General features: G+C 70.9%; 49 protein-coding genes (2 of these 49 cut by a window edge). 21 read left to right on the top strand and 28 right to left on the bottom strand.

The window, feature by feature from the left end; genetic code table 11:
- Window positions 1-199, top strand: partial view of a peptide MFS transporter gene (locus ACIBG6_RS21940; protein ID WP_399224220.1) — the end only. It extends 1307 nt beyond the left edge of the window; only the last 199 of its 1506 coding nucleotides appear in the window; its start codon lies beyond the left edge, outside the window; it ends in the stop codon at window positions 197-199.
- Window positions 200-219: 20 nt separating this feature from the next.
- On the top strand, window positions 220-2226 hold the full coding sequence (locus ACIBG6_RS21945) for a CocE/NonD family hydrolase (RefSeq protein ID WP_399224221.1): 2007 nt from the start codon (window positions 220-222) through the stop codon (window positions 2224-2226).
- A 54-nt stretch (window positions 2227-2280) separates the two neighbouring features.
- On the opposite strand, the gene ACIBG6_RS21950 is transcribed toward ACIBG6_RS21945, so the two are convergent.
- Window positions 2281-3645, bottom strand: coding sequence for an LPXTG cell wall anchor domain-containing protein (locus ACIBG6_RS21950; RefSeq protein WP_399224222.1), 1365 nt, complete (start codon window positions 3643-3645; stop codon window positions 2281-2283).
- Between the two features lie 292 nt (window positions 3646-3937).
- On the opposite strand from ACIBG6_RS21950, the gene fahA reads away from it, so the two are divergent.
- On the top strand, window positions 3938-5164 hold the full coding sequence (gene fahA / locus ACIBG6_RS21955) for a fumarylacetoacetase (protein WP_399224223.1): 1227 nt from the start codon (window positions 3938-3940) through the stop codon (window positions 5162-5164).
- Window positions 5165-5194: 30 nt separating this feature from the next.
- On the opposite strand, the gene ACIBG6_RS21960 is transcribed toward fahA, so the two are convergent.
- The 16 genes from ACIBG6_RS21960 to ACIBG6_RS22035 form a co-directional block, all read right to left on the bottom strand.
- The gene (locus tag ACIBG6_RS21960; protein WP_399224224.1) at window positions 5195-6028 is read right to left on the bottom strand and encodes a carbohydrate-binding protein; all 834 of its coding nucleotides are present in this window, start codon (window positions 6026-6028) and stop codon (window positions 5195-5197) included.
- Window positions 6029-6074: 46 nt separating this feature from the next.
- On the bottom strand, window positions 6075-7013 hold the full coding sequence (locus ACIBG6_RS21965) for a helix-turn-helix domain-containing protein (protein WP_399224225.1): 939 nt from the start codon (window positions 7011-7013) through the stop codon (window positions 6075-6077).
- A gap of 198 nt (window positions 7014-7211) precedes the next feature.
- Entirely contained in the window at window positions 7212-8864 is a 1653-nt protein-coding gene (gene nuoN, locus ACIBG6_RS21970) for an NADH-quinone oxidoreductase subunit NuoN (protein ID WP_399224226.1), read from the bottom strand.
- On the bottom strand, window positions 8861-10456 hold the full coding sequence (locus ACIBG6_RS21975; RefSeq protein WP_399224227.1) for an NADH-quinone oxidoreductase subunit M: 1596 nt from the start codon (window positions 10454-10456) through the stop codon (window positions 8861-8863). Before ACIBG6_RS21975 ends, nuoN begins: the two co-directional genes overlap by 4 nt.
- A 7-nt stretch (window positions 10457-10463) precedes the next feature.
- On the bottom strand, window positions 10464-12356 hold the full coding sequence (nuoL, locus tag ACIBG6_RS21980) for an NADH-quinone oxidoreductase subunit L (RefSeq protein ID WP_399224228.1): 1893 nt from the start codon (window positions 12354-12356) through the stop codon (window positions 10464-10466).
- 11 nt (window positions 12357-12367) lie between these two features.
- Window positions 12368-12667 carry an NADH-quinone oxidoreductase subunit NuoK gene (gene nuoK / locus ACIBG6_RS21985; RefSeq protein WP_148005711.1) on the bottom strand — a complete coding sequence of 100 codons (300 nt, stop codon included), beginning with the start codon at window positions 12665-12667 and terminating at the stop codon, window positions 12368-12370.
- Window positions 12664-13491 (bottom strand): NADH-quinone oxidoreductase subunit J, encoded by an 828-nt coding sequence (locus tag ACIBG6_RS21990; protein WP_399224229.1) that lies wholly within the window; start codon window positions 13489-13491, stop codon window positions 12664-12666. Before ACIBG6_RS21990 ends, nuoK begins: the two co-directional genes overlap by 4 nt.
- Entirely contained in the window at window positions 13488-14066 is a 579-nt protein-coding gene (nuoI, locus tag ACIBG6_RS21995; RefSeq protein WP_399224230.1) for an NADH-quinone oxidoreductase subunit NuoI, read from the bottom strand. Before nuoI ends, ACIBG6_RS21990 begins: the two co-directional genes overlap by 4 nt.
- Window positions 14059-15420, bottom strand: coding sequence for an NADH-quinone oxidoreductase subunit NuoH (nuoH, locus tag ACIBG6_RS22000; RefSeq protein WP_399224231.1), 1362 nt, complete (start codon window positions 15418-15420; stop codon window positions 14059-14061). Before nuoH ends, nuoI begins: the two co-directional genes overlap by 8 nt.
- Complete coding sequence (locus ACIBG6_RS22005) at window positions 15417-17900, bottom strand: NADH-quinone oxidoreductase subunit G (protein ID WP_399224232.1); 2484 nt, start codon at window positions 17898-17900, stop codon at window positions 15417-15419. Before ACIBG6_RS22005 ends, nuoH begins: the two co-directional genes overlap by 4 nt.
- Window positions 17897-19258, bottom strand: a complete 1362-nt coding sequence (gene nuoF, locus ACIBG6_RS22010) for an NADH-quinone oxidoreductase subunit NuoF (RefSeq protein WP_399224233.1) — start codon at window positions 19256-19258, stop codon at window positions 17897-17899. Before nuoF ends, ACIBG6_RS22005 begins: the two co-directional genes overlap by 4 nt.
- The gene (gene nuoE / locus ACIBG6_RS22015) at window positions 19258-19998 is read right to left on the bottom strand and encodes an NADH-quinone oxidoreductase subunit NuoE (RefSeq protein WP_399224234.1); all 741 of its coding nucleotides are present in this window, start codon (window positions 19996-19998) and stop codon (window positions 19258-19260) included. The genes nuoF and nuoE overlap by 1 nt, the downstream gene beginning before the upstream one ends.
- Window positions 19995-21317: an NADH-quinone oxidoreductase subunit D gene (locus tag ACIBG6_RS22020; RefSeq protein WP_399224235.1), complete on the bottom strand. Its 1323-nt coding sequence runs from the start codon at window positions 21315-21317 to the stop codon at window positions 19995-19997. The genes nuoE and ACIBG6_RS22020 overlap by 4 nt, the downstream gene beginning before the upstream one ends.
- Entirely contained in the window at window positions 21314-22045 is a 732-nt protein-coding gene (locus ACIBG6_RS22025; protein WP_399224236.1) for an NADH-quinone oxidoreductase subunit C, read from the bottom strand. Before ACIBG6_RS22025 ends, ACIBG6_RS22020 begins: the two co-directional genes overlap by 4 nt.
- A complete protein-coding gene (locus ACIBG6_RS22030; RefSeq protein ID WP_024756031.1) occupies window positions 22042-22596 on the bottom strand; it encodes an NADH-quinone oxidoreductase subunit B family protein in 555 nt (184 codons plus the stop codon). The genes ACIBG6_RS22025 and ACIBG6_RS22030 overlap by 4 nt, the downstream gene beginning before the upstream one ends.
- 17 nt (window positions 22597-22613) lie before the next feature.
- Complete coding sequence (locus tag ACIBG6_RS22035; protein ID WP_019888619.1) at window positions 22614-22973, bottom strand: NADH-quinone oxidoreductase subunit A; 360 nt, start codon at window positions 22971-22973, stop codon at window positions 22614-22616.
- Window positions 22974-23633: 660 nt separating this feature from the next.
- Here ACIBG6_RS22035 and ACIBG6_RS22040 point away from each other — a divergent pair.
- Window positions 23634-24572: a C40 family peptidase gene (locus ACIBG6_RS22040; protein ID WP_399224237.1), complete on the top strand. Its 939-nt coding sequence runs from the start codon at window positions 23634-23636 to the stop codon at window positions 24570-24572.
- A gap of 95 nt (window positions 24573-24667) precedes the next feature.
- Here the strand turns inward: ACIBG6_RS22040 and ACIBG6_RS22045 are convergent, their stop codons facing one another.
- Window positions 24668-25153, bottom strand: coding sequence for a hypothetical protein (locus ACIBG6_RS22045; RefSeq protein WP_399224238.1), 486 nt, complete (start codon window positions 25151-25153; stop codon window positions 24668-24670).
- 368 nt (window positions 25154-25521) lie between these two features.
- Between ACIBG6_RS22045 and ACIBG6_RS22050 the strand changes: the two genes are divergently transcribed.
- Complete coding sequence (locus ACIBG6_RS22050; protein ID WP_399224239.1) at window positions 25522-25935, top strand: hypothetical protein; 414 nt, start codon at window positions 25522-25524, stop codon at window positions 25933-25935.
- 72 nt (window positions 25936-26007) lie between these two features.
- Here the strand turns inward: ACIBG6_RS22050 and ACIBG6_RS22055 are convergent, their stop codons facing one another.
- The 3 genes from ACIBG6_RS22055 to ACIBG6_RS22065 form a co-directional block, all read right to left on the bottom strand.
- The gene (locus tag ACIBG6_RS22055; protein ID WP_399224240.1) at window positions 26008-27246 is read right to left on the bottom strand and encodes an ABC transporter permease; all 1239 of its coding nucleotides are present in this window, start codon (window positions 27244-27246) and stop codon (window positions 26008-26010) included.
- Entirely contained in the window at window positions 27243-27941 is a 699-nt protein-coding gene (locus tag ACIBG6_RS22060) for an ABC transporter ATP-binding protein (RefSeq protein WP_399224241.1), read from the bottom strand. The genes ACIBG6_RS22055 and ACIBG6_RS22060 overlap by 4 nt, the downstream gene beginning before the upstream one ends.
- 83 nt (window positions 27942-28024) lie before the next feature.
- Window positions 28025-29482, bottom strand: a complete 1458-nt coding sequence (locus tag ACIBG6_RS22065; RefSeq protein ID WP_399224242.1) for a peptidoglycan-binding protein — start codon at window positions 29480-29482, stop codon at window positions 28025-28027.
- 521 nt (window positions 29483-30003) lie between these two features.
- Between ACIBG6_RS22065 and ACIBG6_RS22070 the strand changes: the two genes are divergently transcribed.
- Complete coding sequence (locus ACIBG6_RS22070) at window positions 30004-30963, top strand: hypothetical protein (RefSeq protein WP_399224243.1); 960 nt, start codon at window positions 30004-30006, stop codon at window positions 30961-30963.
- Between the two features lie 53 nt (window positions 30964-31016).
- On the opposite strand, the gene ACIBG6_RS22075 is transcribed toward ACIBG6_RS22070, so the two are convergent.
- Window positions 31017-32303 (bottom strand): geranylgeranyl reductase family protein, encoded by a 1287-nt coding sequence (locus ACIBG6_RS22075; RefSeq protein WP_317598215.1) that lies wholly within the window; start codon window positions 32301-32303, stop codon window positions 31017-31019.
- Between the two features lie 145 nt (window positions 32304-32448).
- On the opposite strand from ACIBG6_RS22075, the gene ACIBG6_RS22080 reads away from it, so the two are divergent.
- Together ACIBG6_RS22080 and ACIBG6_RS22085 are read left to right on the top strand one after the other, a co-directional pair.
- Window positions 32449-33186 carry a peptidase inhibitor family I36 protein gene (locus tag ACIBG6_RS22080; RefSeq protein WP_399224244.1) on the top strand — a complete coding sequence of 246 codons (738 nt, stop codon included), beginning with the start codon at window positions 32449-32451 and terminating at the stop codon, window positions 33184-33186.
- On the top strand, window positions 33183-34580 hold the full coding sequence (locus ACIBG6_RS22085) for a phosphodiester glycosidase family protein (protein WP_399224245.1): 1398 nt from the start codon (window positions 33183-33185) through the stop codon (window positions 34578-34580). Before ACIBG6_RS22080 ends, ACIBG6_RS22085 begins: the two co-directional genes overlap by 4 nt.
- Before the next feature lie 3 nt (window positions 34581-34583).
- On the opposite strand, the gene ACIBG6_RS22090 is transcribed toward ACIBG6_RS22085, so the two are convergent.
- Window positions 34584-35276: a demethylmenaquinone methyltransferase gene (locus ACIBG6_RS22090; protein WP_399224246.1), complete on the bottom strand. Its 693-nt coding sequence runs from the start codon at window positions 35274-35276 to the stop codon at window positions 34584-34586.
- A gap of 332 nt (window positions 35277-35608) precedes the next feature.
- Between ACIBG6_RS22090 and ACIBG6_RS22095 the strand changes: the two genes are divergently transcribed.
- Window positions 35609-36118, top strand: a complete 510-nt coding sequence (locus tag ACIBG6_RS22095; protein ID WP_399224521.1) for a SigE family RNA polymerase sigma factor — start codon at window positions 35609-35611, stop codon at window positions 36116-36118.
- 8 nt (window positions 36119-36126) lie between these two features.
- Window positions 36127-36828, top strand: coding sequence for a hypothetical protein (locus tag ACIBG6_RS22100; RefSeq protein WP_399224247.1), 702 nt, complete (start codon window positions 36127-36129; stop codon window positions 36826-36828).
- Between the two features lie 41 nt (window positions 36829-36869).
- Here the strand turns inward: ACIBG6_RS22100 and ACIBG6_RS22105 are convergent, their stop codons facing one another.
- The 3 genes from ACIBG6_RS22105 to ACIBG6_RS22115 are packed head-to-tail and all read right to left on the bottom strand — an operon-like array spanning window position 36870 to window position 39644.
- Window positions 36870-37469: an imidazolonepropionase-like domain-containing protein gene (locus ACIBG6_RS22105; RefSeq protein WP_399224248.1), complete on the bottom strand. Its 600-nt coding sequence runs from the start codon at window positions 37467-37469 to the stop codon at window positions 36870-36872.
- 8 nt (window positions 37470-37477) lie between these two features.
- On the bottom strand, window positions 37478-38692 hold the full coding sequence (mqnC, locus tag ACIBG6_RS22110) for a cyclic dehypoxanthinyl futalosine synthase (RefSeq protein ID WP_399224249.1): 1215 nt from the start codon (window positions 38690-38692) through the stop codon (window positions 37478-37480).
- A gap of 58 nt (window positions 38693-38750) precedes the next feature.
- The gene (locus tag ACIBG6_RS22115; protein WP_399224250.1) at window positions 38751-39644 is read right to left on the bottom strand and encodes a menaquinone biosynthetic enzyme MqnA/MqnD family protein; all 894 of its coding nucleotides are present in this window, start codon (window positions 39642-39644) and stop codon (window positions 38751-38753) included.
- 271 nt (window positions 39645-39915) lie between these two features.
- Here ACIBG6_RS22115 and ACIBG6_RS22120 point away from each other — a divergent pair, with 271 nt between their 5' ends.
- Window positions 39916-40119: a cold-shock protein gene (locus ACIBG6_RS22120; RefSeq protein WP_030208785.1), complete on the top strand. Its 204-nt coding sequence runs from the start codon at window positions 39916-39918 to the stop codon at window positions 40117-40119.
- 118 nt (window positions 40120-40237) lie between these two features.
- On the opposite strand, the gene ACIBG6_RS22125 is transcribed toward ACIBG6_RS22120, so the two are convergent.
- Complete coding sequence (locus tag ACIBG6_RS22125; protein ID WP_399224251.1) at window positions 40238-41074, bottom strand: M23 family metallopeptidase; 837 nt, start codon at window positions 41072-41074, stop codon at window positions 40238-40240.
- A gap of 152 nt (window positions 41075-41226) precedes the next feature.
- Between ACIBG6_RS22125 and ACIBG6_RS22130 the strand changes: the two genes are divergently transcribed.
- The 7 genes from ACIBG6_RS22130 (at window position 41227) to ACIBG6_RS22160 (ending at window position 53864) form a co-directional block, all read left to right on the top strand.
- Window positions 41227-41631, top strand: coding sequence for a DUF1992 domain-containing protein (locus ACIBG6_RS22130; RefSeq protein WP_399224252.1), 405 nt, complete (start codon window positions 41227-41229; stop codon window positions 41629-41631).
- Complete coding sequence (locus ACIBG6_RS22135; RefSeq protein ID WP_399224253.1) at window positions 41628-42152, top strand: DUF664 domain-containing protein; 525 nt, start codon at window positions 41628-41630, stop codon at window positions 42150-42152. Before ACIBG6_RS22130 ends, ACIBG6_RS22135 begins: the two co-directional genes overlap by 4 nt.
- 91 nt (window positions 42153-42243) lie before the next feature.
- Window positions 42244-44586: an FG-GAP repeat domain-containing protein gene (locus ACIBG6_RS22140; RefSeq protein WP_399224254.1), complete on the top strand. Its 2343-nt coding sequence runs from the start codon at window positions 42244-42246 to the stop codon at window positions 44584-44586.
- A gap of 71 nt (window positions 44587-44657) precedes the next feature.
- Window positions 44658-46952 (top strand): FG-GAP repeat domain-containing protein, encoded by a 2295-nt coding sequence (locus ACIBG6_RS22145; RefSeq protein ID WP_399224255.1) that lies wholly within the window; start codon window positions 44658-44660, stop codon window positions 46950-46952.
- A gap of 100 nt (window positions 46953-47052) precedes the next feature.
- On the top strand, window positions 47053-49284 hold the full coding sequence (locus ACIBG6_RS22150) for an FG-GAP repeat domain-containing protein (protein WP_399224256.1): 2232 nt from the start codon (window positions 47053-47055) through the stop codon (window positions 49282-49284).
- Between the two features lie 63 nt (window positions 49285-49347).
- Window positions 49348-51588, top strand: a complete 2241-nt coding sequence (locus ACIBG6_RS22155) for an FG-GAP repeat domain-containing protein (protein WP_399224257.1) — start codon at window positions 49348-49350, stop codon at window positions 51586-51588.
- A 29-nt stretch (window positions 51589-51617) separates the two neighbouring features.
- Window positions 51618-53864, top strand: a complete 2247-nt coding sequence (locus tag ACIBG6_RS22160; RefSeq protein WP_399224258.1) for an FG-GAP repeat domain-containing protein — start codon at window positions 51618-51620, stop codon at window positions 53862-53864.
- Here ACIBG6_RS22160 and ACIBG6_RS22165 read toward each other — a convergent pair.
- Window positions 53861-54277 carry an ATP-binding protein gene (locus tag ACIBG6_RS22165; protein ID WP_399224259.1) on the bottom strand — a complete coding sequence of 139 codons (417 nt, stop codon included), beginning with the start codon at window positions 54275-54277 and terminating at the stop codon, window positions 53861-53863. The genes ACIBG6_RS22160 and ACIBG6_RS22165 overlap by 4 nt on opposite strands.
- Window positions 54278-54368: 91 nt before the next feature.
- Here ACIBG6_RS22165 and ACIBG6_RS22170 point away from each other — a divergent pair, with 91 nt between their 5' ends.
- The 3 genes in view from ACIBG6_RS22170 to ACIBG6_RS22180 are tightly spaced (at most 56 nt apart) and all read left to right on the top strand, a layout consistent with a single transcriptional unit that may run on beyond the window.
- A complete protein-coding gene (locus ACIBG6_RS22170) occupies window positions 54369-55232 on the top strand; it encodes a helix-turn-helix domain-containing protein (protein ID WP_399224522.1) in 864 nt (287 codons plus the stop codon).
- Complete coding sequence (locus ACIBG6_RS22175) at window positions 55229-55483, top strand: DUF397 domain-containing protein (protein ID WP_399224260.1); 255 nt, start codon at window positions 55229-55231, stop codon at window positions 55481-55483. The genes ACIBG6_RS22170 and ACIBG6_RS22175 overlap by 4 nt, the downstream gene beginning before the upstream one ends.
- A gap of 56 nt (window positions 55484-55539) precedes the next feature.
- A protein-coding gene (locus ACIBG6_RS22180; RefSeq protein ID WP_399224261.1) for an FG-GAP repeat domain-containing protein crosses the window boundary here: on the top strand, window positions 55540-57671 show its 5' portion. Its footprint extends 79 nt past the window's final position; 2132 of the gene's 2211 nt are visible here — the first part of the coding sequence; the start codon lies at window positions 55540-55542; its stop codon lies beyond the right edge, outside the window.

The raw sequence follows: 57671 nt of genomic DNA on the forward strand, positions 1-57671 counted from the left end.
CTTCTCCAGCCAGACCATGTCGCTGTGGTTCCTGTCGCTCGCGCTCGCCAACGGCATCCAGGCCCAGACCGTGAAGCTCTACGACGACGTCTCCAAGCCCGTGTACTTCGGCGTGAACGGCGCCGTCGCCGTCGCGGTCGGCCTCGTCGTGATCGCCCTGGCGCCCTGGCTGCGCCGCACCATGCACCCCGTCCACTGAGGCCACCCCGAGGGGACCTGATGCCGAAGCCGAAGATCCGTACCGACTTCCCGTACGAGACCCGCCACGAGGACGTCCGCATCCCGCTGCCGGACGGCACACGGCTGTACGCCCGGATCTGGCGCCCGGTCACCGAGGAGCCCGTACCGGCCCTCCTGGAGTACCTGCCGTACCGCCTCAGCGACTGGACCGCGCCCCGCGACTGGCAGCGCCACCCCTGGTACGCGGGCCACGGCTACGCCTCCGTACGGGTCGACGTCCGCGGCCACGGGAACAGCGACGGCCTCCCCGGCGACGAGTACGACGCCGTCGAGCTCGCCGACGGCGTGGCCGTCGTGAACTGGCTCGCCGAACAGCCCTGGTGCACCGGCAAGGTCGGCATGTTCGGCATCTCCTGGGGCGGCTTCAACTCGCTCCAGATCGCCGCCCTCGCCCCCGAACCCCTCAAGGCGATCGTCACCGTCTGCTCCACCGACGACCGGTACGACAACGACGTCCACTACATGGGCGGCTCGGTCCTCGGCGTCGACATGCACGCCTGGGCGGCCACCATGCTCGCCTTCGTCTGCCGGCCGCCCGACCCGCGGTACGCGGGCGAGGAGTGGCGCGAGCGGTGGCTGAAGCGCTTGGAGGCCGTGGACCCGCTCATCCACACCTGGCTCGCCCACCAGACCCGCGACGCGTACTGGCGGCACGGCAGCGTCTGCGAGGACTACTCCGCCATCGGGGCCGCCGTCCTCGCCGTGGGCGGCTGGCACGACCCGTACCGCGACACCGTCCTGCGGCTCGCGCAGCACCTCCCCCAGGACCGGGTGCGCGGCATCATCGGCCCCTGGTCCCACCAGTACCCGGACCGCGGCCTGCCGCCGGGACCCGCCATCGGCTTCCTCCAGGAGACCCTGCGCTGGTGGGACCACCACCTCAAGGGCGTCGAGAACGACGTGATGGCCGAACCGCTGCTGCGCACGTGGATCAGCGAGTCGCACCCGCCGGCCACCGTGTACGAGGAGCTGCCGGGCCGCTGGGTCACCGACCCCGCCTGGCCTTCCCCGAACGTCACCCCCGTCACGTACGCCTTCCAGGGCGGCCCCCTCGTGGTCGACTCCCCGCAGCAGACCGGCATCGACGCCGGCCGGTTCTTCCCCTTCGGCAACGACGCCGACCTGCCGCCGGACCAGCGCGAGGAGGACGCCCACTCGGCCTGCTTCGACTTCGCCGTCCCCGCGGACGGCGGCCCCATCGAGATCCTCGGCCGCCCGTCCGTCAGCCTCGCCCTGCGCGCGGACGCCCCCACCGGCCAGGTCGTCGCCCGGCTCTGCGACATCGCCCCCGACGGCTCCTCCACGCTCGTCACGCGCGGCGCGCTGAACTTCTCCGCCCGCTACGGCCGCGACCGGGCCGTGGAGGCTCAGGTCGGCGAGTGGGAGAGCTTCGTCTTCGAGCTGAACGGCATCGGGCACACCTTCCCGCCCGGCCACCGGGTGCGGCTCGCGGTCTCCTCCGCGTACTGGCCGTGGATCTGGCCGCAGCCGGACGCGAAGGGCTTCACGCTCGACTCGGCGGGCTCCTCCCTCACCCTGCCGGTTCGCCGCCACACGGACGACGCCGTCGAGTGGGAGGAGCCGGAGCAGTCCGAGCCGCTGGGCGTCGCCTACCCGCGCACCCTGGAGGAGCCGCGCCCGGAGCGGGTCGTGGTGCGGGACGTGGCGAAGGGCGAGTGGAAGCTGGAGGTCGACCCGAAGTACGGGGGCACGCGGGTGTACCCGGACGGCCTGGAGTTCACCGAGGACGCGGTGGAGACGTACACGATCGAGGAGGGCGACCCGCTGTCCGCGCGGACGCTCTCGGAGTGGTCGATCCGGCTGCACCGGCCCGAGCTGTCGTGGGACGTCACGGTGGACACGCGCTCGGAGATCTCCTGCGACGCGGACGCGTTCCACACCTCGAACGAGGTGGTGTGCAAGGAGGACGGCGAGGTCGTCTTCCACCGCACGTGGGAGAAGAGCATCCCGCGCACGGCGGGCTGAGGACGCGCGAAGGCGCCCGTACCCGGCGGGGGGTACGGGCGCCTTCGTGATGCCTTACGCGTTCGCGCCGGCCTTGCGGCGGCGGGCGAAGACGAGCGCGCCGGCGCCGAGGGCGACGGCACCCGCGGCGGCGAGGCCGAGCGGCAGGGTGTCGTTCGCACCGGTGGCGGCGAGAGCGCCGTTGTTCACCGCGGTGTTCGACGAGCCGCCCTGCTGGGTGGTGTTGCCGTTGCCCGTGGAGGTGACGGTCGGCGCCGGGGTCGGCGTCGTCGTCGACGGGGACGGCTCCGGGGTGGGCTTCGTCGTCGCCGAGGTGGGCTTCGGGGTCGGCTTGTCGCCCTTGGCCGCGAGGATGTCGAACTCGGCGGTCGCGTACTCGTCGCCGAAACCGCAGGTCCCGTCGTTGTTCTGGTACGCGCCGACGGCGAAGGCGACACCGGGGCCGACCGGCGTCTCGTCGTCGAGGGTGAGGCGCAGCTTCACGTCCTTGGAGCCGCCCTTGACCAGGTCACCGATCTCGATGGCGTCGTGCTCCACGGTGATCGGCGTCCACTCCAGGACGTCGGCGGAGGACCACTCGATGGAGATGTACTCCTTGAAGTCCGACTCGTCGTCGAGGACCTCCTCCTCGTCGGGCAGGGCCGCGGCGTAGGGGAGGGCCTGGACCTCGTCGAGGGTCCGGTCGGAGGTGTTGCTGACACGCAGCGAGAAGATCGCGGTGTCGCCGGCGGTAACCGACTTCGGGCCGTTCAGGGCGACCTTGACACCGCCGTCCTCGTAGCAGTCGCCGAGGCCCTCCTCGAAGGCCTCCAGGGCCTCTTCCGCGTCGGCGAGCTCCTGCTCGGCCACGACGATGTCGGCGGCGAGGAGGCCGGCCTTCGTAGCGAGGGCGACCCGCGCGTCGTCGAAGGCGGTACGCGCGGTCTTCAGACGGAGGTCGGCCGCGTCCTTGGTGGCGGCGGCGGCCACGGCGGCGGTCTTCGCGGTGGTGACGGCCTGCTCGGCCGTCGCGATCTCCTCCGGGGTGGCGGTGCTGCCGGTCTCCTTCAGCTTCGCCAGGTCCGCCTCGGCCGTGACGAGCGCGGCGTCGGCGGTGGCCTTCGCGGTCTTGGCGGCCTCGACGGCGGCCTTGGCGGCGGCGAGCTCGGTCTTCACGGCCTCGCCGACATTGTCGTCCTTGAGGTCCTGCACGACGGCCTTGCGCTGGGTCTCCAGCTCGTCGAGCTTGGCCTCCGCGTCGGCGACGGCCTTCTCCAGCTCCTCGTACGAGGGCTTCTCGTCCTCGTCGTCGGACGCGGGCTTCTGCGTCGACGCGGGCGACGGCTTGGTGTCGGCGAACGCCGGGGCGGCGGAGAGGAACACGACCGGGGTGGTCACGGCGGCGGCCACGGCGGTCGCGAGGATGCGACGAATCTTCACAGTGTGGACCCTTTTTCCTGGTCAAGGAAGATGAAAAGAGCGTGTTGGGGCGTGCCTCCGCGGGGACTTCACGCGGCGCGACGCCACCGCGATCGTAGGGCTCGGGGTGCCTCCGCGGGAGGGCTGTTTCCGCAGTTCGGGACGGGTGTCTCGACCGATCCCGGCCACATACCGCGCGAATGCGGACAGTTGCCCACGGAGGCCGCACTTTCTATGTGATCCATGTCATCAGCGCCCGGCGGCGGGCCCCGTAACGTGTCCCCCACACACGTGGAAAGCGAGGCACGCACAGATGTCCGAGCACAGCCCGCTCGACCTGGCCGAGGGCGATCCCTTCGGCCCGCACAACCTCCCGTACGGCGTCTTCTCGACCGCCGACGAGCCCGGGCGCCGCCGGCTCGGCGTCCGGATCGGCGGGCACGTGCTGGACGCGGGCGCCGCTGCGCACGCGCTCGGCTCGCCCTATGCGGCGCTGCTCGCCCAGCCGAGCCTGAACCCGCTGCTCGCGGCCGGGCGGACCGCCTGGCGCGATGTGCGCCGGGCGCTCACGGCCTGGGTGACGGTGCCGGCGCACCGGGCGGACATCGAGCCGCTGCTGTACCCGCTGGACGGGGTGACGCTGCACCTGCCCTACGAGGTCGCGGACTACGTCGACTTCTACGCGAGCGAGCACCACGCGACGAACGTGGGCCGGATCTTCCGCCCGGACGGCGACGCCCTCACCCCCAACTGGAAGCACCTGCCGATCGGTTACCACGGTCGCGCGGGCACGGTCGTGGTCTCCGGCACCGATGTCGTGCGCCCCTCCGGGCAGCGCAAGGCGCCGACGGACGCGGCCCCGGTCTTCGGTCCGTCCGTGAAGCTGGACATCGAGGCGGAGGTCGGCTTCCTCGTCGGCACCCCGTCGGAGCTGGGCCGACCGGTCGCGCTCGGCGACTTCCAGGAGCACGTCTTCGGTCTGTCGCTGCTCAACGACTGGTCGGCGCGGGACATCCAGGCCTGGGAGTACGTGCCGCTCGGCCCGTTCCTCGGCAAGTCGTTCCAGACGTCGGTCGCGGCGTGGGTGACTCCCCTGGAGGCGCTGGACGCGGCCCGGACGGCCCCGCCGGCGCGGGACTTCCCGCTGCTTCCGTACCTGGACGACGCGGCCGCGGAGGAGCCGGGCGGCTTCGACGTGCGGATCACGGTGGAGATCAACGGCGAGACCGTGGCCGAGCCGCCCTTCTCCACCATGTATTGGACGGCGGCCCAGCAGCTCGCCCACATGACGGTGAACGGCGCCTCGCTGCGCACGGGTGACCTGTACGGCTCCGGGACGGTCTCCGGGCCCGAGGTGGGCCAGCGCGGCTCGTTGCTCGAACTCACCTGGAACGGCCGGGACGCGCTCGAACTGGCCGGTGGCAAGCGGACGTTCCTGGAGGACGGCGACGAGGTCGTGCTCACGGCCTGGGCGCCGGGCCCGGACGGTACGCGGGTGGGTCTCGGCGAGGTCCGGGGCCGGATCGCTCCTTCCGCCTGAGCCGTCTGAGCCGCCTGACCCGTACGGCCGTCAGCGCACCCGCCACAGCGCGGGGACGTTCGGCGGCTCCCAGCCGGCCTGGGCCGTGTGCGCCTGGAGGCACGCGTAGCCCAGGCCGCCGTACGTGACGGAGTCCCCGGCCCGGTAGGCGGTCCCGGCGGCCCAGGTCCCGCCGGGAGACCCCGTCGGAGTCGCCGTCGGAGTCGCCGTCGGGCTCGGGCCGGGGGCCTGCGGCACGTTCAGGACGAAGTCGAAGGCGGCCTCCCGGGCTCCGCCCGCGTCCCGGACGGTCATGAGCAGCCGCGGGTCGAAGATGGTGTCGGTGTTGTTGCGGGGTTCGTTCGGGAAGTACAGCTGGGTGGTGAGCACGGGCCGGCCGGGGGCCTGGAGCTTGACGTGGAGGTGCCGGGTGCGGCCGGGGTAGAGGCCGGGCACGATCGTGGTGAGCTTGAAGGCTCCCTGTGCGTCGGTGAACTGGTGCCCGCGGAAGCGGAATCCGGTGTTGTCGTAGGCGCCGTTGGTGTCGGCCTGCCAGAAGTCGAGCAGGACGCCCGATATCGGCCGGCAGGCGAGTCCGAAGACATAGCCGCTGACGGTGAGCCGGATCCCGGGGGTGCCGGACTCCGCCAGGCTGGTCCGCAGCGGCGAGTTCGGCTTGAAGTACGGGCCCTCGGTCTGCGGCACGGTCGGGTCGTCGCCGTCGTCGCACTCCGGGGTGAGCGCGGGCGCCGCCTCGCCGGCGGTGAGGGTTCGGGCGAGCGCCGGGACGCCCATGAGCACCGCGGGCGCCGCCATGCCGGCGGCGAGCGCGGCGCGCAGCACCGCCTTGCGGGTGATGTGCCCGGTACTGGTTTCGTGGTCCATGCCTGCTCCTCCTGCGGGGGCGGGGGTGGCGGGGATGGCAACGAACCTAGGGGCGCGGGCCGTCGACTTCGAGGGACGGAACACGGCGGTCGTGGTGTTTTCGGAAGTCCCCCGGGCTGTGGCCCGTCTCGCGGCGGAAGAAGCGGCAGAAGTACGCGGCATCGTCGAAGCCGACCCGCGCCGCGACCTGGCGGATCGTCAACCCGGTTCCGACGAGCAGTCGTTGTGCCTCGCGTGTGCGGGCCTCGCGGAGCAGGGCGCCGGGGGTGCGGCCGGTGGCGGCCCGTACGGCCTCGGTGAGGTAGCCGGGGGTGACCCCGATCCGCTCGGCGCACTCCCGTACGGACCGGTACTCCGCACCGGCAGGGGTGATCAGGCGGGCGAACTCCCCGGCGACGGCGGCGAATCGGCCGGCCGGCGCCCCGGCCGTACGCGCGGCCTCGGGCCCCGGGAGTCGCGCCGTACGGACGAGGAGGACCCGCAGCAGGGACCGCAGGACCGTCGCGAAGCCGGCGGCTCCGTGCCCGTACTCCTCGGCGAGCTCGGCCATCAGCCCGGCGGTACGGGCGTGGGTGGGCCCGTCGAGGGTGAGCCAGGGGCGTTCGCCGAGGCGGCGCAGCAGGTCCCGGTCGCCGGGGTGGTCGAGGAGGAAGTCCTCGGTGAAGAGGACGACGGTGCCGTCCAGGCCGTGCGCGTCCTCCCAGTGGTGGACCTGTCCGGGCACGATCACGGCCAGGTGGGGCGGGCGGAGCTCCCAGCGGGCCAGGTCGACGACGTGGGTGCCGGTCCCGGCGGTGACGTGGACGATCTCGTAGAAGGTGTGGCGGTGGGGGAAGGCGGCCCTCGACAGGGGGCCGACGGCGTCGAAGCTTCCGGCGGCGAAGGGCACGTCGTCGGGGAGGCGCAGCTCCAGGCGGTGGACGGGCGGGTCGCCCGCTCGGGGGGCGGCGCAGGGAGTCCCTGGTAAGACGGTCGAGCCGCGCATCGTGACGCTTCCTCCCGGGTGAGTGGTACAGACCATTCGGGGCGGTTTCCACGATGACACGGGCACCTCCCATGGGTCACCCCCGTGTGCGGCGCCCCTGGCCGCCGAGTGGGTGGCCCTGGGGAAGTGCCCAAGTGCCCCTGAACGCGGCTGCGGGGCCCGGCTCGCATCGAGCCGGGCCCCGCACGCGCGTGACGCCTACCGGACGAAGACGCTCGCCTGGTTCGCCAGGTCCAGGAAGTACTGCGGCGCGAGGCCGAGCACCAGCGTGACCACGACGCCCGCCGTGATGGCGAGCGTCGTCAGCGCGGAGGGCACGGCGACCGTGGGGCCGTCCGCCTTCGGCTCGCTGAAGAACATCAGCACGATCACCCGGATGTAGAAGAACGCGGCGATCGCCGAGGAGAGCACACCGACCACGACGAGCGCGCCCGCGCCGCCGTCCGCCGCCGCCTTGAACACCGCGAACTTGCCGGAGAAGCCGGAGGTCAGCGGAATGCCGGCGAAGGCGAGCAGGAAGACCGCGAAGACCGCCGCGACGAGCGGCGAACGGCGCCCGAGCCCGGCCCACTTGGAGAGGTGGGTGGCCTCGCCGCCCGCGTCCCTGACCAGCGTGACGACGGCGAACGCGCCGATCGTCACGAAGGAGTACGCCAACAGGTAGAAGAGGACGGACGAGATGCCGTCGGGGGTGGCGGCGATGACACCGGCCAGCAGGAACCCGGCGTGCGCGATGGACGAGTACGCCAGGAGCCGCTTGATGTCGGTCTGGGTGATGGCGACGATCGCACCGCCCAGCATGGTGACGATCGCGACGCCCCACATGACCGGCCGCCAGTCCCAGGTGAGGCCCGGCAGCACCACGTACAGCAGGCGGAGCAGCGCGCCGAACGCGGCGACCTTGGTCGCGGCGGCCATGAAGCCGGTGACCGGGGTCGGGGCGCCCTGGTAGACGTCCGGGGTCCACATGTGGAACGGCACGGCGCCGACCTTGAAGAGGAGCCCCGTGAGGACCATGGCGAAGCCGATGAGCAGCAGGACGTCGTTGCCCATGGTGTCGGCGAGCGCCGGGTCGACGGAGACGACGGCGCCGTCGACGACCCGGGCGATCGTCGCGTACGAGACGGAGCCGGCGTAGCCGTAGAGCAGGGCGATCCCGAAGAGCAGGAACGCCGAGGAGAACGCGCCGAGGAGGAAGTACTTGACGGCCGCCTCCTGCGACATCAGCCGCTTGCGGCGGGCGACGGCGCAGAGCAGGTACAGCGGGAGGGAGAAGACCTCCAGGGCGACGAAGAGCGTCAGGAGGTCGTTGGCCGCCGGGAAGACGAGCATGCCGGCGATCGCGAAGAGCGCGAGCGGGAAGACCTCGGTGGTGGTGAAGCCGGCCTTGACGGCCGCCCTCTCCTGCTCGCTGCCGGGGACGGCGGCGGCCTCGGCGGCGAAGGAGTCGACCTTGTGGCCGTGGTCGGCCGGGTCGAGCCTGCGCTCGGCGAAGGTGAAGACCGCGACGATCGAGGCGAGGAGAATGGTGCCCTGGAGGAACAGGGCGGGTCCGTCGACGGCGATGGCGCCCATGGCCGCGATCTGGGCCTTGGTGGTGCCGTAGCCGCCGGCCGCCAGGCCGACGACCGCGGCGAAGGCGGCGACGAGGGCCAGGACCGAGAGGAAGACCTGGGCCACGTACCGGCCCTTGCGGGGCACGAAGGCCTCGACGAGGACGCTGACGATCGCGGCGCCGATCACGATGAGTACGGGCGAGAGCTGCGTGTACTCGATGTGGGGGGCCGGGATCTTGCTCAGCGGCTCGACCGCCGCCGTCGTCCACAGGCTGTGGACAGCCGTTGTACTCACTGGGCGGCCTCCACGTTGGGCACGGTGGGCTGGGGGTCCTTCTGCTGGACGTCGGACATGGTGTGCTGCACCGCCGGGTTGACGACGTCCGTCAGCGGCTTCGGGAAGACGCCGAGGAGGATCAGGAGGGCGATCAGCGGGACGACCACCGCCAGTTCGCGCACCCGCAGGTCCGGCAGTTCCCGCACCTCCTCCTTCACCGGTCCGGTCATCGTCCGCTGGTACAGCACGAGGACGTAGAGCGCGGCGAGGACGATGCCGGTGGTGGCGATGACGCCGGCCACCGGGTACCGGGCGTAGGTGCCGACCAGGACCAGGAACTCGCTGACGAACGGCGCGAGTCCGGGCAGCGACAGGGTCGCGAGACCGCCGATCAGGAAGGTGCCGGCGAGCACCGGGGCGACCTTCTGCACACCGCCGTAGTCGGCGATGAGCCGCGAGCCGCGCCGGGAGATCAGGAAGCCGGCGACGAGCATCAGCGCGGCCGTCGAGATGCCGTGGTTGACCATGTAGAGCGTGGCACCGGACTGGCCCTGGGTGGTCATCGCGAAGATGCCCAGGATGATGAAGCCGAAGTGCGAGATCGACGCGTAGGCGACCAGCCGCTTGATGTCCCGCTGGCCGACCGCGACGAGCGCCCCGTACACGATGCTGATGAGCGCGAGGACGATGATCGCCGGGGTGGCCCACTTCGAGGCCTCGGGGAAGAGCCCGAGGCAGAAGCGGAGCATCGCGAAGGTGCCGACCTTGTCGACGACGGCGGTGATGAGGACGGCGACCGGGGCGGTCGCCTCCCCCATCGCGTTCGGCAGCCAGGTGTGCAGCGGCCACAGCGGCGCCTTCACCGCGAAGGCGAAGAAGAAGCCGAGGAAGAGCAGCCGCTCGGTGTTGGTCGCCATGTCGAGGGACCCGTTGGCGCGGGCCTCGGCGATCTCGGTGAGCGAGAAGTTCCCCGCGACCACGTAGAGCCCGATGACCGCGGCCAGCATGATGAGGCCGCCGACGAGGTTGTAGAGCAGGAACTTGACCGCCGCGTACGAGCGCTGGGCCGCCGCGTTCTCGTCGGAGCCCGAGTGCGCCCGGTCGCCGAAGCCGCCGATGAGGAAGTACATCGGGATGAGCATGGCTTCGAAGAGGACGTAGAAGAGGAAGACGTCGGTGGCCTCGAAGGAGAGGATCACCATCGCCTCGACCATGAGGATCAGGGCGAAGAAGCCCTGGGTCGGGCGCCAGCGGGACGACTTCGTCTCCAGGGGGTCGGCGTCGTGCCAGCCCGCCAGGATGATGAAGGGGATCAGCAGCGCGGTGAGCGCGATGAGCGCCACCCCGATGCCGTCCACGCCGAGTTCGTACCGGACCCCGAAGTCCTTGATCCACGCGTGGGACTCGGTCAGCTGGTACCGCTCGCCGCCGGGCTCGAACCGTACGAAGACGACGGCGGCGAGCACGAGCGTGGCGAGCGAGACGAGCAGCGCCAGCCATTTGGCGGCGGTGCGACGGGCGGCGGGGACGGCGGCGGTGAGGATCGCACCGAGCGCCGGCACCGCTGCCGTGACCGTAAGGAGCGGGAAACCTGTGTTGATTTCAGACATGTGACAGTTACACCGCCCTCATCAGCAGGGTCGCGGCGATCAGCACCGCAGTACCTCCGAACATGGAGACCGCGTACGTGCGGGCGTAGCCGTTCTGGAGCTTGCGCAGCCGGCCGGAGAGCCCGCCGACGGCGGCCGCGGTCCCGTTGACGACGCCGTCGACCAGGGAGTGGTCGACGTAGACGAGCGAGCGGGTGAGGTGCGTGCCGCCCGTGACGAAGACGGCGTGGTTGAAGTCGTCCTGGAGCAGGTCGCGGCGGGCGGCCCGGGTGAGGAGCGAGCCGCGCGGGGCGACCACCGGGACGGGCCTGCGCCCGTACTGGAGGTAGGCGAGGCCGACGCCGATCACCATGACGGCGACGGTGGCGGCGGTGACGGCGGCGGCGCTGATCGGCGGGTGGCCGTGGGCGTAGCCGGTGACCGGCTCCAGCCACTCGACGAATCCGGCGAACTCGAAGAAGGCGCCGGCGCCGACCGAGCCGACGGCCAGCAGGACCATCGGGATCGTCATGGACTTGGGCGACTCGTGCGGGTGCGGGTCGTTCCCCTCCGCATCGGCCTGCCAGCGCTTCTCGCCGAAGAAGGTCATCAGCATCACGCGCGTCATGTAGTACGCGGTGATGGCCGCGCCGAGCAGCGTGACCGCGCCGAGGATCCAGCCCTCGGTGCCGCCCTTCGCGAAGGCGGCCTCGATGATCTTGTCCTTGGAGAAGAAGCCGGACAGACCCGGGAAGCCGATGATCGCGAGGTAGCCGAGGCCGAAGGTGACGAAGGTGACCGGCATGTACTTCCGCAGCCCGCCGTACTTCCGCATGTCGACCTCGTCGTTCATGCCGTGCATGACCGAACCGGCACCGAGGAAGAGCCCGGCCTTGAAGAAGCCGTGGGTCACCAGGTGCATGATCGCGAAGACGTAGCCGATGGGGCCGAGGCCCGCCGCCAGGATCATGTAGCCGATCTGCGACATCGTCGAGCCGGCGAGGGCCTTCTTGATGTCGTCCTTCGCGCAACCGACGATCGCACCGAAGAGGAGCGTGACCGCGCCGACGACGGTGACGACGAGCTGCGCGTCCGGCGCCGCGTTGAAGATGTCGGCGGAGCGGACGATCAGGTAGACACCGGCGGTCACCATCGTGGCCGCGTGGATGAGGGCCGAGACCGGGGTCGGGCCCTCCATCGCGTCCCCGAGCCAGGACTGCAGCGGCACCTGGGCCGACTTGCCGCAGGCCGCGAGGAGCAGCATCAGGCCGATCGCGGTCAGGGTGCCCTGGGACGCCTCGCCGGTCGACGCCAGGACCGGCCCGAAGGCGAAGGTCCCGAAGGTGGTGAACATGATCATGATGGCGATCGACAGGCCCATGTCGCCGACCCGGTTGACCAGGAAGGCCTTCTTCGCGGCGGTCGCCGCGCTGGGCTTGTGCTGCCAGAAGCCGATCAGGAGGTACGAGGCGAGGCCGACGCCCTCCCAGCCGAAGTACAGGAGCAGGTAGTTGTCGGCGAGGACGAGCAGGAGCATCGCCGCGACGAACAGATTGAGGTAGCCGAAGAAGCGGCGGCGGCGCTCGTCGTGCTCCATGTAGCCGATGGAGTAGACGTGGATGAGCGTGCCGACCCCGCTGATCAGCAGGACGAAGGTCATCGACAGCTGGTCGAGCTGGAAGGCGATGTCCGCCTGGAAGCCCTCGACCGGGATCCAGGTGTACAGCCGCTGGTGCATCGCCCGGTCGTCGGCGCTCTTGCCGAGCATGTCGGCGAAGAGCGCCAGGCCGATGAGGAAGGAGACGGCGGCGAGGAGGGTGCCGAGCCAGTGCCCGGTCTTGTCGAGCCGCCGTCCGCCGCAGAGCAGGACGACCGCTCCGAGCAGAGGCGCCGCGATGAGCAGCGCAATCAAGTTGTCCACGATTCCGCCCCTTACAGCTTCATCAGGCTGGCGTCGTCGACCGAGGCCGAGTGGCGGGCACGGAAGACGGACACGATGATCGCGAGCCCGACGACGACCTCCGCGGCGGCGACGACCATCGTGAAGAACGCGATGATCTGGCCGTCGAGGTTGCCGTGCATGCGGGAGAAGGCGACGAACGCGAGGTTGCAGGCGTTGAGCATCAGCTCGACGCACATGAAGACCACGATCGCGTTGCGCCGGATCAGGACCCCGACCGCACCGATGGTGAACAGCAGGGCCGCGAGATACAGGTAGTTGACGGGGTTCACCGGGTGGCCTCCTCTTCGTCCCGGTCCCGGCCGAGCCGCTCCTCGGAGCGCTGCTCCAGGGCCTTGAGGTCGGCCAGCGCCTCGCTGGACACGTCCCGGATCTGGCCCCGCTTGCGCAGGGTCTGCATGACGGTGAGCTCCGACGGGGAGCCGTCGGGGAGCAGACCGGCGACGTCCACGGCGTTGTGCCGGGCGTAGACGCCGGGCGCGGGCAGCGGCGGCACGTGCGTGCCCTCGCGTACGCGCTGCTCGGACAGTTCGCGCTGGGTGGCGGCGCGCTGGGTGCGCTCGCGGTGGGTGAGCACCATCGCGCCGACGGCCGCGGTGATGAGGAGCGCGCCGGTGATCTCGAAGGCGAAGACGTACTTGGTGAAGATGAGGGCGGCGAGGCCCTCGACGTTCCCGCCGTACGCGGAGTTGGCCGCGCCGAGGCCGTTGAACTCGGTGAGCGAGGCCTGGCCGATGCCGGCGGTCAGCAGGATGCCGAAGCCGAGGCCACAGGCCGCGGCCCACCAGCGCTGCCCCTTGATGGTCTCCTTCAGGGAGTCCGCGGCCGTGACGCCGACCAGCATGACGATGAAGAGGAAGAGCATCATGATCGCGCCGGTGTAGACGACGATCTGGACGATGCCGAGGAAGTACGCGCCGTTGGCGAGGTAGAAGACCGCGAGGATGATCATCGTGCCGGCCAGCGACAGCGCGCTGTGCATGGCCTTCTTCATCAGGATCGTGGCGAGGGCGCCGACGACGGCGACGGTGCCGAGGACCCAGAACTGGAAGGCCTCACCGGAAGACGTGGCGTAGGCCGCGAGGTTCGCGCTCATGCGTCCGCCCCCTCCGGCTCGCCCTTCTCGCCGTTGGAGACCGCGACCTGCTGGACCGTCCCCGGCGCGGCCTCGGTGACGAGGCCCCGGTAGTAGTCCTGCTCGGTCATCCCGGGGAAGATCGCGTGCGGCGAGTCGACCATCGTCTCCTCGAGACCCGCGAGGAGCTGCTCCTTGGTGTAGATCAGGTTCTCGCGGGAGGAGTCGGCCAGTTCGAACTCGTTGGTCATCGTCAGCGCGCGCGTGGGGCAGGCCTCGATGCACAGCCCGCACAGGATGCAGCGGGCGTAGTTGATCTGGTAGACGCGGCCGTACCGCTCGCCGGGCGAGTACCGCTCCTCGTCGGTGTTGTCCGCGCCCTCGACGTAGATGGCGTCGGCGGGACAGGCCCAGGCGCACAGCTCGCAGCCGACGCACTTCTCCAGGCCGTCGGGGTGACGGTTGAGCTGGTGCCGACCGTGGAAGCGGGGCGCCGTCGTCTTCTCCTGCTCCGGGTACTGCTCGGTCAGCCGCTTCTTGAACATGGCCTTGAAGGTCACGCCGAAGCCGGCCACCGGATTCTGAAAGTCAGACACCGTCCGTCTCCTTTCCCTCACTCGCAGTAGCAGTATCGGAGGCGCCACTGACAACGAGGTCCTTGTCGTGCCGCGGCCTGCGCCGGGGCACGGGCGGCAGGGACTGTCCGGGCTTGGGCGGTACGGGGAAGCCTCCGGCCATCGGGTCGAAGGTCCGCTCGGCCTCGGGGGCCTCCGCCTCGGCCTTCGCCTTCCTGTCGCGGAACGTGTCGAAGAGGAAGGAGAGCAGCAGCAGTCCGAGGACGGCACCCGCCACGTACAGGACGATGTTGCTGAACGCGATGTTCTCGTTCCGCAGGGCCCGGACGGTGGCGACGAGCATGAGCCAGACCACGGAGACCGGGATGAGGACCTTCCACCCGAGCTTCATCAGCTGGTCGTAGCGGACGCGGGGCAGCGTGCCGCGGAGCCAGATGAAGAAGAAGAGGAGCAGCTGCACCTTGAGGACGAACCAGAGCATCGGCCACCAGCCGTGGTTCGCGCCCTCCCAGAAGGTGGAGACCGGGTACGGGGCCCGCCAGCCGCCCAGGAAGAGCGTCACCGACACGGCCGCGACCGTCACCATGTTCACGTACTCGGCGAGCATGAACATCGCGAACTTGATGGACGAGTACTCGGTGTTGAAGCCGCCGACGAGGTCGCCCTCGGACTCCGGCATGTCGAAGGGGGCGCGGTTGGTCTCGCCGACCATCGTGACGATGTAGATGATGAACGAGACCGGCAGCAGGATGACGAACCAGCGGTCCGCCTGCGCCTCGACGATCGCCGAGGTCGACATCGACCCGGAGTAGAGGAAGACGGAGGCGAAGGCCGCGCCCATGGCGATCTCGTACGAGATCATCTGCGCGCACGACCGCAGGCCGCCGAGGAGCGGGTACGTGGAGCCGGAGGACCAGCCGGCGAGGACGATGCCGTAGATGCCGACGGAGGCGATCGCGAGGACGTACAGCATCGCGATCGGCAGGTCGGTGAGCTGCATCGTCGTGCGGTGGCCGAAGATCGACACCTCGTTGCCGGCGGGCCCGAAGGGGATCACGGCGATCGCCATGAACGCGGGGGCGGCGGCGATGATCGGGGCGAGGACGTAGACGACCTTGTCGGCCTTCTTGACGATCACGTCCTCTTTCAGCATCAGCTTGATGCCGTCCGCGAGGGACTGGAGCATGCCCCAGGGGCCGTGCCGGTTGGGGCCGATGCGCAGCTGCATCCAGGCGACGACCTTGCGCTCCCACACGATGGAGAAGAGCACGGTCACCATCAGGAAGGCGAAGCAGAAGACGGCCTTGATCAGGACGAGCCACCAGGGGTCCGTGCCGAACATGGACAGGTCTTCGGCGGCGAGGACCGTGTTCATTCCTGGACCTCCGTCGTGGTGGCCGCGCCGATGCGGACCAGGTCGCCGGGGTGGGCTCCGGTGTCGGAGTAGATGCCGGTGCCGGTCGAGTTCAGCGGGAGCCAGACCACGCGGTCGGGCATCTCGGTGACCTGGAGCGGGAAGGTGACCGATCCGGCCGGGCCGGTGACCTCCAGGGTGTCGCCGTCCTTGACGCCGGTGTCGGCGGCGGTGGCGGCGGAGAGCCGGGCGACGGCCGCGTGGCGGGTGCCGGCCAGGGCGGTGTCGCCCTCCTGGAGGCGGCCGAGGTCGAGGAGGAGCCGGTGTCCGGCGAGGACGGCATCGCCGTCGCCGGGCCGGGGCGCGGCCTGGCCGGGCTCGGTGGGCTCGGAGGCCCGCTCCTCGGTCCAGCGGCCGAGCCGGTCGATCTCCCGTCGTACGGACCGCAGGTCGGGCAGGGCCAGGTGGGCGTCCATGGCGTCGGCGAGCATGTGGAGCACGCGCGCGTCCGACGGCGCCAGCGGCCTGGTCATCTGCTCGGGCTTGAGCGCGGCCTCGAAGAGGCGCGCCCTGCCCTCCCAGTTGAGGAAGGTGCCGGGCTTCTCGGCGACGGCGGCGACCGGCAGGACGACGTCGGCGCGCTCGGTGACCTCGCCGGGCCGCAGCTCCAGGGAGACCACGAACGCCGCGTCGAGTGCCTCACGCGCCCGTGCCGGGTCGGGCAGGTCGACGACGTCGACGCCGGCGACGAGCAGGGCGCCGAGTTCGCCGGTGGCGGCGGCCTCCACGATCTGGCCGGTGTCGCGGCCGTAGCGGTGCGGGAGTTCGCGGACGCCCCAGGCGGCGGCGACCTCCTCCCGCGCGCGCGGATCGGTCGCGGGCCGGCCTCCGGGCAGCAGGGTCGGGATCGCGCCCGCCTCCACCGCTCCGCGCTCGCCGGAACGGCGCGGGATCCAGACGAGCCGGGCGCCGGTGGCGGCCGACGCGCGCAGGGCGGCGGTGAGCGCGCCGGGCACGCCCGCGAGGCGCTCGCCGACGGCGATGACGGCGCCTTCACTGCGGAGGGCCTCGGCGGCGGCGAGTCCGTCGCCTTCGAGGCTGACCCGGGAGGTGAGCGCGTCGAGCCACTCGGTCTCGGTGCCGGGGGCGGCGGGCAGCAGGGTGCCGCCCGACTTCTCCAGGCCGCGGGTCGCGTGGGAGGCGATCGCGTACGTCTTCTGCCCGTGCTTGCGCCAGGCCTTGCGGAGCCGCAGGAAGACCCCGGGGGCCTCCTCCTCGGACTCCAGGCCGACGAGGAGGACGGCCGGGGCGGCTTCGAGCGAGGTGTACGTGACACCCGTACCGTCCAGGTCCCGTCCGCGTCCGGCGACGGCGGAGGCCAGGAAGTCGGCCTCCTCGCCGGAGTGGACCCGGGCGCGGAAGTCGACGTCGTTGGTGTCGAGGGCGACCCGGGCGAACTTGGCGTACGCGTAGGAGTCCTCGACGGTCAGCCGGCCTCCGGCGAGGACGCCGGTGCGGCCGCGGACGAGTCCGCGGGCGGCGGCCTCCAGGGCCTCGGGCCAGGACGCCGCTTCGAGCTCACCGGTCTCGTAGTTGCGGACGAGGGGGGTGGTGAGCCGGTCGCGCTGCTGCGCGTACCGGAAGGCGAAGCGGCCCTTGTCGCAGATCCACTCCTCGTTGACCTCGGGGTCCTCGGCGGCGAGCTTCCGCATGACCTTGCCGCGCCGGTGGTCGGTGCGGGTGGCGCAGCCGCCGGCGCACTGCTCGCAGACCGACGGCGAGGAGACCAGGTCGAAGGGGCGGGAGCGGAAGCGGTAGGCGGCCGAGGTGAGGGCGCCGACCGGGCAGATCTGGATGGTGTTGCCGGAGAAGTACGACTCGAAGGGGTCGCCCTCGCCGGTGCCGACCTGCTGGAGCGCGCCGCGCTCGATCAGCTCGATCATCGGGTCGCCCGCGACCTGGTTGGAGAAGCGGGTGCAGCGGGCGCAGAGCACGCAGCGCTCGCGGTCGAGGAGCACCTGGGTGGAGATCGCCACGGGCTTCTCGTAGGTCCGCTTGTGGCCGTCGAAGCGGGACTCGGACTGTCCGTGGGACATGGCCTGGTTCTGCAGGGGGCACTCGCCGCCCTTGTCGCAGACGGGGCAGTCCAGCGGGTGGTTGATGAGGAGCAGCTCCATCACGCCGTGCTGGGCCTTCTCGGCGACCGGGCTGGTCAGCTGCGACTTCACCACCATGCCGTCGGTGCAGGTGATGGTGCAGGAGGCCATGGGCTTGCGCTGGCCCTCGACCTCGACGATGCACTGGCGGCAGGCGCCGGCGGGGTCGAGGAGCGGGTGGTCGCAGAAGCGCGGGATCTCGATGCCGAGCTGTTCGGCGGCGCGGATGACCAGCGTCCCCTTGGGGACGGAGATCTCGATGCCGTCGATGGTCAGCGTGACGAGGTCCTGGGGCGGGAGCGCCGCCTCGCCGCCCCCGGAGGGGGCAGACGTGGTGACTGTCATGCGTTCACCTCCGTGTTGTCGGCGCGCCGGTCGGCCCAGACGGTCGACCTGGCGGGGTCGAAGGGGCAGCCCTTGCCCGTGATGTGCTGCTCGTACTCCGCGCGGAAGTACTTCAGCGAGGAGAAGATCGGCGAGGCGGCGCCGTCGCCGAGGGCGCAGAACGACTTGCCGTTGATGTTGTCGGCGATGTCGTTGAGCTTGTCGAGGTCGGCCATGACGCCCTTGCCCGCCTCGATGTCGCGGAGCAACTGGACGAGCCAGTAGGTGCCTTCGCGGCAGGGGGTGCACTTGCCGCAGGACTCGTGCGCGTAGAACTCGGTCCAGCGGGTGACGGCCCGGACGACGCAGGTCGTCTCGTCGAAGCACTGGAGGGCCTTGGTGCCGAGCATGGATCCGGCGGCGCCGACGCCCTCGTAGTCGAGGGGCACGTCGAGGTGCTCCTCGGTGAACATGGGCGTGGAGGAGCCGCCGGGGGTCCAGAACTTGAGGCGGTGGCCCGGCCGCATGCCGCCGCTCATGTCGAGGAGCTGGCGGAGCGTGATGCCGAGGGGGGCCTCGTACTGGCCGGGTGAGACGACGTGCCCACTGAGCGAGTAGAGCGTGAAGCCCGGGGACTTCTCGCTGCCCATCGACGTGAACCATTCCTTGCCGCGGTGGAGGATCGCGGGAACGGACGCGATGGACTCGACGTTGTTCACGACAGTGGGGCAGGCGTACAGACCGGCGACCGCGGGGAAGGGCGGACGCAGCCGGGGCTGGCCGCGGCGCCCTTCGAGCGAGTCGAGGAGCGCGGTCTCCTCGCCGCAGATGTACGCGCCGGCGCCGGCGTGCACGGTGAGTTCGAGGTTCAGTCCGCTGCCGAGGATGTTCCGGCCGAGGTAGCCGGCGGCGTACGCCTCGCGGACGGCCTCGTGGAGGCGACGCAGGACGGGCACGACCTCGCCGCGGAGATAGATGAACGCGTGCTCGGAGCGGATCGCGTAGCAGGCGATGATCATTCCCTCGATGAGGGAGTGCGGGTTGGCGAAGAGGAGCGGGATGTCCTTGCAGGTGCCGGGTTCGGACTCGTCGGCGTTGACGACGAGGTAGTGGGGCTTGCCGTCGCCCTGCGGGATGAACTGCCACTTCATGCCGGTGGGGAAGCCGGCGCCGCCGCGACCGCGGAGGCCGGATTCCTTGACGTACGCGATGAGGTCGTCGGGGCTCATCGCGAGGGCCCGCTTGAGGCCCTGGTATCCCTCGTGCCGCTCGTAGGTCTCCAGGGTCCAGGAGTTGGGCTGGTCCCAGAAGGCGGAGAGGACGGGGGCGAGAAGCTTCTCGGGGCTGTTGTTGTTGTCGATCTCGGCCGCCAAGGTCATCACTTCCCCTCCTGACGGGTTGCCTCACCGCGCGGGTGAACGATTCGGTGGTGCGGGGCCTCGCCCTTGGACAGCCGCAGGCCGACGAGGGAGGCGGGGCCCGCTCCGCCGGTGGCCTCGACGGCGCCGGGGCGCTCGTCGGGGAAGCCGGCGAGGATGCGGGCGGTCTCCTTGAAGGTGCAGAGAGGGGCGCCGCGGGTGGGTTCGACGGTCCGGCCGGCCCGCAGGTCGTCCACCATCTTCTTGGCGGACTCCGGGGTCTGGTTGTCGAAGAACTCCCAGTTGACCATCACGACGGGCGCGAAGTCGCAGGCCGCGTTGCACTCGATGTGTTCGAGCGTGATCTTGCCGTCCTCGGTGGTCTCGTCGTTGCCGACGCCGAGGTGGGCCTTGAGCTCGTCGAAGATGGCGTCGCCGCCCATGACCGCGCAGAGCGTGTTCGTACAGACGCCGACCTGGTAGTCGCCGGAGGGCTTGCGCCGGTACATCGTGTAGAAGGTGGCGACGGCGGTGACCTCGGCGGTGGTCAGACCGAGGAGGTCGGCGCAGAACCGCATGCCGGTACGGGTCACGTGGCCCTCCTCCGACTGCACGAGGTGCAGCATCGGCAGGAGCGCGGAGCGGGAGTCCGGGTAGCGGGCGATGATCGCCTTCGCGTCCTCGGTCAGGCGCGCGTGGACCTCGGCCGGGTACGCGGGGGCGGGGAGCTGGGGCATCCCCAGGCTGACGTTCTCCGTCATCGGTCGACGCCTCCCATCACGGGGTCGATGGAGGCGACGGCGACGATGACGTCGGCGACCTGGCCGCCCTCGCACATCGCGGCCATGGCCTGGAGGTTGGTGAAGGACGGGTCGCGGAAGTGGACCCGGAAGGGGCGGGTGCCGCCGTCGGAGACGACGTGCACGCCGAGCTCGCCCTTGGGCGACTCGACGGCCGCGTAGGCCTGCCCCGCGGGGACCCGGAAGCCCTCGGTGACCAGCTTGAAGTGGTGGATCAGGGCCTCCATCGAGGTGCCCATGATCTTCTTGATGTGGTCGAGGGAGTTGCCGAGGCCGTCGGGGCCGAGCGCGAGCTGCGCGGGCCAGGCGATCTTCTTGTCGCCGACCATGACCGGTCCCGGCGCGAGCCGGTCGAGGCACTGCTCGACGATCCGCAGCGACTGGCGCATCTCCTCCAGGCGGACGAGGAAGCGTCCGTAGGAGTCGCAGGTGTCGGCGGTCGGGACGTCGAACTCGTAGTTCTCGTAGCCGCAGTACGGGTCGGTCTTGCGCAGGTCGTGCGGGAGGCCCGCGGAGCGCAGGATCGGGCCGGTGGCGCCGAGGGCCATGCAGCCGGTGAGGTCGAGGTAGCCGACGTCCTGCATGCGGGCCTTGAAGATGGGGTTGCCGGTGGCGAGCTTGTCGTACTCCGGCAGGTTCTTCCTCATGGTCTTCACGAACTCGCGGACGGCGTCGACGGCGCCGGGCGGCAGGTCCTGGGCGAGGCCGCCGGGGCGGATGAACGCGTGGTTCATGCGCAGGCCGGTGATCAGCTCGTACAGGTCCAGGATCATCTCGCGGTCCCGGAAGCCGTAGATCATGATCGTGGTGGCGCCGAGCTCCATGCCGCCGGTGGCGATGCACACCAGGTGGGAGGAGAGCCGGTTGAGCTCCATGAGCAGGACGCGGATGACGCTCGCCCGGTCCGGGATCTGCTCGGTGATGCCGAGGAGCTTCTCCACGCCGAGGCAGTACGCCGTCTCGTTGTAGAACGAGGTGAGGTAGTCCATGCGCGTGACGAAGGTGGTGCCCTGCGTCCAGGTCCGGTATTCGAGGTTCTTCTCGATGCCGGTGTGGAGGTAGCCGATGCCGCAGCGGGCCTCGGTGACGGTCTCGCCGTCGATCTCCAGGATGAGGCGGAGCACGCCGTGGGTGGACGGGTGCTGCGGGCCCATGTTGACGATGATGCGTTCGTCGTCGGCCTTGGCGGCGGACTGGACGACTTCTTCCCAGTCGCCGCCGGTCACCGTGTAGACGGCGCCTTCGGTCGTCTCCCGGGGGGAGGCGGACGGGGTGTTCACGAGTACGACCTCCGCTGGTCCGGAGCCGGGATCTGGGCGCCCTTGTACTCGACGGCGATGCCGCCGAGGGGGTAGTCCTTGCGCTGCGGGTGGCCCTGCCAGTCGTCCGGCATCATGATCCGGGTGAGGGCGGGGTGGCCGTCGAAGACGATGCCGAAGAAGTCGTACGTCTCGCGCTCGTGCCAGTCGTTCGTCGGGTAGACGGCGACGAGCGACGGGATGCGCGGGTCGGCGTCGGGCGCCGAGACCTCCAGGCGGATCAGCCTGCCGTGGGTGAGCGAGCGCAGGTGGTAGACGGCGTGCAGCTCGCGGCCCTTGTCGCCCGGGTAGTGGACGCCGGAGACGCCGGTGCAGAGCTCGAAGCGGAGCGCCGGGTCGTCGCGCAGGGTCCGGGCGACCCGGACGAGGTGCTCGCGCTCGATGTGGAACGTGAGCTCGTCGCGGTCGACGACCGTCCTCTCGATGGCGTTGTCCGGGAGCAGTCCCTGCTCCTCCAACGCGCCTTCGAGTTCGTCGGCGACCTCGTCGAACCAGCCGCCGTACGGGCGGGCGGCCGGGCCGGGCAGGCGGATCGAGCGGACGAGGCCGCTGTAGCCGGACGTGTCGCCGCCGTTGTTGGCGCCGAACATGCCACGCTGGAGGCGTACCTCCTCGCCGTGCTCCCCGCGCTGACCGGGCAGGTTCTGCTCGCTCAGCTCCTTCTCGGGGTTGGGTGTCTCGTCACTCACCGGAGCAGACCCTTCAATTCGATGGTCGGCAGCGCCTTGAGCGCCGCCTCCTCCGCCTCGCGCGCCGCCTCCTCGGCGTTCACGCCGAGCTTGGAGGTCTGGATCTTCTGGTGGAGCTTGAGAATCGCGTCGAGGAGCATCTCCGGCCGCGGCGGGCAGCCGGGCAGGTAGATGTCGACGGGCACGATGTGGTCGACGCCCTGCACGATCGCGTAGTTGTTGAACATGCCGCCCGATGAGGCGCAGACGCCCATGGAGATGACCCACTTGGGGTTGGGCATCTGGTCGTAGACCTGCCGCAGGACGGGCGCCATCTTCTGGCTGACGCGGCCGGCGACGATCATGAGGTCGGCCTGGCGCGGCGATCCGCGGAAGACCTCCATGCCGAAGCGGGCCAGGTCGTACCGGCCGGCGCCGGTCGTCATCATCTCGATGGCGCAGCAGGCGAGGCCGAACGTCGCGGGGAACACGGACGCCTTCCGCACCCAGCCCGCGGCCTGTTCGACCGTCGTCAGCAGAAAGCCGCTCGGGAGTTTCTCTTCGAGTCCCATAGGTGCCCCTCAGCCCCTCAGTCCCATTCCAGGCCGCCACGACGCCACACATACGCGTAGGCGACGAAGACGGTGAGCACGAAGAGCAGCATCTCCACGAGCCCGAAAAGCCCCAGGGCGTCGAACGTGACGGCCCAGGGGTAGAGGAAGACGATCTCGATGTCGAAGACGATGAAGAGCATCGCCGTCAGGTAGTACTTGATCGGGAAGCGGCCGCCTCCGGCGGGCGTGGGTGTCGGCTCGATGCCGCACTCGTACGCCTCAAGCTTTGCCCTGTTGTACCGCTTTGGCCCGATAAGCGTGGCCATGACCACGGAGAAGATCGCAAACCCCGCACCCAGGGCACCGAGCACGAGGACGGGCGCGTACGCATTCACGCTCCTCGCTCCTTCCAGTCGTCCTTGACCGTTGGATCGCACGGCCGGACCGTGAAAGATCGCCCCCATGTGAGGCAGTTCACAAGCCCGGCTGCCCCGCATCTTATGCCCGCCCCTCTGTGATCTGCGACACGGGGTGCAGCAAGGAGTTTGTGATCTCCACCACCTGACGAAGGATCATGAAGCCGGATGAGGGGTGATCTTGTTGCGCGAAGCGCCCAGGTGATCACCAGATGTGACATCCGTACCGGAAGTCGCTGCTCGGAGGGGGTGTCGCACTATCAAGCCATGTCCCATACAAGCAAATTGGCGGTGGGACGGACGCCGGTGATAAAGGAAGCGTGCATCGCCCGGTCGAGGGGTCCGGCGTACGGGAGTGGACGCGTGCACTCGTTCACGAGCCCGGCTGTGACCTGCGTCACGCCGTGCGGGGGTCCGGGAAAGCGGGGCTTGGCCACCGAGGTGAAGAGGTGGTAAGTGACGGGCAATTCGGACGTTTTATTGAAAACGCATGATCAAGGGCGCAATGAGCCGTGCCCGATTTGCCCGTTACGGCGTCAATAAGGGCGCCAGAGAAGCGGATTCGCCCGTTCCCTGCACAACTGTGGCGCAGACCACGTTTCTTGAAGGGAACCGCCAAGCCCTGATAGCGGTTGTCCCATGTCCCACACCGCTCACATACCCAGCCACCGGAAGCCCCGCCGCAGCGCTTCGAAGCTCGCGCTCCGTGCCGGAGTTGCCGGTGGCGTCCTCGGCACCATCGCGGTGGCCGGTGCTGCCGGGCCGGCGTCTGCCGAGCCGGTGACCGAGACCATCGAAATGCCCACGCTCGGATCCCTCGACACCGCGGGCCTGGCGAGCGCTGTCGCCGCCTCCGCCGAGGCGTCCCAGCAGGAGGCCCTCGACCAGAGCCTGGAGTCGCAGGAGAACGCGGCCCTGCAGAAGGCCGCCAAGGAGGCCAAGAAGGCCAAGGCCGAGGCGGACCGCAAGGCCGAGGCCGAGCGCGCCGAGAAGGCCCGCGCCGAGGCCGAGGCCAAGGCGAAGGCCGAGCAGGAGCGCAAGGACGCCGAGGAGCGCGCCTCCCGCGACCGTGCGCGCACCCAGCTCTCCACCACCTCGACGAGCGACAACAGCTCGTCCGGCTCCAACGTCTCGGACTCCGGCTCCGGCTCCTCCAGCTCTTCCGGTTCCTCGGACAGCGGCTCGACCACGAGCGGCAGCAACAACGAGACGCAGGCCCCCTCCGGCTCCGCCGCCGCGATCGTGGCCTTCGCGCGCGCCCAGGTCGGCGACGCCTACGTCCGCGGTGGCACCGGCCCCAACTCCTGGGACTGCTCCGGCCTCGTCCAGGCCGCCTACGCCGCGGCCGGCATCGACCTGCCGCGCATCTCGTACGACCAGTCGAGCATGGGCACCTCCGTCTCGCTGAGCAACCTCCAGCCGGGCGACATCCTGTACTGGGGCAGCCGCAGCGGCTCGTACCACGTCGCCATCTACGTCGGCGGTGGCAAGTACGTCGGCGCGCAGAACTCGTCCACGGGCGTCGTCGAGCACTCGCTCGACTGGGACACCCCGTCGGGCGCCGTCCGGATCCTCTGATCCGGCGCACCACACAGCACGCCGAAGGCCGTCACTCCTCGGGGGAGAGACGGTCTTCCGGCATGTTCGGGTACCCGTACGCGTACGGGTAGAGCTCAGCCGCCGTCGACCGCGCTTCCCCGGCCTTCCTGGGACTCCGCGGCCACCGGGCGGCACTTGCGGAGGATCTCGGGGAGCGCGGGGTCGTACTTCACCGCCTCGCTCTCCGGCAGCCGGCCGGTCTTCGGGTCCGGGTCGGGGTAGTCGGGGAATCCGTTGCGCCGGACGCACTCGGACATCGCCTTGTCCCGCGTCAACTCCGCTTGATCGACTGGCGGTGCAGGGGGCATCAGGCTCTTGCATGCCTCCTGGGCGGCCATCTGGGCCTCGACGGTGTGGGCGTCCTTGTCGACCCGCCTGGCGCCTCCCTCCGTGTCCACGAGCTTCAGCCCCTGCTCGGCGAGGCAGTCGTAGAACGGGTCGTACGCGGCTTCGATCGAGGAGGTCGGGACCGGCCGGGAAGCCGCGGGCTCGGTGTCGCCACCGCACCCGGTGAGCGCGAGAGCGGCGAGGAGCAGAGGGGCGGCCAGCGGGCGTCTCATCGATGCACGTCCTTATCCGGGGGTCCCGGTGCCCGGGACGTCCCGATACGGGGGCGGCGCTCGGAGCCGGTGGCGCGGTGCGCCTCCACGGCTCGGCGCGGAACGGGCTGAGCGCCTCGTACGGCTGCTCGACCGATGCCACTCTAACCACCCGGAAGAGTGGGCACCGTTCCACCAACTGGCATACAGGAAACGCCTGTTGCTGTTTTCCGCCAAACGTGGCGCGTCGGCGCTCGTGGACCTGACATAGTCACGGACCGCTGCGAGCCAACTCCGCTGCGGTGTCGTGTACTTCCCTGTCGGTGCCACGCAGGCCCCGGCTGTCACACAGCTCCCGTGCAGCCTCCCTCGTACCGAAAGGCAAGGACATGAAGAACACCGCCCTCCGGCGTGCCCTCAGCACCGTCGTCGTCCTCGGCACCCTCGGAACAGGCGTTCTGGCAACCGGCGGCCCCGCCTCGGCCGTGACCAGGGACGGCTACCTGGACATCCGCGAGTTCGGCCTGTTCTACAACTCGTCCCTCGGCGGCTCGTTCATTGACCTGTACATGGCAGACAGCGACCTCGCCAACGACAGGTTCATCACCCCCGGCCCCGGCCAGGGCTACGCCGTGGGCAACAACGCCGCCTCGTACTTCAACAAGGACAAGGTCACCTGGTACGTCTACACCGGCGCCGGCGCGGGGGGTATCGAGGGCTGGATCCCCGCGGACCGCTTCGGCACCTTCTCCACGACGTTCAAGAACCAGGTCTCCTCGGTCTACCACTTCAAGGCCCGCTGATCCCGTCCTCCCCGCCTCGTCCCTCACCGGAGCCCTCTCGGGTACGGGATCGGGTACGGGATCGGGTACGGGTCAGTGGCGGAGGGCCTCGGCCGGTTCGATCCGGGAGGCCCGCCAGGCCGGGTAGAGACCGGCCACCACGCCGGTGACGAGACCGATCAGCGGCGCCGCGACGACGGCGGTGGGGTGGACGACCGGGGTCCACTCCCGGACGAGCGCCACCCCGATCACCGTGCACACGCCCAGCGCCGTCCCGACGAGCCCGCCGATCGCCCCCAGCGCGCCGGACTCCGCGAGGAACTGGACGGTGATGTGCCGCCCCCGGGCACCCAGGGCGCGTCGCAGCCCGATCTCGCCGGTCCGCTCCAGGACCGCGACCAGGGTGGTGTTGGCGATGCCGACCGCGCCGATCACCAGGCAGACCCCGGCGAGCAGCAGGAACAGCTGGTCGAGGTCGCCGGTGACGCCCGCCCGCAGCGCTCTCGGGTCCGGCGGCGGGACGGCCTTCAGATACTCCGGATGGTCGGGGCGCAGCGCGACCGGGGCCTCCTGCGCGATCTGCCGGGCGGCCCCGGTCTCCGTGGCGATCAGCATCTTCGCCGCACCGGCGTCGGGTGGCCCCCACATCCGCTCGGCGGTCGTCCGGGGCACGCTCACCGACATCAGCACGTCCGGCCGGCGCTCGACGTCGTCGACGATGCCGGCCACCACGAACGGCTCGTCCCCGATGAACACCGCCGGCCGGGTCTCCAGGGTGGTGATGCCGAGCCGGGCCGCGACGCTCGCGCCGATGACCGCCACCGGCTGTGCCTTCGCCGAGGCGAACTCGTCGTAGAGCCGGCCCTGCGCGAGGCGGGGGACGGCGGCCCGGAGCGCGCCCGGCGAGGCGGCGACCACGTCGACCGGTACGCCGTCCGCGCCGTCGCCGACGGGCGCGGCTCGCACGGTGACGTCCGGGCCGAGCCGGACCGTCCAGTACACCCCGGCGTCCCGGACGCCGCCGAGCCGCTCGATCCGGGCGTCCGCGTCGGCGGGAAAGCCCTGTTCCGCGAACTCGTTCTGCTCCCGGGAGATGTCCTCGACGCTGACCTCGGTGGCGGTCAGCAGGTCGAACCGGGCGTCGATCTGGGAGGACGTGGTCGCCGTCAGGCCGAGGATCGCGACGAACGTGCCGACGCCGAGGACCGTGCCGAGGGCGGTGAGGACGGAGCGGCCGGGGCGCTGGAGCATGCCCGCGACGGCCTCGGAGAGGGTGTCGCGGGGGGTGAGGCGGGAGGGTTCGACGACGCGTCCGCCGTGGCGGTCTCTCACAGGGCGGTCCCTTCGTGCCGGCCCGGCCGTACGGGGTCGGCCTCGCTGAGGACGCCGTCGCGGATCGTCACCGTGCGGCCCGCGCGTGCGGCGACCTCGCTGTCGTGGGTGATGACGACGACCGTCATGCCGGTGGCGTGGAGTTCGCCGAGGAGCGACAGGACCGTCTCGGCGTTGCCGGAGTCGAGGTTTCCCGTCGGTTCGTCGCAGAGCAGCAGCGAGGGCCGGCCCGCCAGCGCGCGGGCGATGGCGACGCGCTGGCGCTCGCCGCCCGACAGGCGGCCCGGGAACGCGTCGACGCGGTGGGCGAGGCCGACGCGTGTCAGCGCCTCCCGGGCGCGGGCGCGGCGCTCGGCGCGGGGCACGGCCGAGTACAGCATCGACAGCATCACGTTCTCCGTGGCGCTGCGGTGCGGCATGAGGTGGAACGCCTGGAAGACGAAGCCGATGCGGCGGCCGCGCAGGGCGGTTCGGTCGCTGTCGGAGAGGGCGGCTGTGTCGATGCCGTCGAGGAGGTAGGTGCCCTCGGTGGGCGCGTCGAGGAGGCCCGAGACGTTCAGGAACGTGGACTTGCCGGAGCCGGAGGGGCCGACGACGGCGACGAACTCGCCGTGTCGGATGGCGAGTTCGCAAGGGTGCAGGGCCCGGACGGGCGGCGGGCCCGGGTAGGTGAGGCCGACCCCGTGGAACTCCATGACGGGGGTGTCCGGAGCGGGCTGCGCGGTGTGGGCGGGTGACGGGCCGGGGTTCCGGTCCCGCCGTCGTCGTACGAGTGGGGTCACTCCGACCCCCGGCCGCCCTGGTCGGCGCCGGTGGCGGCCACCCCGGTCACGACCTCGGCGCCCTCCGCCAGGCTGCCCGCCGCGAGCGGGACGATCTCGACGTAGCCGTCCCCGAGGGTGCCTGTCCGCACCTCGACGGGGGTGCGGCGCCCGCTCCCGTCGACGACGGTGACCACGGTCGTGCCGTCCGCGCTCGCCGACACGGCGGTGACGGGGACGACGAGGGCCTCGCCGTCGGTGGAGGCCGCCTCGATCGTCAGCCGTACGTCCTGGCCGGCGAGGGCGGGCGGGATCTCCTTGTCGGGCACGGCGGTGAAGAGGAAGCCGGAGCCGGTGGGGCCGTTCGCGGGCGCGGCACCGTCCTGGCCCTGGCCCTGACCCTCACCCTGGCCGCCGCCCCCTTTGGCGTCGGCGACGGTGGGCGTCGAAGCGACGCTCTCGACCTCGGCGGTGAGTTCGACGCCGGTCACCTCGTCGACGACACGGACCTTCTGGCCGGGCCGGACCATGCCCTTCTGGTGGTCCTGGAGGTAGCCCTGCGCGAGGAGGCGGCCGGAGGACAGGGTCATCAGCGTGCCGGAGACCGGGGAGCCGGGGCGTACGGCGGTGGACGCGACCCGGGCGGGGAAGCGCTCCACGAAGGAGACCTCCCCCGCCGGGACCATCGGCCCGGAGGCCGCCCACGCCTTGCCGAGCACGGTACGGGCCTTCTCCAGGTCCTCGACGGCCCGGTCCCGCGCCTTGCGCAGGTTCTTCTTCTGGGCCTCGTCCTTGTTCTCGGCGACCGCGTCCCGGGCGTCGTCGACGGCCCGTTCGGCGGCCGTGACGGCGTCACTCGCGGCGTCCACACCGGCACCCGCGTCGTCCACGGCCGGGCGCGGTTCGTAGCCGGCGGCGGCGTAGAAACCCTCCACGGCCTCCTTCGTCCCCGCGCCGAACGTGCCCTCCTCGTCGCCACCGCGGCCGAAGCCGAGCCCGGTCAGCGCGGTCTGGAGCTGGGCCACGTCGTCGCCCGTCGCGCCCGGCTTGAGGTCCCGGTAGACGGGGAGACGGCCCGGGAGGACGAAGAGCGGGCGGCCGGATATCTCCAGGACGACCTGCCCGGCGCGCACGGCCACGCCGACGGCGACCGGCGTCTTGGTGACGACGGGCACCCCGCCGTCCCCGCCGGCGGCGACCGGCGCCACCGGTACGGTCTGACCCGCGACGACGGTGCCGCGCAGCACGACCGTCTCCCGCAGGACGCGGCGCTCGACGGCGGCGGTGAGCACGTCGGCCGGGGGCGGGGCGGCGTCCGCCGCGAGCTGGGCGGGCGACTTGATCACCGTACCGGCGAAGGCGCCGGCGGCGGTCAGGACGACGGCCCCGACGACGAGCGCGCCGACCCAGAGGCGGCCTCGGGAGGTTCGGCGTTCGGGGGCGGTTTCCCCGGCCGTGTTCACGTCAGCGTCCATGTCGGCGACCTCAGCCGCGAGCGTCTCATCGGTGCACGTCCTTCTGCCTTCTACGGGGAGTCGGTCCCCGTGACGGGGCGCGCGGCGCTCGGAGCCGGTGGCGCGGGGCACCTCCACGGCTCGGCGTGAAACGGGCCGGACACGTCGTACGCGTGCTCGATCGGCGCCACTCTAACCACAGAAGGAAGACGCCGTCACTTCCCAAGTGCCGCCCGATTCCCGCCTCTTGTTCATGCGTCACCGATAACGACCGTTCGGATTCCAGCACTTGACATATTCAGCCGAACGGACGAGTCCGGCGGCCACGAAGAAGCCGCAGGTGAGCAGCCGCGATCGGGCCGATCGGCGCCCGGCCGCCAGAAAGCATGATTGACCAATCACCCCGCGATCAGGTGGAGTTCGCCCTCGAATTCGCCTGATTCTCACCCGGTTCCCGCTTCGTATCGAAAGGCAAGATCCTTCTACGACCACGACGCCGACAAGTAGACCCGTTCCTCCCCTCAGCCACCCCCGGAGCCTTCATGCGCCCCCGCCCGTCCCGTCCGGCCGTCGTCCTCCTGCTGAGTACGGGACTCCTTCTCACCGCCTGCTCGTCGGGAGAACCCGCCGTCTCCGCCGACACGAAGCCGCCGTCCGACCCGTCCAAGGTGTCCCCCGCGGAGCTGGTGTATCCCTTGGACCCGTACAAGACGACGGACGAGCAGATACGCGGTCTGGAGACGGCGCAGGACCTGCTGGTCGGGGACTGCATGAAGCGGTTCGGCTTCACGTACGAGCTGCCGGTCCGGGCCGCGCCGCGCCCCAAGGGCACGTCGTCGCGCTACGGGATCACGGACGAGACGAGGGCGGCACGGCACGGGTACGCCAGGCCCGGTGGCTCCGCCCCCGATCCGGAGAAGCTGCCCGAGGACTCGATGCCTCCGGCCGAGCGGCTGGCTCTGACGGGGCCGCCGCTCAAGAGCAAGCCGGGAGGCGGCCTCGAACTGCCCCCGGTCACTCTGGAGGAGGCACGGAAGACCGACAGCGGCCGGACCGTCAACGGGCAGAAGGTGCTGCCCGGCGGCTGCGCCCGGGAGGGGTACCTCCGGCTCTACGCCGAGAAGAAGGAGCCCGTGGAGCTGCTCTTCGTCTTCGGAATGGAAGGGGAGGCGTCCACCCGGGCCCAGCAGTCACCGAAGGTGGCGAAGGCCGTCAAGGGGTGGTCGGCGTGCATGGCGGAGAAGGGGTACCGCGTCACCGACCCCATCTCCCCGCACGAAGCCCTCGGGCTGAAGTCCGAGGCCGACTTCGGCAGCGCCAAGGCGATCGCCGCCGCGAAGCAGGACGTGGTCTGCAAGAAGCGGACGGATCTGGTGGCCCTCTGGTACACCGCGGAGGTCGGGTTCCAGAAGGAGCTCATGGAGGAGCACGCCGAGACGCTGAGTCAGGTCAAGGTCGAGCTGGACGAGCGGATCAAGAAGGCGGCTTCGATCAACCGGTGACGTGACGGCGGGCCCCGTCCCTTCCGGGAGGGGCCCGCCGTCACGTCACCGCGTCAGGCCTTCGGGGCGACCTTCGAGAGACCGTTGATGATGCGGTCCATCGCGTCGCCGCCCGTCGGGTCCGTGAGGTTCGCCAGCATCTTGAGGGTGAACTTCATGAGGAGCGGGTGGGTCAGGCCGCGCTGGGTCGCGATCTTCATGACCTTCGGGTTGCCGATCATCTTCACGAAGGCGCGGCCGAGCGTGTAGTAGCCGCCGTAGGTGTCCTTGAGGACCTGCGGGTAGTTCCGCAGGGCCAGTTCGCGCTGGGCGGGGGTCGTGCGGGCGTGGGCCTGGACGATGACGTCGGCCGCGATCTGCCCGGACTCCATGGCGTACGCGATGCCCTCGCCGTTGAACGGATTGACCATGCCGCCCGCGTCGCCGACGAGCAGCAGGCCCTTCGTGTAGTGCGGCTGGCGGTTGAAGGCCATCGGGAGGGCGGCGCCGCGGATGGGCGTCGTCATGTTCTCCGGGGTGTAGCCCCAGTCCTCCGGCATCGAGGCGCACCAGGCCTTGAGGACCTCGCGCCAGTCCAGCTCGCGGAAGGCGGAGGAGGAGTTGAGGATGCCGAGGCCGACGTTGGACGTGCCGTCGCCCATGCCGAAGATCCAGCCGTAGCCGGGGAGCAGCCGGTCCTGCGGGCCGCGCCGGTCCCACAGCTCCAGCCAGGACTCCAGGTAGTCGTCGTCGTGGCGGGGCGAGGTGAAGTACGTGCGGACGGCGACGCCCATCGGGCGGTCCTCGCGGCGGTGCAGGCCCATGGCGAGGGAGAGCCGGGTGGAGTTGCCGTCGGCGGCGACGACGAGCGGGGCGTGGAAGGTGACCTCGCGCTTCTCGTCGCCGAGCTTGGCGTGGACGCCGGTGATGCGGCCGGTGCGGTCGTCGACGATCGGGGCGCCGACGTTGCAGCGCTCGTACAGCCGGGCGCCGGCCTTCTGCGCCTGCCGGGCGAGCTGCTCGTCGAAGTCGTCGCGCTTGCGGACGAGCCCGTAGTCCGGGTACGAGGCGAGTTCCGGCCAGTCGAGCTCCAGGCGGACGCCGCCGCCGATGATCCGCAGGCCCTTGTTCCGCAGCCAGCCGGCCTCTTCGGAGATGTCGATGCCCATGGAGACGAGCTGCTTGGTGGCGCGGGGGGTGAGGCCGTCGCCGCAGACCTTCTCGCGGGGGAAGGCCGTCTTCTCCAGGAGCAGGACGTCGAGTCCGGCCTTGGCGAGGTAGTACGCGGTGGTGGAGCCGGCCGGGCCCGCCCCGACGACGATCACATCTGCGGTGTGCTCGGAGAGGGGCTGCTCGGTCACGGCGGAGTCTCCCGGATTTCGGCGATGAGGACGTATCGCAGTCTATGGGGGGCGGGTGCGGGAGAAACGGAGGGTCACCCCACCGCTTTCCCCCAGGGTGAACAAGTGTTCCCCTGCGCGCTCCGTGATGGCACGATGATCATCCGTGACCGACTTCCGATTCGACCTACGGCGGGGCGCGCTGATCACGGCCGCCCTCGCCCTCCTCTGCTCGGTGTTCCTCGTGCTGCCCGCGAGCGCCGAAGCCGAGCCCTTCGACGACTGCCCGCCCGCCACGTTCTGCCTCTACTCCGGAGCCGACGGCACCGGCGAGCGGAAGGACTTCACCGACCGGCAGAACGCGGAGAGCTACGACGCGACCTGGGACGGCAAGACCCTGTCGGCGAAGAACAACACCGCGATGTGGGCCTGCGTCTACGGCGACCCCGGGTACGGCGGCCACCTGGAGACCGTCAAGGAGAAGGCCAAGGACGCCTACACGGCCGGCGCCGTCAGCGGCCACAAGCTGGTCCCGACCCGGGCCCTCTGCTTCACCGGCTACGAGCGCTGCCCCGACAACCGGGTCTGCACCTTCGAGGAGCCGAACGGCCGGGGCGCGATGACCGTGCACCGCCCGGCGACCGACCCCGCCACCCGGAACTACGGCAACAGCTACGGCACCGAGCCCGCGCCCAAGTCCGCCTGGAACCGGACCGCGAAGGAGGTCTGCTTCTACCCCGAGCCGACGTACACCGGCACCTGGGCCGACCCGGCGGACACCGCGGGCGTGAAGAAGTTCGGCGCCTACGTCGTCCTGCGCGGCGACAGCACCACCATCCCGGCCCCGTTCGCCGGCACCTTCCGCTCGCACGAGCTCGTCAACGGAACGGCGGACTGCCAGTGACCAGGAACCGTCGCCCCTGGGTGGCCGTGGCCGCCGCACTCGGCGCCACCCTCGCCCTCGTCTCCCCCGCCACCCCCGCCTCCGGCGCCGGCGAGCCGGACCTGGGCGCGCTCGCCGCCTGGACCAAGGGAATCCCCGTCACGGTCGCTCCCGGCGTCACCCACACCACCTGGACCGAGACGACCCCCAAAAACGCCAACCGCGCCAAGGCCCGCGTCCTCCAGATCGTCGAGATCGACCCCACCGCGGGCGCGCTCACCCTGGAGAGCGCGATCGGCACGAGCGACACCACCGCGGAGACGCTCACCGAGCAGCTCGCCAAGGTCACCCACGTCACGACCCGCCACCCGTGGGCCGGCGTCAACGGCGGCCTCTTCCAGCGCGAACCCGCGGGCGCCGGCGCCGAGAAGACCACCGCGCACACCAGCGTCGCGGTCACCGACGGCGTCCTGCACAGCTCCAGCTGCTGGAGCGGCGGGAAGGGCGGCTCCGGTGCGGTCATCCAGTACGGCATCCCGTACATCACCAAGCTCCGCACCGACATGAAGCTGATCGCGTCCTCCGGCGAGGACATACGGATCGACGACATCAACCGGACACCCGGCCGTCCCCCGCACTGCGCGCGCGATGCCGAGGACGAACTGGTGAGCACGAGTCCGCCCGTCTTCAAGGACGCGGACGAGATCGTCGTGTTCACCGACGACTACGGCGCTCCCGTCCCCCGGCCCAACACCGACCCGGCCGTCGCCGCCACCGCCGACCCGGGCTTCGAGGTCGTCGTGGACGCGCACGGTGTCGTCACCGAGGCCCGCGAGGGCCGCGGCGGGACCGTGGTCCCGGCGGGCGGCCGCGTCATCCAGGGCATCGGCACCGGGGCCCAGTGGCTCCGCGAGCGGCTCGTCCGCGACGACACGGTGACGATCGACCAGAAGCTCCACGACGTGACCATGAACCGGGACATCCCGCTGGACGCCTCGGTCGACGTCGTCAGCTCCTTCCACCCGCTCCTGCGCAACAGCGTCATCCCCACCGAACTGCCCGACTCGTGCAGCGGCACGGAGAAGGGCAGCGAGGACGCGACGAAACTGATCTGCACCGACTCGCGCACGGCGCTCGGCACCAACGTCCGCGGCCGTCCGGTGCTCGTCACCCTCACCGGGCAGAACAACGAGGACGGCGACTACCTACGGAGCTTCGCCACCCTCCTGACCTCCCCCGTCCTCGGGATCGTCGACGCCCTCAACCTGGACGGCGGCGGCTCCACGACCCTGCAGACGGGCACCACCGTGCACACCCCACCGACGGACCTCGTGGACGGCAAGCTCATCCACCGGGACGTGGCGGACGCGGTGTACACCGGCGTCGGCGGCTACGGGCAGTACGTGAAGCCGTAGCCGTCAGACCTTGAACCCCCGGTGGAGCGCCACGATCCCACCGGTCAGGTTCCGCCAGGCCACCTTCGACCAGCCGGCCTTCTGGAGCATCCCCGCCAGGGTCGGCTGGTCCGGCCAGGACTGGATGGACTCGGCCAGGTACACGTACGCGTCGGGGTTCGAGGAGACGGCGCGGGCCACCGGCGGCAGCGCGCGCATCAGGTACTCCTCGTACACCGTGCGGAACGGCGCCCAGGTGGGGTGCGAGAACTCGGAGATGACGACCCGGCCGCCCGGCTTCGTCACCCGGTACAGCTCGCGCAGCGCCGCCTCGGTGTCCTGGATGTTCCGCAGCCCGAAGGAGATCGTGACGGCGTCGAAGACGTCGTCACGGAACGGCAGCTTCACGCCGTCGCCCGCCGTGAACGGCATCCACGGGTGGCGCTTCTTGCCGACCTGGAGCATCCCGATCGAGAAGTCGCAGGGCACGACGTACGCGCCCGCGCGGGCGAAGGGCTGCGAGGACGTGGCCGTACCCGCCGCGAGGTCGAGGATCTTCTGCGCGGGGCGGGCGTTGACGGCCTTCGCGACCTCCTTGCGCCAGCGGCGGTCCTGGCCGAGGGAGAGCACGTCGTTGGTGAGGTCGTAGTTCGCCGCCACGTCGTCGAACATCGAGGCGACTTCGTGCGGCTGCTTGTCCAGGGTTGCGCGGGTCACTGGCGTTCGGCCTCGCAAGATCGGGTGCGGACGGATCCACCCATTCTGGCAGGCGGGGCCCTGCCGCCCGGAGCGGGCCCGCAGGACGGCACGATTTCCCGGAGTTCCTTTCAACCTTTCGGGACCGGGGGTGCTCAAGGACGGTCGAGCACGCGCACGCGCCATGACGGCGGGGGCACGACGGCGAGGGGAGAAGGGGCGGGATGGCAGTGTCGACCGAAGTGAGAGCCACGGAGTCGGACGTCGGGTCGGGGGACGGGGCGGACGCCGGGTCGGGGGGCGGCGCGGACGCCGGGTCGGGGAGCGGCGCGGACGTCGGGTCCGATGGCCGGGTGGACGTCGGGTCGGTCGCCGGGTTCGAGGAGTTCGCCCGGGCCGCCCAGCAGCGGCTGTACCGCACGGCGTATCTGCTCTGCGGCGACGCCGAGACCGCCCGGGACCTGACCCAGACCACGCTGGCCAAGCTGTACCAGCACTGGCGGCGGGCGGGTGCCGCCGATCATCCGTACGCGTACGCCAAGACGGTGCTGACCCGCACCTTCCTGTCCGAGCGGCGGCGTCGGCTGCGCGACCTGCTCGCGCTGACCCGGACCGGGGGCACGGACCCGGCACCGGTCGCCGACCACACCGACCTGCGGGTGACCCTGCTCGGCGCGCTCGCCGAACTCCCGCCCCGGGCCCGGGCGATGGTCGTGCTGCGCTACTGGGAGGACCAGAGCGTGGCCTCCGTGGCGCCCCTGCTGCGGTGCAGCGAGGCCACCGTCAAGAGCCAGTGCTCCCGTTCGCTCGCCCGACTTCGCGTACGCCTGGCGGATGCCGGGCTCTCGATCACCGAAAGCTGAGGTCCGCCGTGGAGAACAACGACGACATCACTCTGTTGCGCGACGCCATGGACCGGACGGCGGACGGTCTGCCACCGCTGCCCGACCTCGCCCCGCTCGCCGTGCGCGAGGGCCGCAGGCGGCGGGCACGGGCCCGGTTCGCGGTCGGCGCGGCGGCGTTCGGCGTGCTCACGGTGGGGGCCCTCGGTCTCACGCTGTTGCCGAGTCCGGGGACGGACGTCGCCGGGGTGGCGAAGCACATCGACGCCGAGGCCGAGCGGGAGCGCGCCACAGAGCACCAGCGGAAGACGGCGGCGCTCCTCGACGAGCTGCTGCCCGCGAAGGTCACCGACATCCGACCGGTGGAGGGCCAGGTGGCCGAGTACCGGATCACGGTGGACGACCGGCCCTTCATCATGACGGTCTCGGTGCGGCCGATGCCAGCTTCCCTCCTCCAGGACTGCCCCGACTGCGAGAAGGACACGAGGCTGAAGACCGTGCAGATCGTCGATTGGGCTGACTTCAAGGCCGCGCAGTACTGGTACGGCAAGAGCCGGGTCACGCTCTCCGTGTTCGGGTGGGGCACGGCGGTGCCGCTGACGGCACGCGACCTCTCCGCCGTGACCGGGGACTCACGCTTCCTGGAGCTGGTGAAGGCCGGGAACGCGCATCCGCTGGAGCCGGAGGAGCCGCTCGGAGGAGGGCTGACACGACCCCGCACGAAACTCTGAACGGACCCCGGCACGGACTCCGGGACCGGCTCCGGTACGGATCAGCGGGCGCGGTAGACCAGTCGGCCGCCGATCACCGTGGCGACGCAGGTCGACGCGCCGCGGCCGACCAGGGACGCCCGGTCCGGGACGTCGAAGACCGCGAAGCGGGCCGGGGCGCCCGGCTGGAGGGCGGGGAGGAGGATGAGGGGGGTCGGGGAGAAGGACGGGCCGCCCGGGAGCTTCTCGGGGCGGCGGCCCACCGCCAGGCCTGCCCGGCGCACGGCGTCCGCCGCCGCCTGGCCGCGGAGCTCGCCCGCGACGGCGACCGTCCCGTGCGCGAGGAGCCGCTGCACGCCGCGGCGCGCGGAGGCGCCCCGGCGCGAGGCGTCCATGCGGAAGATCCGCTGCGCCCGCTCCCCGGGGATCGGCTCCGTGCCGAACCCCGCGGCCTCGCGGGGGTCCGGGTGGTACATGCCTTCGAGCAGCTCGGGCCCGTACGGGTTGAGCAGTCCGGGCGTGAGGATGCCGGGCCACTGCCGCACCCGCGCCTCGGGGCGCAGGGCGGCCAGGTCCTCGTACGGGCCGACGGCGGCGATGACGGCGCCGTCGACCAGGACGGCGGTCTCGGGCGACGCCTCGGCGAAGTGGATCGTCAGCATGGGCGCCTTCAGTTGGCGTCGAGGAGCTTCAGCTCGGGGTGCGCCGTGCCGCCCTCGATCGCCGTGGACGAGATGTGCGAGGCGACGCGCTCGTCGACCGGGTCGTTCGCCGGGTCGTCGTGGACGACGAGGTGCTCGTACGTCGTCGCGCGCTGCGCCGGGACGCGGTCCGCCGTGCGGATCATGTCGATCATCTCGCGCAGGTTGGAGCGGTGCTTGGCGCCCGCCGAGGAGACGACGTTCTCCTCCAGCATGATCGAGCCGAGGTCGTCGGCGCCGTAGTGCAGCGTCAGCTGGCCGATCTCCTTGCCCGTGGTGAGCCACGAGCCCTGGATGTGCGCGATGTTGTCGAAGAACAGCCGGGCGATCGCGATCATGCGCAGGTACTCGAAGAGCGTGGCGTGCGTACGGCCCTTGAGGTGGTTGTTCTCGGGCTGGTACGTGTACGGGATGAAGGCCCGGAAGCCGCCCGTCCGGTCCTGCACGTCACGGATCATCCGCAGGTGCTCGATCCGCTCGGCGTTGGTCTCGCCGGTGCCCATCAGCATGGTGGACGTCGACTCGACGCCCAGCTTGTGGGCGATCTCCATGATCTCCAGCCAGCGCTCGCCGCTCTCCTTGAGCGGGGCGATGGCCTTGCGCGGCCGCTCGGGGAGCAGCTCGGCGCCGGCGCCCGCGAAGGAGTCGAGACCGGCGGCGTGGATGCGGGTGATCGCCTCCTCGACGGAGACGCCGGAGATCCGGGCCATGTGCTCGACCTCGGAGGCGCCGAGGGAGTGGATGACCAGCTGCGGGTAGGCCTGCTTGATCGCGGCGAAGTGCTTCTCGTAGTACTCGACGCCGTAGTCCGGGTGGTGGCCGCCCTGGAACATGATCTGGGTGCCGCCGAGCTCCACGGTCTCCGCGCAGCGGCGCAGGATGTCGTCGAGGTCGCGGGACCAGCCCTTCTTCGTGTCCTTCGGCGCGGCGTAGAACGCGCAGAACTTGCACGCCGTCACACAGACGTTCGTGTAGTTGATGTTCCGCTCGATGATGTACGTCGCGATGTGCTCGGTCCCCGCGTACCGGCGGCGGCGCACGGCGTCGGCGGCGGCGCCCAGCGCGTGCAGGGGCGCCGAGCGGTAGAGGTCGAGCGCCTCCTCGGGGGTGATCCGGCCACCCGCGGCTGCGCGGTCGAGAACGGCTGTGACATCAACAGACGTGAGTTCGGCCTTCTCGGTCACCGGGTACGTCCCTTTCGGAGGGGTTCTGATCGTCCGAACCAGCGTACGCCAGGGGTTCTCACGGCTTCCGCAGGGTGCTCGGCGGGAGCAGTTCCACCCGGACGTCGGCCGGGAAACCCGTCGTCGGGCCGGTGCGGCGGGCGAACTCCCGCACTCCCGCGAGCTGCTCCGGGCCGAAGCGGAAATCGAGCGTCCGGAAGTACCGCTCCAGGAGCTCCGCGTCGAAGGTCTCCCAGCGGGCGGCCTGCTCGGCGACCTTGGCGACCTCTTCGAGGGAGAGGTCCCGCGAGGCCAGGAACGCCTGGTGGACCTCGTGGACGGTCTCCGGCTCGCGCGCCAGGTAGTCCTTGCGCGCCGCCCACACCGCGAAGACGAAGGGGAGCCCCGTCCATTCCTTCCACATGAGGCCCAGGTCGTGGACCTGGAGCCCGAGGCGGGGAGCGTCGTGCAGCGAGGCCCGGAGCGCGGCGTCGCCGATGAGGACGGCCGCCTCCGCCTCCTGCATCATCACGCCGAGGTCAGGCGGGCACGTGTAGTAGTCGGGCTTCACCCCGTACTGCTCGGCGAGCAGCAGCTGGGCGAGGCGCACGGAGGTGCGGGAGGTCGAACCGAGCGCCACCCGGGCGCCGTCCAGCTCCCCGAGCGGGCGCTGGGAGACGATCACGCACGACATGACGGGGCCGTCGCAGCCCACGGCGATGTCGGGGAGGGCGACGAGGTCCTCGGCGTTCCGGAGGTACTCGACGAGGGTGATGGGGCCGACGTCGAGGTCGCCCCGGACGAGGCGCTCGCTGAGCTTCTCCGGGGTGTCCTTCGTGAGCTCGACGTCGAGGAGCGTTCCGGTCCTCGCGAGCCCCCAGTAAAGGGGCAGGCAGTTCAGGAACTGGATGTGTCCGACGCGGGGCCGGCTGCGCTGGTGGGCGCCGGTTGCGTCGTCGGTTGCATTGTCCACATTGCGAGGCTAGACCCGCCTCGTGGCGGGGGCGTCGCCGGGGCTCACGACACGGCCGGCGTCAGCACGGAACCGCAGATCAAACATGTGAGTGACGTGATCTTTCCCTCTACCGCCCTCCGCATCCTGCGTGCTAGGCTCGTTCGCAAGTTGCAGTTTGGTTTCCCTTGCAGTACAGAGCCTGCGGAGCATGTGACCCGCAGGCTTTTGTAGTTTTCAGACTTGTTTGCAGGTTCTGGAGCAGGGCAACCCTTTGGCCCAAGGAGGGCTTATGGCTACCGGAACCGTCAAGTGGTTCAACGCTGAAAAGGGCTTCGGCTTCATCGCCCAGGACGGCGGCGGCCCGGATGTCTTCGTCCACTACTCCGCGATCAACGCGAACGGCTTCCGTTCGCTTGAGGAGAACCAGCTCGTGACCTTCGACGTCACGCAGGGCCCGAAGGGCCCGCAGGCGGAGAACGTCACCCCGGCCTAAGGTGCCCGGGTCGGCGTCAGCGCTGGACTAGAGCAGTACCCAAGGAGCCCCGCTCCGCGCCTCAGGGCACGAGCGGGGCTCCTGCCTTTTCGTGTTCCTTTTCCTGCTTCCCGCGCGGTCAGCAGGTGGGAATGACCGCCCCGTTGTTGTCACGGGCCTCGTCGTTGCCCCAGCGTGACAGGTAGTACGCGGACACGTACGCCCCGTAACCGTTCTTCCCGGCGTAGACGGTGTCGAGGTCGGTCCTGAGCCACCAGTGGTTGTAGTTCCCGGAGCCGTCCCGGATCTCCTGGCCCCAGACCTTGCAGTAGACGTAGTTCGTGCCCGCGTTCAGCACGCCCTGGGCGTCGTTGGTGTTCGCCTGGGCGTAGCCGGTGGCGTTGGCGAAGGTGTCGACCCAGTACTTTCCGCCTCCGCCGCCCGAGCAGCCGTTGTCGCTCGTCAGGTACTTGGAGCCGTAGGAGCCCGGGTAGGGGGCGAGGGAGGCGCCGTTGATGACGATGGACTGGCCGACGCCGTTGTAGAGCTGCTCGTAGTGGATGTGGGCGCCGGAGCTGTTGCCGGTGGAGCCGGTGGTGCCGATCTGCTGCCCCTGGGCGACCCAGGCGCCGTTGGCGACGGAGTAGGCGTTGAGGTGGAAGTAGTACGTCTTCCAGCCGCTGCCGTGGTCGACCACGATGTAGTTGCCCGCGCCACTCGGCTGGGAGTAGCGGTAGGCGGTCCCGGACGCCGAGGCGAGGACCGGGGTGCCTGCGGTCGTGCCGCCGTCGGCGCGGATGAAGTCGAGGGCCTGGCGGACCTCGGCGGAGTGGTGGCTGTAGGTCCACTTCTGGCCGCAGGGGTAGGGGGCCTTGAAGAGCGGCGCCGCCTGGGCGGGGCTGGTCGTGACGAGGGCGGTGAGCAGGCCCGCGACGAGCGCGAGCAGGGTGCCGAGCGGGGTGATCCGTGCACGCATGCGTCCTCCGGTGGGGGGCGTGGTTGCCGGTGGTTACCAGTGATTGCATGGGTCGACGCGCGTTGAACGGACCACAGCGTGCCGGAAGATCGCGTGCAGCAGTAGACCGCGAGGACCACACCCGTACGACGGCGATTACGTAGTCTGGACACATGACCGAACGGAAACCGCCGGGCGTGAGCTTCGAGTCGTTCGTCGACAAGCAGATCCGGGAGGCCTCGGAGCGAGGCGAGTTCCGGAGCCTCCCCGGCTTCGGGAAGCCGCTGCCGGACGACTCCGCCCCGTACGACGAACTGTGGTGGGTCAAGCAGAAGATGCACCGCGAGGGCATGGCGGTGCTGCCGCCGGCCCTCCAGCTGCGCAAGGACGCGGAGGACGCCACCGCGGCGGTCGCCGCGGCCGTCTCGGAGCGCCAGGTCCGCCGGATCCTCGGTGAGATCAACACGAAGATCGCCGAAGCCCTCGCCCGGCCGCCGGCCGGACCCCCGCTCAACCTGACACTTTTCGACGTCGAGGCGGCGGTGGCGCGGTGGAGGGCGGAGAGGAGCCTGCCGTGAACAGCGCCGGTCTGCTGGTGGACGCGTTCGGACGGATACGGGAAGTCGTCCACGAGGCCGTGGAGGGGCTGACGGAGGACGAGCTCGCCGCCCGGATCGACCCGGACGCCAACTCGGTCGCCTGGCTCGTCTGGCACCTCACCCGGATCCAGGACGACCACCTCGCGGGCGCGTTCGACACGAAGCAGCTGTGGGCGTCGGACGGCTGGGCCGGCCGCTTCGACCTGCCGTTCTCCCGGCAGGCCACCGGGTACGGGCAGACGCGTGCCCAGGTCGACGCGGTACGCGCGCCGGCGGAGCTGCTGCTCGGCTACCACGACGCCGTGCACGCGCGGACGGTGGAGCTGATCGGCTCGGTGACGAACGCGGACCTGGCCCGGGTCGTCGACACGGCCTGGGACCCACCGGTGACCCTCGGTGTCCGGCTCGTGTCGGTGATCGCGGACGACCTCCAGCACGCGGGCCAGGCGGCGTTCGTCCGGGGCGTGGTGGAGCGTACGGGCACGGATCCCGATCACTGACAGGGCGTCCTGCCGTACAACCCCTGACCCGGATCGCGAGTCAAACGAGCGTGGCGCTCGCCATATCCGTTTGTTTTGGGGGGAATTCACCTTGCAGAATCGTTTGTCCGGTCGTGGCCGTCGCCTCTCCGCCGCTGTGACCGCCGTCCTCGCGATCACCGCCGGTACGGCCCTGGCGTCCGGCCCGGCCGCGCTCGCCGCCCCGGCGGGCACGACCGCCGCGGAGGCCGCCGCCGCCACCACGGACGCGAACACGCCGTTCCCGGCCGACGCGAAGATCGCGGGCGCCGGGACCACCGGCTTCCTGACCCGCTCCGGGAGCATGGACGAGGAGCTCCGCTGGACCCGTTACGCGGACGGCATCTCGACCCCCGTCCTGTACGCCCCGGGCGGCGGGGTCGACACCACGGGCACGGACATCGTGGTGATCGGGGACTCGAACGCCCCGCACCTGATGCGTTCCGTCACGCTCCGGAACATGGCCGCCCCCGGCTCCGCCTCCGTGCACTTCGACCTCGGCTCGCTGTGGGCCAGGTACGTCGAGGCCCTCGGACCGGACTCGGTCCTCGCCAAGCGCGCCGGCTCGGACGGCACGGAGAAGCTGCTCATCGTCACCGACGAGAACGGCATCGCCCGTGAGCGCGAGGTGACCGGCCTCCCCGCCGACGCGAGCGGCCTCTTCGCCGACGCGCCCGTGCTCGACGGCAAGATCCTCGTCGGATACGAGACCGGCTCCTCCGACCTGCGCACCAACGCCCGTGCCGTCATCGACCTGGCCACCGGCGCGGTCGTCGAGACGTACTCCGCCGGCGTGTCCGACTCCCTCTACTCCCTCCACTCCCAGCTGGCCCTCTCGGCCACGCACGTCGCCTGGACCGCGTTCTCCGAGGACGACGGCATCGTCTACACCACGGTGGACCGGAAGACCCGCGTCACGAAGCGGCACACCTTCGCCCTCACCGACGAGTACTTCGTCGGCCTGGTGGGCAACTGGCTGGTGTACGGCGCCCCGAGCAAGCTCACCGACAACGGGACGTTCCCGAACACGAAGGTGCAGGCCGTCGACCTGACGGCAGGCGAGCTCTCCGAGCCCACCCAGATCTCCGAGCCCGTCCAACTCGCCGACTACGCCACCTCCATGGAGTCCGCGTCCGACGGCTCCCTGCTCGTGCGCGGCGGCACGGTCGAGCAGGGCGAGGGCCTCTACAAGGTCTCCACCCCCGGCGGCGGCCAGCTCGCCGTCGAGAAGGTCGCGACGACGGAGCAGCCCACCGCCCTGACCTACCTCGGCTCCCAGGTGCCGGCCGTCGTCGACTTCGACCGGGACCGCGAGGTCGAGCTGAAGTGGCGGATGTCCCGGCTCAACGCCGACGTCCAGCTGAAGCTCACCCACAAGAAGACGGGCCAGACCTACTCCCGCCTGCTGGAGCTGCGCCGCGACCATCCGTCCCGGCACACGTTCGACGACATCACCTTCGGTGTGACCTGGCAGGGCCTCCTCGACGACCTCTCGCCGGGCGACAAGTCGGCCTTCAACGGCGACTACACCTGGTCCTTCCGGGCCGTTCCGCAGAACGGCATCGGGCCGGCGGTCGAGCAGTCGGGCACCTTCAAGGTGGTCCGCTCGGCCAAGCCGCACGACTACAGCGACAACGGCTCGCCTGACCTGTTCGCGAAGGACGCGGGCGGCACGCTGTGGCGCGTCGACACCACGTACGACCCGGCCACGAAGCGGCTGGCTCCCACGTACCAGCGGACCCTGGTCGGCTCGGGATGGAACGCGTACGACCAGATCGAGTCCGTCGGGAACGTCGCGGGCACGACCACGGCCGACACGATCGCCCGTGACACGTCGGGCGTGCTGTGGCTGTACCAGGGCACCGGCGACGAGACGAAGCCGCTGGGGACCCGTACGAAGGTCGGTCCCGGCTGGCAGACGTACAAGCACCTCGCCGGCGGCGGCGACCTGACCGGGGACGGCCGCGCCGACCTCGTCGCCCAGGACAAGGCGGGCGACCTCTACCTCTACAAGGGCACGGGCTCGGCCGGCACTCCCTTCGGCGCCCGCACGAAGATCGGCGGCGGCTGGGGCGGCTACAACCAGCTGACGGCCGTCGGGAACCTCGCCGGAGGCCCGGCCGGTGACCTCCTCGCCCGTGACACGGCCGGTGTGCTGTGGCTGTACCTCGGCAAGGGCGACGGCACCTTCGCCGGCCGCACCAAGGTCGGCAGCGGCTGGGGCGGTTACACGGAGCTCGTCGGCATCGGCGACGGCAACAAGGACGGACGCCCCGACCTGTTCGCGTACAGGGGCTCGAACCGCACCGCCGCCTTCTACGCCGGTACGGGCAACTGGAGCGCGCCCTTCGCGGGCGCGACCGACGCCACGAAGGTGCTGGAGTACGGCGGCGCCGGGTACCAGCGCGTCTTCTGACACACGGCAACCCCCCGCTTCCCCTTCTGATTCCGACGACTGATTCCGACGATTACAGAGGAAACGATCCTTTGTCTCACTCGCGTACTCCCCGACGTCACCTCGCCGCCGCCGTCACCGCCGTCCTGGCGCTGACGGCCGGCACGGCACTCGCCGCCACCCCGGCCACGGCCGCCCCCGTCCCCGTCCCCGGCCCCGGCCCGGCAGTCGGACAGACGGCCGAGGCGATCGGCACGATCCCGCAGAACGCGCGGGTCACCAGCGCCGGGACGACCGGCTTCCTCAGCACGGTCCGGCACTACGACCCCTTGAGGACCGACTACTTCTGGACGAAGTACGCCGACGGCTCCACCACCCCCCTGGCCATTCCGAACACCGGCTTCTTCGGACAGGGTTCGGACATGGTCTGGGGCACCTCGCCCGGTTCGCTCTCGTACACGATGTACGACATGGCCAACTCGGGCACCACCGTGGGCGGCGCCACGATGAACAACGGCACCTCCTCGCGCGGGGCCATCGGCTCGGCGCTCGTGACCGTCACCGAGGACCGCTACACCACCGCGGTGCGAGTCGAGATCCTCCGAGGGAGCAGGTACCCGACGCCCCCCATCCCCGTACCCGGCATCCCGAGCAACGCCAAGGTGACCAAGGTCGTCCTCACGACGCCCGGCACGGCCGTCATCGTGTACGAGACGGGCAGCGGCGCAACCCTCCGCTACCACCTGGCCGCCGTGGACACCGAGACCGGCGAGGTCCTGGAGACGCGCCCGGCGGGCTCGCTGGAGTTCGGCGACGTCGCGCTCTCCGCGACCCACTGGTCCTGGATCGAGTACGACTACCCCGACGGACCGCTCGGCGGGAAGCGCGTCGCCCTCCTCCACACCGCCCCGCGCGGCGGCGGCGCGACCACCACCACCAACCTGGGCATCGTCGGCGCCAGTGAGGTGATGCGCACAGGCCTCCTGGGCGACTGGGTGACCTACACCAGCGTCGGCGGCTACCAGTCCAACGGCCCGTCGCCGCACTACCCGCTGGTCGCCCGCCCCCTCGGCGGCGGGACGCCGGTCAAGCTCCTCGACCACGTCGTCACCGCGGTCTCGGACACCGACGGCAACCTCGTCGTGCGCGGCGGCAGCCTCACCGAGGGCGCGGGCTCGGGCGAGGGCGTCTACAAGGTCTCGGCGAACGCGACGGGCGGCGCACCGACCGTCACCACGGTCGCGACCGCGAACACGCCGACGGCGCTCGGGATCGTCTCCCAGGACGCCGCCCCGACCGTGGTCGACCTCGACAAGAGCCAGGGGGCGAGGTTCAGCTGGACCCTGACCCAGGCGAACGTGGACGGCACGTTCACGCTGAAGCACACCCGCACCGGCAAGACCGAGCAGATCTCCGTCTGGACCGACAACGCGACGGCCAACCCGGACAACAAGGCCACCGTCGACTGGTCGGGCAGGCTCGTCTCCTCCTCCATCGACGCCTACAACGGCGACTACACCTGGGAGCTCCGCGTCAAGCCGCGCAGCGGCATCGGCCCCGAGGTGAAGAAGACCGGCGCCCTCAAGGTGGTCCGCAAGGCGGCCGCGCACGACTACTCCGACAACGGCACCCCGGACTTCCTCTCCCGGGACTCCGCCGGCCGGGTCTGGCGCGACGACATCAACAGCAGGACGCCGCAGGACGGCGTCCCCACGTCCACACACACGCTGCTCGGCTCCGGCTGGGGCGTCTACAGCCACATCGAGGCCGTGGGCAACGTCGCCGGCGCCTCCGTGAGCGATGTCGTCGCCAAGGACAAGGACGGCAACCTCTGGCTGTACCTCGGCAAGGGCGACGGCACCTTCGCGCCCCGCACCAAGATCGGCCCCGGCTGGAACGCGTACAACAAGATCGCCGGCGGCAGTGACGTCAACGGCGACGGCTGGTCCGACCTCTTCGCCACCGACACCACCGGCGTCCTCTGGCTCTACAAGGGCACGGGCAACTGGCGTACCCCCTACGGCAGTCGGACGCGGGTCGGCGGCGGCTGGGGAACCATGAACCAGATCACCGCCGTCGGCGACATCGCCGGCACCACGCACGGCGACCTCCTCGCCCGCGACACGGGCGGCGTCCTCTGGCTGTACCCGGGCACGGGCGGCACCGCCCTCGGCAGCCGCGTACGGATCGGCGGCGGCTGGGGTGCGTACCCCCACCTCGTCGGCGCCGGCGACATCAACGGCGACGGCCGCGCCGACCTCCTCGCGCACGGCACGGGCGGAACGTTCGTCTACCCGGGCACGGGCAACCTCTCGGCACCGATCGGCGGCCGCACCGGTCTGCCCCTGTACGTGGGCGGCGCGAGCGGCATCAGCCTGATCGCCTGAGTCCGAACAAGCGCCCGAAGTCGTACAACCACTGATCCCGATCACGAGTCCAACCGGGCGTGGCACTCGCCACGCCCGGTTGTTTTGGGGGGAATCCACCGTGCAGAACCGTCCGTCCGCCCGCCGCCGTCACCGTCACCTCGCCACCGCCGTGACCGCCGTCCTCACGATCACCGCCGGTACGGCCCTGGCGACCACCCCAGCGACCGCCGCCGCGCCCATGGCCGTCCAGGCCCCTGCGGCGCCCCTCGACGGCGCGATCGCGATACCCCAGGCGCACCGGATCGTGGGCTCCGGGCCCTCCGGATTCCTGACGGTCGAGTACCAGGACGGCATCCCCGTCCACCGCTGGACGAGCACCGTCGACCGCACGACCACGACCCTGCCCAAGCAGGACGACTACTTCGTGGGCCACTCCGACACCGTCGTCACCGAGTCCACGACCGGCCAGTACCTGCTCCGGGACATGTCCGTGCCGGGCGGCCCGACCGCCGTCATCGAGGGGAGCACCCCCGGGACGCGCCTGCGTGGGGTCGTCGGCCGGACGCTGCTCCTCTCCACCTTCGACGGGGCGAAGGGCCAGCTCCGGCTCAAGAGCGAGGGCGTCGGCGCCGACTCCGAACGCGTGGTGACGGGCCTCCCCGCCGACACCCGGATCGACTGGGCCGAGGCCGTCTCGCCGACGACCGCCCTCGTCCAGTACGTGGCCGGCCCCCACCCGTGGACCCCACGCCTCGCCGTCGTGGACGTCACCACCGCGCAGGTCGTCGAGGAGCGCCCGGCGAGCGCGGACGACAGCGCCGCCGACGCCTCCTCCTTCGCCTGGGTCGAGGGCCTCCGGCTCCGCTTCGCCGCACGCGGGGGAGCCGACGCGGCCCCGGCCAAGGACCTCGTCACCCTCGTCGACGAGGGCTGGAACTTCGCGAGCATGCACATCGGCCTCGTCGGCCCCTGGGTGACGTACGCCCTGCGGGTCGGCTACGAGAACGACCGCCGGTCCCGGTACAACCCGCTGACCGCCGTCGACTCCCGCAACCCCGCCGCCAAGGTCACGCTGCTCGACCACGCCACCTCCACGGTCTCCGCGCCCGACGGCACCCTGCTCGTCCGGGGCGGCACGGTCGCCCACGGCGAGGGCGTCTACCGGATCGCGCTGAACCCGGCCACCGGCAAGCCGTCCGCCACGCTCGTCGCGAGCACCGGAGAGTCCACGGCGCTCGTCCTCCGCAAGACGGAGATCCCCGCCCCCGTCGACCTCGGCGCCCCCGACAGCGGTTCGGCGAAGCTCAGCTGGACCCTGTCCCGCAACGCCTTCGACGGCAAGGTGACACTGCGGCACAAGGCGACGGGCCAGACGACCTCGTTCACGGTCAACTCGTACGTGAACCCGCCGGTCGACGGCAGGTTCACCATCGGCTGGAACGGCACCATCGGCCAGAACGGCGGCTACGCCCCGGCCGGCGACTACACCTGGGAGCTGAACGCCACCCCGGACAACGGGATCGGCCCGGACCTCAAGAAGACCGGCACGCTCAAGGTCGTCCGGAAGGCCGGCCTCCACGACCTCACGTCCAACACGAGCCCGGACATCCTGGCGCGGGACGCCTCGGGCAAGCTGTGGCGGGACGACACGGCGACGACGGACGCGGGCGACGTCACCTCGTCCGGACGCTACGCGGTCGGCCCGGGCTGGCAGATCTACAACCGGCTGGAGGCCGTCGGCAACCTGGCGGGTTCGGCGGCCCCGGACCTCGTGGCCCGTGACGCCTCGGGCGTCCTGTGGCTCTACCAGGGCAACGGCAACGGCGGTTTCGCCACCCGCGCGAGGATCGGCGCCGGCTGGAACGCGTACTCCAAGCTCACCGGCGGCTCCGACCTGAACGGCGACGGCCGCTCGGACCTCCTCGCCACCGACACGTCCGGTGTCCTCTGGTTCTACAAGGGCACCGGCAGAGCGACCGCCCCCTTCGCGGGCCGCGTCAGGGTCGGCGGCGGCTGGGGCGGGTACAACCAGATCACGGCCACCGGCAACCTCGCGGGCACGGCGGCGGGCGACCTCGTCGCGCGCGACACGGCCGGTGTCCTCTGGCTGTACCAGGGCAACGGCCGGGGCGCGTTCACGACCCGCGTGAGGATCGGCGGCGGGTGGGGCGAGTACACCGACCTCGTCGGCATCGGCGACGCCGACCACGACGGCCGGGCGGACCTCTACGCGGCCGGGCCGTACGGATCCCGGCTCTACCCGGGGACCGGCATCGCGACGCGCCCCTTCAAGGGGGGCATCGCCTCGGACATCCACTCCGGCCCCGACCGGTTCAACTCGGTCTTCTGACCTCCGACTTCTGCCATCCGACCTCTGACACCCGACTTCTGACACCCGAGGGAGGGCACCGCCGTGTCCCCAGCAAGCACGAGACCCCGACGCCGGCCGGCCGCCGCCATCGCCGTCGCGCTCGCCGCCACCGTGGGCACGCTCGCCGCGTCGCCGGCGCCGGCGGCCGCCGAGGCGGTTACGAGCGCGGCCGCCGGCACGACGGCGCAGGAGGACGCCGCCGCGCTGCTGCCCGACTCCACCGTCATCGGCAACGGCGTCTCGGGCTTCCTGACCCGTCACCGCGACAGCGACGACATCGGGGACGTGTACCGCTGGACGCGGTACGAGGACGGAGTCACCACCATCCTGCCCAAGGGCAGGTACGTCGGAAGTGTCCGGTCGGACGTGGTCGTGAAGGTAGAGGGGACCACGTACAAGCTGTACGACATGGCCACCGGCGCCGACCCCGTGGTGATCGACGCCGGCTACCTGGGCGCGGGCGCCGCGTTCGTGCGGCTGGTCGGCTCGAACCTCGTCATGGAGGTCCCGCGGGCAGGCGGCGGCTCCGACGTCCACCTCGTCGGCAAGCCCGCCGGCACCCTCGTGGACCGCAAGGTCACCGGGGTGCCCGCGACCTCCGTCAACCGCTCGTACGACCTGTCCTCGCCCGACACCCTGGTCGTCCGCTACAGGGCGGCCGGGACGTGGACCCGGCGCGTGGCCCTGGTGGACGTCGCCACGGCCACGACCGTGGAAGACCGGCCCTTCTCGGCAGACACCATCACATCCAGGGTGAGCACCTCTGCCACACACCTGGCCTGGGCCGAGAGTCTCGGCTCCTCCTCCCCCGCGACCCTCCAGGTGGCCCGGCGGGGTCAGGACGGGACCACCCGCGTCCCCATCGGGTCGGGTGCCCCGCTCGCGGTCGGGCTCCTGGGCGACGACTGGGTGACGTACACCGTGACCGAGGGGACGAGGGCCATCCGCCCCAATCCCCTCCACGCCCTGACGGCCCGTTCCCTGACCGACGGGCGGACGACCACGCTCCTCGACACCGTGACCGACATCCGCGGCGACACGGACGGCGGCCTGCTGGTACAGGGCGCCACGATCGAGCAGGGCGAGGGCCTCTACCGGATCGCCGTCGGCCCGGACGGCACCCCGGCCGCTACCCTCGTGGCGAGCACTGGTCGTTCCCTCTTGCTCGCGCTGGCCGACCAGTCCGTCCCCGAGCGCATCGACTTCAGCATGGCGAGCTCCGACCCCCGGCTGATGTGGCAGTTCACCGGCAGCAACGCGATCGTGAGCATCGAGCTGGAACACACCGCGTCCGGGAAGCGCAAGAACCTCTGGGCCACCCTGGACCAGGCCGGGCGGGCCGTCATGAGGTGGACCGGCGTGTTCGACGACCACTCGGCCGCGTACAACGGCGACTACACCTGGCGGATGAAGGCGGAGTCCGGGAACGGCCTCAGCCCATCGATCGAGAAGACGGGCACGCTCAAGGTCGTCGGGAAGCAGGCGCCGCACGCCTTCTCGGACAGCAGCTCTCCGGACCTGATCTTCCGCCAAGGCGGCCGTCTCTTCCTCTACGACGCCCGCCAGACGTTCGAGGTCGGCAACAACGGCCCGCTGGAGAAGGTGAACGTCGGAGCCGGCTGGGACACCTACGACCGGATCGTCACGCCTGGAGACCTCGGCGGCGCCCAGCACTCCGACCTGATCGGCCGGGACAGGACGGGCGTGCTGTGGTTCTACGCGGGCACCGGTAAGACCACCGTCCCCTTCGCCACCCGTACCCGGATCGGCGGCGGCTGGGGCGGCTACGACCAGCTGACCGCCGGCAGCGACCTCACCGGCGACAGCCGCTCCGACCTCCTCGCCACCGACAAGGCCGGCGCCCTGTGGCTCTACAAGGGCACCGGCTCCGCGACCGCCCCCTTCGCCGCGCGCACCAAGGTCGGCGGCGGCTGGGGCGTCTACAACAAGATCGTTGCCACCGGGAACATCGGCGGCGGCCCCGCAGGCGACCTCGTCGCACGCGACACCGCCGGGGTCCTCTGGCTCTACCTCGGCAAGGGCGACGGCAGCTTCGCCGCCCGCACCCGGATCGGCGGCGGCTGGGGCGTCTACGACGACATCGTCGCGCTCGGCGACACGGACCGCGACGGCCGGCCCGACCTCGTCGCCGGAGGCAGCCGGACCGGCACCGACGAACTCGTCGTCCACTACGGCACGGGCGACTGGCGGAAGCCCTTCAGCGGCCAGTCGCCCAACCCCATCCCGGCGGAGGTCTCCCGCCCGTACCCGACGTTGTTCTGACCCCCGCAGAGAATCGAGGAAGCAGAGCCTTGAACCGCACGAGCACCACCCGGTACCGGCTCGTCGCCGCCGCCGCCGTCGCCGTCGCCCTCGCCGTCACGGCGGGCGGGACGGCGGGGGCCGCGCCGGGGCACATGGCGACGACGGGGGCGGTGACGGCTGACGCCGGGCTGTCGCCGCAGGAGGACGGTGTCGCCCCGTTCCCTCCCGACGCCGCGGTGGTCGGCTCCGGCCCGACCGGTTTCCTGAGTGCCCAGAGCGGCGACTCCCAGCTCACGTACCGGTGGACGCGGTACGAGGACGGTGTCACGACCGCCCTGCCCGGCACGGCCTACAGGACGGCCAGGCGCACGGACACCGTGACGCAGGACCTCGGGAACGGCGTCTTCCGGCTGCAGGACATGGGCACGGGGGCCGACCCGTCGGAGATCGACGTCACGCCTCTCGGCGACGGCTACAGCCTCGCGGCCTACGCCGGCACCGACCTCGTCATGAAGAAGGCCAACGCGACCGGCGGCACCGACCTCCACGTCATCGGCAAGCCGGACGGCGCCCTCGTCGACCACACGGTGACCGGCCTCCCTGCGGACGCCGAGATCATCAGCGTCAACGTGGACTCGCCCGACAGCGCCGTGGTCCGGTACTCGGGCACCGTGGACGGGGTGAAGCGGAGCCGCGCGGCCGTGGTGGACCTCGCGGCCCGTACGGTCGTCGAGGAGTACGAGACCCCCGACGTCCCGCTGGGAGGCACCTCCCTGTCGGCCACCCACATCGCCTGGCTGGAGCAGCCCGCCGACTCCACCGTGAGGGTTGCGGTGACCCGACGGGACACCGGTGAGACCGTTCGTCACGACCTGGGCGTCAAGGAGAGCGTCACCATCCAGCTGGTGGGCGACTGGCTGACGTACAGGCAGTTCGGAGGCTCCACGACCTCACTCCCGAACGCCCGGCGCGCGCTGTACGCCCGCTCCCTGGCGACCGGAGAGACGGTCAAGCTCCTGGAACACACCATGAGCTCCACCCCCGGCGCCGACGCGACCCTGATCGCACGAGGTGGGACGCTCGACCGGGGCGAGGGCCTCTACCAGGTCTCGCCCGGCGCCCCCGGCGCCCGGCCGGTCGTCACCCTCGTGGCGAGCACCGGCGAGCCGACCACGCTGGAGCTGGTGAGCCACACCGTCCCCGGCACGATCGACTTCGACCGTGTCACCACCCCGGTCCCGCTGAGATGGACACTCAGCAGGCAGTCGACGAGCGTGCGCGTCGAGCTGGTGCACACCGCGACCCGGAAGACGTGGCGGACCGGTGTCTCCCACTACGGAGGGGGCACCGTCGGCTTCAGCTGGAAGGGCGCGTTCGAATCACACAACGTCAGCATTCCCGCCGTGTACACCGTTCCTGCTCCCAACGGCGAATACACCTGGCGTCTTACCGCGGAGCCCGCCGGCGGTGTCGGCCCGGCGCTGGAGAAGACCGGCACCTTCAAAATCGTCCGGAAAGCCGTCCCGCACGACTTCAACGACAACGGCACCCCTGACCTGCTCGTCCGGAACTCCTCAGGGGAGCTGTCCCTCTCCAACACGAGCCACCCGCTGGGGTCATGGACAGCCGAGCCCCCCAAATCTCTCGGCGGCGGGTGGAACACCTACGACCGGCTCGACTCCCCCGGCAACGTCGCCGGCTCCCCGCACGCCGACGTCGTCGCCCGCGACAAGAGCGGCGTCCTCTGGCTCTACCAGGGCACGGGCCACGCCCTCGCGCCCCGCGCGAGGGTGGGCGGCGGCTGGGGCGCCTACAACCGGATCACCGGCAGCAGCGACCTGACCGGTGACGGCCGCTCGGACCTCCTCGCCGGCGACACCTCAGGAGTTCTCTGGCTTTACCAGGGCACCGGCTCGACCGCGGCGCCCTTCGCCACCCGCGTGAAGGTCGGCGGCGGCTGGGGCGTCTACAACCACCTGACCGCCACCGGGAACATCGGTGGCGGCCCGGCCGGGGACCTCGTCGCCCGCGACGAGAACGGCGTCCTCTGGCTCTACCTCGGCAAGGGCGACGGCACCTTCGCCGCCCGCACCAGGATCGGCGGCGGCTGGAGCACGTACGAAGGGCTCACCGGCTTCGGCGATGTCGACCGGGACGGCCACGCCGACCTACTGGCGAACGACAACGGCGCGACCTACTACTACAAGGGCACGGGCGATTGGCGCACGCCGTTCGAGCCCCGCCACTCCATTTACAACTACAGCAGGTTCGACTGGAACGCGACCGTGTTCTAAGAGGTCAGCAAGACAGTCGCCCAGACCGTCTTCCCGACGCAGCGGTTCCGCACGCCCCAGGCGGTGGCGAGGGCGGCTACGAGCAGCAGCCCGTAGCCGCCCTCGTCGGGCTGCCCGGACGGTTCGGACGGTAACGGGCGGCGCTCGCCGCGCGCGTCGGAGAGTTCGATCCGTACGTGGTCGTCGCCGCGCTCCATCCGCACCTCGAAGTCCCTCCCCGGCACCCGGCCGTGGAGGGCGGCGTTGCTGGCGAGCTCGGCGACGACCAGTTCGGCCGCCTCGGCGGCGGAGCCGGTCACGCCCCAGTCGCGGAGCTGCTGCACGGCGAGTAGCCGGGCCAGACGTGCGCCCCGGCGCGTGGCCGAGAGCCGGAGCGTGAACTCACCGGTTGGGGTGGTGGTTTCGGACTTCATGACCCAGAGCCTGGTGGGCGCGCCCTACGCTGAACAGCAGCGACGCGACGACGCTGAGTCACTGTACGGGCGCGCCAAGAAGGCGGTACGGATGTCGGGGAACGAGGAGGAGCGGCCGGAACGGCCCTCCGAAGCGGACGGTACGGCGCACTTGTTTCGTGCGCTCGGAAAGATCATCAAGGTGCTGCGGAAGAACGCGGGCCTGAGCCAGGCGGAACTGAGCGATATCGCCCATTGCAGCGAGGACTTGATCTCGGCGATCGAGCGGGGCGTACGGATTCCCCAGCCGGACTTCCTGATCCGGGCGGACCCCGTGCTGAACGCGGGCGGGGTGCTGGCGGCGGCGGTGGACGACGTACGGGAGGCATTGTCGAAGGCGCGGGTGCGGCACCCGGACTGGTTCCAGGACTTCGCGCGGGCTGAGGCGGAGGCCGTGGCGCTGCACTACTACGAGGTGCAGGCCGTACCGGGCATCCTGCAGACGCCGGCTTACGCACTGTCCCTCTTCAGGGACCGCCGGCCCATGCTGGACGAGGCGACCGTCGAGAAGCGGGTGGCCGACCGGATCTCCCGTCAGGTATTGCTCGACAAGTGGCCCGCACCGACGATCAGCTTCGTGCTGGAGGCGGCCGTCCTGCTCCGTCCGTTCGGCGGACCCGAGGTCCACCGAGAGCAGCTACGACGCATCTTGAGCGTCGCCCGACGGCGGACGGTCGACTTCCAGATCATGCCCCTGGATCAGCCGCAACACCCTTACTTGGACGGCGCGTTCACCCTGCTTACGCCCAAGGGGCGACGGGAGACGGCGTACACCGAGATCTACGGGCACGCCCGGCTGATCACCGACCCGGACGAGGTCCGTCAGTACACCGAGCGCTATGGCATCATCCGGTCGCAGGCGCTCACGCAACACGAGTCCCTGACATGGCTCGAGAAACTGCTGGGAGAACGATGAACACCACGGATCTGGCCTGGTTCAAGAGCAGCTATAGCGACTCCGAGGGCGGCAACTGCGTCGAGATCGCCTACGACTGGCGCAAGTCCAGCTACAGCAGCTCCGAAGGCGGCAACTGCATCGAAGTCGCCGCGCACCCCACCACCATCCACCTCCGCGACTCCAAGGTCCCCCACGGCCCCCAGCTCGCCGTATCCCCCGCGACGTGGTCCGCGTTCGTCTCGTACGCTGCGATTCCTAAGCAATCATGAGGAGCGGGCGCGGTGTTGAGTGACACCGGGCCCGCATCCCTGGGGGGATACGCATCATGAATCACGCGCACATACGCGGCCGTCGGCTCGCCGTGGCCGTCACCGCCGTGCTCGCCGTCTCCGCCGTCGGCGGGACGCTCGTCACCGCGCCCGCAGCGGTGGCCGCCGTCGCCGCCCCGGCCGCGCCGCTGGACGCGCAGGACATCACGTTCCCGGCGGGCGAGAAGCTCGTCAGCGCAGGGACCGCCGGATTCCTCACCTCGAAGGACGACGGCGCGGGCGGGTCCGCGCTGACGTGGACGTATTTCGACGACGGCGTCACGTGGCCGGTTCCGTCATCGGTCGCGTACCAGAGCCGTTCGGACACGATCGTCACCCGCGACGGGTACCGCTTCATCCTGCGGGACATGAGCGCGAACGGGGTCTCGACCTACGTGGAGCCGGTCGGGCTCGGGACGGACTACAAGGTCGCCGGGGCGGCCGGTTCGACGCTCTACCTGAGTGTGCCGAACCCGACGTACGAGGGCGAGGACCTCTACCGGCTCACCCGAGTGAACGGCGTGCAGCAGCAGGAGAAGATCACGCCCTTCGGCCGTGGCCGTGACTACAAGGTCCTGTCGCACTCCCTGACCGACGTGGTCGTCGTCTACACGCAGGACGCCAGCACCGGACCGCTGTACCGCCGCGCGCTGGCGGACCTCAGCGGCGGTTTCATGAAGGCGGAGCGGGCCCTCTTGCCCTTCGACCCGGCCACGGTCACGACCGCGATCAGCCCGTCGTACCTCGCGTGGACGGAGTACGTGGACGGCGCCGCCAGGGTGGCGATCGAGAAGCGGAGCGAGTACGAGCCCTTCAAGCGCATCTCGCTGGGCGCCGGCTCCAAGGGTGTCGTGGTCGGGTTCTCCGGCGACTGGGTGCTGTACGGCGTGCCGGGCGGGCTCACGGCCCCGACGGCCAACCCGCTGCACGCGCTGACCGCGCAGAACGTCCTCACCGGCGAGACGATGCCGCTGCTCGACCACTTCACGTCCACGTCGACCGCGCCCGACGGAAGCATCTACGTCCAAGGCGGGAAGTCGACCGACGGGGAAGGGCTGTTCAAGATCACGGGGGACGGCTACCCGACGGCCTCGCGGATCGCGGGCACCCCCGGCGCGTCCACCTCGCCGGCCGTCACCGGCAACACGGTCCCCCTCGTGGCGGACCTCGACCGCAACGGCGGTCAGTTCGCCATGGAGTGGCAGCTCTCCCGGTACAACGTGAACATGGACGTCACCCTGCGGCACACCGTGACCGGGAAGACGTTCACGAAGCGCCTCACCCGGCCTGCCGCGCCCGCGCGGCTCACGTGGGACGGGCTGACCTCGGACGGGTTCAGCGCCCCGAACGGCGACTACACCTGGAACGTCACCCTCACGCCGGCCAACGGCATCGGGTACCCGGGATACGCGTCGGGCGCCTTCAAGGTGGTCCGGAAGGCCAACCCGCACGACTACAGCGACAACGGTTCGGCCGACCTGCTCGCGCGGGACGCGTCGGGCGTGCTGTGGCGGGACGACCTGCTCGACTGGCCGGTGGGCGGTCAGGTGACGCCGGCGAAGCCGCGCGTGCGGATCGGTACGGGGTGGAACACGTACAACCTGATCGAGGCGGCCGGGAACAACGGCGGCTCCGCCGTCGGTGACGTCCTCGGGCGGGACACGGCCGGTGTGCTGTGGAACTACCCCGGCAAGGGCGACGGCACGTTCGGGACCCGGGTCAGGGTCGGCCCGGGCTGGGGCGTCTACAACAAGCTCGCCGCCGGTTCCGACCTGAACGGTGACGGCAAGGCCGACCTCGTCGCCACCGACGCGTCCGGCCTGCTGTGGTTCTACAAGGGCACGGGGAGCACGACGACGCCCTACGGCGCCCGCGTCAAGGTCGGGTCCGGCTGGGGCGCCTACAACCAGCTGACCGCCGTCGGGAACATCGCCGGGGGCGTCGCCGGCGACCTCGTCGCCCGGGACGCGGCGGGCGTGCTGTGGCTGTACCTCGGGAAGGGCGACGGTACGTTCGCGGCCCGGACCAAGATCGGTACGGGCTGGGGCGGTTACAGCCAGCTCGTGGGCGCCGGCGACACGAACAACGACGGTCGGCCCGACCTCGTCGCGTACGGGTCGGCGGGGACGCACGTGTTCCTCGGGACGGG

The organism is Streptomyces sp. NPDC050842 (assembly GCF_044456565.1).
Lineage (GTDB): Bacteria > Actinomycetota > Actinomycetes > Streptomycetales > Streptomycetaceae > Streptomyces.

Excerpts from the sequence above, each read along its gene's own strand:
- ACIBG6_RS21945 (WP_399224221.1), top strand. The coding sequence starts at position 220 with ATGCCGAAGCCGAAGATCCGTACCGACTTCCCGTACGAGACCCGCCAC.
- fahA (WP_399224223.1), top strand. The coding sequence starts at position 3,938 with ATGTCCGAGCACAGCCCGCTCGACCTGGCCGAGGGCGATCCCTTCGGC.
- ACIBG6_RS21960 (WP_399224224.1), bottom strand. The coding sequence starts at position 6,028 with ATGGACCACGAAACCAGTACCGGGCACATCACCCGCAAGGCGGTGCTG.
- ACIBG6_RS21965 (WP_399224225.1), bottom strand. The coding sequence starts at position 7,013 with ATGCGCGGCTCGACCGTCTTACCAGGGACTCCCTGCGCCGCCCCCCGA.
- ACIBG6_RS21975 (WP_399224227.1), bottom strand. The coding sequence starts at position 10,456 with ATGTCTGAAATCAACACAGGTTTCCCGCTCCTTACGGTCACGGCAGCG.
- ACIBG6_RS21990 (WP_399224229.1), bottom strand. The coding sequence starts at position 13,491 with ATGAGCGCGAACCTCGCGGCCTACGCCACGTCTTCCGGTGAGGCCTTC.
- nuoH (WP_399224231.1), bottom strand. The coding sequence starts at position 15,420 with ATGAACACGGTCCTCGCCGCCGAAGACCTGTCCATGTTCGGCACGGAC.
- ACIBG6_RS22005 (WP_399224232.1), bottom strand. The coding sequence starts at position 17,900 with ATGACAGTCACCACGTCTGCCCCCTCCGGGGGCGGCGAGGCGGCGCTC.
- nuoF (WP_399224233.1), bottom strand. The coding sequence starts at position 19,258 with ATGACCTTGGCGGCCGAGATCGACAACAACAACAGCCCCGAGAAGCTT.
- nuoE (WP_399224234.1), bottom strand. The coding sequence starts at position 19,998 with ATGACGGAGAACGTCAGCCTGGGGATGCCCCAGCTCCCCGCCCCCGCG.
- ACIBG6_RS22030 (WP_024756031.1), bottom strand. The coding sequence starts at position 22,596 with ATGGGACTCGAAGAGAAACTCCCGAGCGGCTTTCTGCTGACGACGGTC.
- ACIBG6_RS22040 (WP_399224237.1), top strand. The coding sequence starts at position 23,634 with ATGTCCCACACCGCTCACATACCCAGCCACCGGAAGCCCCGCCGCAGC.
- ACIBG6_RS22045 (WP_399224238.1), bottom strand. The coding sequence starts at position 25,153 with ATGAGACGCCCGCTGGCCGCCCCTCTGCTCCTCGCCGCTCTCGCGCTC.
- ACIBG6_RS22050 (WP_399224239.1), top strand. The coding sequence starts at position 25,522 with ATGAAGAACACCGCCCTCCGGCGTGCCCTCAGCACCGTCGTCGTCCTC.
- ACIBG6_RS22060 (WP_399224241.1), bottom strand. The coding sequence starts at position 27,941 with ATGGAGTTCCACGGGGTCGGCCTCACCTACCCGGGCCCGCCGCCCGTC.
- ACIBG6_RS22065 (WP_399224242.1), bottom strand. The coding sequence starts at position 29,482 with ATGGACGCTGACGTGAACACGGCCGGGGAAACCGCCCCCGAACGCCGA.
- ACIBG6_RS22070 (WP_399224243.1), top strand. The coding sequence starts at position 30,004 with ATGCGCCCCCGCCCGTCCCGTCCGGCCGTCGTCCTCCTGCTGAGTACG.
- ACIBG6_RS22105 (WP_399224248.1), bottom strand. The coding sequence starts at position 37,469 with ATGCTGACGATCCACTTCGCCGAGGCGTCGCCCGAGACCGCCGTCCTG.
- ACIBG6_RS22120 (WP_030208785.1), top strand. The coding sequence starts at position 39,916 with ATGGCTACCGGAACCGTCAAGTGGTTCAACGCTGAAAAGGGCTTCGGC.
- ACIBG6_RS22125 (WP_399224251.1), bottom strand. The coding sequence starts at position 41,074 with ATGCGTGCACGGATCACCCCGCTCGGCACCCTGCTCGCGCTCGTCGCG.
- ACIBG6_RS22130 (WP_399224252.1), top strand. The coding sequence starts at position 41,227 with ATGACCGAACGGAAACCGCCGGGCGTGAGCTTCGAGTCGTTCGTCGAC.
- ACIBG6_RS22165 (WP_399224259.1), bottom strand. The coding sequence starts at position 54,277 with ATGAAGTCCGAAACCACCACCCCAACCGGTGAGTTCACGCTCCGGCTC.
- ACIBG6_RS22170 (WP_399224522.1), top strand. The coding sequence starts at position 54,369 with ATGTCGGGGAACGAGGAGGAGCGGCCGGAACGGCCCTCCGAAGCGGAC.
- ACIBG6_RS22175 (WP_399224260.1), top strand. The coding sequence starts at position 55,229 with ATGAACACCACGGATCTGGCCTGGTTCAAGAGCAGCTATAGCGACTCC.